Source organism: Lentzea sokolovensis (genome assembly GCF_033949975.1).
Classification (GTDB): Bacteria; Actinomycetota; Actinomycetes; order Mycobacteriales; family Pseudonocardiaceae; genus Lentzea; species Lentzea sokolovensis.
On record NZ_JAXAVU010000009.1, the window covers coordinates 1 to 56,491 of the forward strand.

Here is a 56,491-nt window from a genome sequence, read left to right on the forward strand (position 1 = left end):
GGACCGCACGGTAAGGACGGCTCGCCTCCGGCATCGCTGCGGGCGTGGGCTTGCCGTGGCTTCGCGGGTGGTGGCTAGGCCTTCTTCAGCGGGCGGGCGCCCAGTTCGTCGGCCAGGAGTTGGAGCAGTACCGACTCCGGGTCCTTGGCCTGGACCTCGTTCACCGTGCCTGGATCTACCGGGCGGGCGGCCTCGGCCAGCATTGCTTCTTCGTCGTCCGGTTCCGGCGGGAGCGGGTCGTCGGGCTCCGGGGGCTCCGGCGGAGGTGGGACGTCGTCCACCGGCGGGCGGGGGGCCTGGCTTTGTTGTGGTTCCGGCTGGGGGCGGGACTGTTGGTTCTGCGCCTGGCTCGGGCGGGTGGGGGCCGGGCGGGCCGCCTTGGCCGGGGTTGATTGTTGTGCGGCTGCGCCCGGGGTGCCGTGGGTGCAGCGGACCTGCCAGGTGCCGCCGAGCACTGAGGAGAGGGCCGTGGCGATGGCCTCGGTGTTGCGGGACTCGGCCAGGCGGCGGGCCAGGGGGGCCGATGTGTGGGTGATCGTGACGACGTTGCCGTCCACCTCGCTGACCATGGCGTTGGTCAGCATCGCCTCGGTGCTTCGGCTGGTCGCGCGGACCGCGGCGAGCAGTTCTGACCAGATTCGGCGGACCGCCGTCGCGTCCATGGTGCCGCCGCCGGCCGTTGAGGCTGCGGGCTGTGGCGGTGCGACGGGTGCCGTGACTGCGGCTGCGGGCGCGGGCTGTGCCACAGCGGGAACCGGTGACGGAGTGGGCGCGGCTACCGCGGCCGGTGCCGGAGTGGGGGCGACGGCGGCTGCGGGCTGAGCCTGAACCGGGGCCGCTCGGGGCGGTTCCTGTTGCCTTGGCTGTTCGGGCTCCGCGGGTTCTGCCGGTTGCTGGGACCTGCGGGTGAAGACCGGGGCGCCTGCTTGAGGCGGGGCTTCGCCCGAGGCCGCTGCGATCGCTGCCGGGGGGCGGCGTTCCAGCTGTTCCAGGCGTTGGAGGAGAGCGGCTTCCGACTGGCTCACCGACGGCAGGAGCATGCGGGAGACGAGCAGCTCCAGCAGGAGGCGGGGGGCGGTGGCGCCGCGCATGTCGACGAGGCCGGCGTGGACGATCTCGGCGTAGCGGGTCAGGGCCGCCGGGCCGATTCGTTCTGCCTGGGCCGCCATGATGGCCACTTCGTCGTCCGGGGCGCTCACCAGGTTGCGTTCGGCCGCGTCCGGGACGGCGCAGAGCAGGACCAGGTCGCGGAGGCGGTCGAGCAGGTCCGAGGCGAAGCGGCGGGGGTCGTGGCCTGCGTCCACGAGGCGGTCGATGGTGCCGTAGACGGCGGCGCCGTCGCCTGCGGAGAGGCCGTCCACCACGTCGTTGATCAGGGCCGAGTCGGTGACGCCCAGGAGTGAGATGGCCCGCTCGTACTTGACGCCGTCCGAGCCCGCGCCGGAGAGCAGCTGGTCCATGACGGACTGGGTGTCTCGGGCCGAGCCGCCGCCCGCGCGGATCACCAGCGGGAAGACGGAGGGTTCTACGGCCACGCCTTCCGCGGCGCAGTTGCGTTCCAGCAGCGAGCGCATGACGCCGGGCGGGATCAGGCGGAACGGGTAGTGGTGCGTGCGCGAGCGGATGGTCGGGAGGACCTTGTCCGGCTCGGTCGTCGCGAAGATGAAGATCAGGTGCTCTGGAGGCTCTTCCACGATCTTCAGCAGGGCGTTGAAGCCCTGCGTGGTGACCATGTGCGCCTCGTCGATGATGAAGACGCGGTACTTGGACTCCGCCGGGGCGTAGAAGGCCTTGTCGCGGAGATCACGGGCGTCTTCCACACCGCCGTGCGAGGCCGCGTCCAGTTCCACGACGTCGACGCTGCCGGTGCCGTTCGGCGCGAGGCCGATGCAGCTGTTGCACTCGCCGCACGGGTCGGGCGTCGGGCCCTTCACGCAGTTCAGCGAGCGGGCGAGGATGCGGGCCGACGACGTCTTGCCGCAGCCGCGGGGGCCACTGAACAGGTACGCGTGGTTCACCCGGCCTGCCGACAGAGCGACGCGCAGCGGATCGGTCACGTGCTCCTGGCCAACGACCTCGGAGAACGTGGCCGGACGGTACTTGCGATACAGAGCGAGCGCCACGCCCGGAACAGTACCGGTGGCCACCGACACAAAAAGGGGACCCCGTGCACCCACCAGAGCCCGCTTATCCTTGCTGCCTTCCGGCCCTGGGGAGGTTCGCGAGATGTGTGCCGCACGAGGTCCGACGCAAGTGTAGCGAAGGGTCCTGATCGAACAAACGTTCGAGTTGCCCACAGTGTTGTCCCCAGCTGTGGACAACTGGGCACACACTTACCCGACCTCCCTCCTGCACACTGATCGGCATGCGCAGAACGGGCCTCGTGGTGGCCGTGATCGTGGTGGCCGCGACCGTCGTCGCCGGAGTTCTGGTCTACCGCACCAAGGGTGACGACGCGGTTCCGAACCGTGCGACCGACGTGATGGTGTGGCCGACGCCGCACACGCTCGAACGTGTGACGGAGGACGTGCCGATCCCCGCCTCGGTGACCATCGAGGGCGATGTCGAGGCGAGCACGAGGCAGGTCGTCGAGAAGGCGCTCGCGGGTGGTACCGGCAGCGCCGCGCTGAAGATCCGGTTCAGCACCGACAAGGGACTCTCGGCGGAGGCCTACCGGATCACGGTCGGGTCCACCGAGGTGAGCGTGGCGAGCGCGGACCCCGCGGGTGCGTTCTACGCCGCGCAGACCCTCCGCCAGCTGGTGCGGCAGGGCAAGCTCGCGGGCGTCAAGATCGACGACCGGCCGTCGCTGCCGCAGCGCGGGATCGTCGAGGGCTTCTACGGACGGCAGTGGACCTACGCCGAGCAGCAGGCCCAGCTCGACTTCGCCGCCACGGTCAAGTTCAACTCCTACGTCTACGCGCCGAAGGACGACCCGTTCCACCGCGAACGCTGGCGCGACCCCTACCCTGAGGATCGCCTCGCCCAGATCGCTGAGCTGGCGAAACGCGCCGCCGCCGGGCACGTGAAGTTCACCTACTCGCTCGCTCCGGGCCTGTCGATGTGCTATTCGAAGGACGCCGACCGCGACGCCGTCCAGGCCAAGCTGACCCAGCTGCACAGCGCGGGCATCAGATCGTTCGCGCTGCTGCTGGACGACATCGACTACGGCAAGTGGAACTGCCAGGAGGACCGCGACGCGTACGGCCCGCCCAACCAGGAGAACGCGGCACGCGCGCAGAACGACCTGCTCAACGACACCGCGCTGACCGTGCGGAACCAGCTGCCGGACTCCGGGCCGCTGATCACCGTCCTCACCGAGTACGGCGACATCAACCAGACCCCCTACAAGAGCGTCTTCCGCGACAACCTCGACAAGTCCGTCGTGGTCATGTGGACCGGCACGGCGGTCGTACCCACGACGATCACCAAGGCCCACTCCACGCGCGCCGAGCAGCTGTGGGGCCGCAAGACCCTGATCTGGGACAACTACCCCGTCGCCGACTTCCCGGACGCGAAGGGACGGCTGCTGCTCGGCTCGTACTCCGGCCGCGAACCGGGGCTCAGCGTCGTCGGCCTGCTCTCCAACCCGATGAGCCAGGCCTACGCGAGCCGCGTCGCGATGTTCGAGATGGCCGACTACGCCTGGAACGTCGGCATGTACGACGAGGACGCGGCGGAGCTCGGCTACGCGAACCTCCTCGCCGGCGGTGACGAGCAGGTGCGGACGGCTCTGCTCGCGTTCTTCGACATGAGCTCGTGGACGGCGCCACGCCTCGCCGCCGAGCTCAGGGAGTTCCAGGACAGGTGGAAGGCCGGGGACAAGAAGGCCGCCGTCGCCGACCTGCGCGCCTACGCCGACGTGCTCGCCGGGGCACCGAAGACGATCAGGGAGCGCGTGGACAAGGGCTTCGCCACCGACTCCGAGCCCTGGCTCGCCCAGACCGAGCTGTACGGCAGGGCGTTGCAGGCCACGGCGGACGGACTGGGCGGCAGGCGCGATGGCTTCACCGAGTCGTCCGAGCTCGTGAAGAAGCTGAGCAAGGACCTGAAACTGGGCGACGGAACGCTCGACAAGTTCCTCACCCAGGCCCCCAGGCTCTAGATCGAACGTGTGTTCGAGTTGTCCACCGGCTTGTCCCCAGCTGTGGACAACTTGCGTCCCGTGGCGAGCATCAGCAGGTCAGGGGCGGGCAGGTCCGGAATCCCGGACTCGCGGAAACGCTTGCGCGCGCCCCAGAACGGACTCTTCAGCACGTGCTCCAACGCGGCCTGGGCCGGTTCGAGCGGCATCTCCCGGACGCGTCCCAACGGCCGCGCGATGTCCTGACCGTGCACGAGGAAGTCGACCAACGGATCGATCGGCGCGGCCATGGGCGCACGCTTCGGTGAGCCGGCCGTCTCGCGGATCTGCGCGATCAACTCCGATCGAGTGAACTTCGCCGCGATCGTGCGGGCCTTGTCGTCCTCCATGCGCTCCCAGTCGAACCGCGCCTTCACCACGCCGGTGAGCACGTCCCGCCAGCCGGTGCGCGTCGACGTGGTCAGGTGCGCGGCCATCTCCTGCATGGTCCAGCCGGTGCAGAGGGTCTCGCGCCGCCACTCGTCGTCGGTCAGGTCCTCCAGGAGATCGGCGACGCTCAGCCGTTCCGCCTCCAGCCACTTCATGATCATGATTGCCCCTCGATGACGGCCAGCCTGCGGCGCAGGAAGTCCTGTTCGGATTCGGTGCCCGCGAGCGCGATGGCCTCGCGGTAGGCCTGGACGGCCTCGTCGTCACGGCCCAGGCGGTGCAGCAGATCCGCGCGAGCCGCCCGGTACGGGTGGTAGTCGCGCAGCTTGGGCACGCCGGCGAGTTCGTCGAGCAACGCGAGCCCGGCCGCCGCCCCGTCGCGCATGGCGATCGCGGCGGCCCTGTTCAGCGAGACCACCGGGGACGGGCTGAGCTTCCCGAGCACGTCGTAGAGCGCGACGATCTGCGGCCAGTCGGTGCTCGCGAAGTCCGGCGCCTCGTCGTGCAGCGCGTTGATCGCCGCCTGGACCCCGTACGGGCCGTGTCCGCCGGTCAGCGCCCGTTCCGCGAGCGCGCTGCCCTCGTCGATCAGGTCGCGGTCCCAGAGCGCGCGGTCCTGGTCCTCCAGCAGTTCGGCGCGGGCGTCGCGGCGGGCGTGGATCAGCAGCATCAACGCGAGCAGCCCCGTGACCTCGCGTTCGGGCAGCAACCGGTGCAGGATCCTGGCGAGCCTGATCGCTTCCTCCGCGAGATCGGCGCGCTGGGCCGCGTACCCCTCGGTGAAGATCGAGTAGACGGCCTGCAGCACGCCCGGCAGGCGTTCCGGCAGTTCGTGCGGATCCGGCACGCGGAACGGGATGCGCGCCTCCTTGATCTTCTTCTTGGCGCGCACGATCCGTTGCTGCATGGTCGGGACCGGCACCAGGTAGGCCCGCGCGACCTCCGGTGTCGTGAAACCGGCCAGGCAGCGCAACGTCAGCGCTCCCCTGTCCTCCTCGGGCAACGCGGGGTGCGCGCACGTGAAGAACAGCTCCAGCCGCTCGTCCGGCATCGGATCGGTCGCGGGCGGATCGGCCCGGTCGACCTCCACCTGCAGCAACGCCAGCCGCGCCGCGTGGACCTGGTCGCGGCGCAGGCGGTCGACGGCCTTGCGGCGCGCGGTCGTGAGCAACCACGCGCCGGGCCGGTCCGGCACCCCGTCCACCGGCCAGTGCTTCAGCGCCGCCTCGATCGCGTCGGAGGTGACCTCCTCCGCCAGGTCGAGGTCACCGAACCGCTTGACCAGGGTGGCGAGCAGCCTGCCGCGCTCCTCCCGGAACACCTGCTCGACGTTCATCGGATCAGAAGTCGAACTCGGCGATCGGCCGGACGACGACGGCACCGCCGTCGCGCGAGCCGGGACACTTCGCGGCCCACTCCAGCGCGGCGTCGAGGTCCGGCACGTCGATGATGTCGTAGCCGCCCAGCACCTCACGGGTCTCGGCGAACGGCCCGTCGGTGACGGTGCGCTTCCCGTCCTGTCCCACCTGGACGGTGGTCGCCGTGACCAGGTCGGCCAGCGAGTGGCCGGAGACGAGGACGCCCGCGTCCTTCATCTCCTTCTCGTAGGCGATCCAGTCCTGGACGGTGCAGCTCGCCTGCTGGTCAGAGGCCGCGTAGATCAACAGCATGTACTTCACGAATGCCCTCCTCGGTCCGGTCTTACGGGATCACGACGAGCGGGCAGGCGCCAGATCGACACAGGCCCCGGACTTTTTTCGGCGACCCCCGTTTTGGGCCCCGGAACACCCGTCCGGTAAGGTTCTCGACGGAGGATTCGCATAGCGGCCTAGTGCGCACGACTGGAAATCGTGTTGGGTTCACCCCCTCACGGGTTCAAATCCCGTATCCTCCGCTCTCGCCACGAAGGGCGCCGAACTTCAACGTTCGGCGCCCTTCGCGCGTTAACGTTGCATGATGCTGCCCGAAGACCTGATGCTGCTGTTCCTCGACGAGGAAGACGGCCGCGTGCTCGTGGACTCGACGGCGATCCACAACGCTCTCGCCGGCGCCGTCCTGCTGGAGCTGGTCAAGTCCGGGCGGGTCGCGTTCGAGCCGGACGGCAGGAAGCTCGCCGTGGTCGACCCGGCGCCGTTGACCAACGCATTCCTGCAGGAGTCGTTGACGCGCCTCAACAAGCCCATGAAACCGCAGCGGGCGGTGGAGCGGTTGCGGACGCACGTGCGGGACAACGTGATGGCCCAGCTCGAAGCCCAGGGCGTGCTGACGGTCGAGAAGACCAAGGTGCTCGGGATCTTCCCCACCAAGAGCTACGTGATCCAGGACCACCAGGCGGTCAGCGAGATTCGCGATCTCGTGGGCAACGTGGCGCTGGGGCATGCGGCGCCGGACGAGCGCACGGGCGCGCTGATCTCCTTGCTGTACGCGGTGAAGGGACTGCACAAGGTCTTCAACGGCGACAAGCGCGAGATGAACGCACGTGCCAAGGAGATCTCCGCGGGGAACTGGGCCGGTGTCGCCGTGAAGAAGGCGATGGAGGCGGTTCAGGCCGCGGTCATGGCGACGATGGTGGCCTCGACGGTGGCGGCCACGTCGGTCGGAGGAGGTTCCAGCTGATGCTGCACGAAGACCTGATGCTGCTGTTCATCAACGAGCAGAACGGAAAACTGCGCGCCGACTCGTCCTCGGTGGAGAACGCGCTCGCCGGTGCCGTGCTCATCGAGCTGGCGAACTCGGGCCGCGTCGCGTTCGATCCCAACGGCAAGAAGCTCCAGATCGTCGATCCGACACCGCTGAAGGACCCGGTGCTGCAGGAGTCGGTGACGCGGATCGACAAGCCGATGAAGCCGCAGCGCGCGGTCGAGCGCATCCGGAAGCAGTTGCGGGACAACGTGGGCGCGCAGCTGGAGAGCCGTGGCGTCGTGCGGGTGGAGCCGCGGAAGGTGATGGGGATCTTCCCGGCGAAGAGCTACGTGATCACCAAAGAGGCCGCGCAGAACGACGTGCGCAAGGCGGTCGCCGAGGTCGCGCACGGCTACCGGGGCGCGGATGCGCGCACCGGGTCGTTGATCACGCTGCTGTACGCGGTGAATTCCGTGCACAAGGTCGTCGAGGGCGACAAGCGCGACATGAACAAGCGCGCCAAGGACATCGCCGCCGGCAACTGGGCGGGCGACGCCGTGCGCAGGGCGATCGAGGCGATCCAGGCCGGCGTGGGTGCCGCAACGGCAGCTGCCGCCGCCGCGTCGGGTGGATGACGCGGCGACGGCAGCAGTAGCGGCGGTTACTTCTTCAGGCAGTCGAGAACGTCTTCCAGCGCGAACACGATCCTGTCGACGTTCGCGTCACCCGTGGACGGGCGGGCGCGGACGATCTGCGGGTCGTGGTCGCTCGCCTGGTCGGCGAACTCGGCGTTGATGTGGACCACGTCGTAGCTGAAGCGCGTGATGTTCTTGCTCATCACGAGGTGGTCGAGCGTCTGCGAGTTGCCCTCGAAGACGTAGCTGTACCGCTCGTTCGCGGGCAGCGTGTCGATCAGCGCCTTGAGGTTGCCGTCGCCGGTGAGGGCCTTGACGGCGGGCGAGAACTGGTAGTCGTTCAGGTCGCCCGCGAGCACCACGTTGGCGCCCTTGTCGATCGCGCGGATCTGCTCCGTGAACGTCTTCAGCGCGGCGGCCTGCTTGCCGCGCTGCACCTCGGACGTGCGGTTCGGCGGCTGGTTGCGGCCGTGGATGGCCTCGTCGCCGCCCTTGGAGTTGAAGTGGTTCGCGACGACGAAGACCGTGCGGCCGCGGAACTTGAACTCACCGGCGAGCGGCTTGCGGCTGCTGGCCCACGCGTCGTTGAGCGGGTCGATCCGGCCCGGTGACACGGAAAGCGCCGCGCGGCCGTTCTTCTTCACGACCTGGACGGGCGTCTTGAAGTCGCCGCCGGGACGGTCCACGAAGGACACTCGCTGCGGGTTGAAGAAGAAGCCGACGCGGATGTTGCCGCCGGGCTCGCCGCCGTCCTTGAGGTTCTCCGGGTCGATCTGCCGCCACTGGTAGCGCGGGCCGCCCTTGGCGACGATCGTGTCGGAGAACTTCTGCAGCGTCTGGTCCGCCGCGACGACGCCGTCGTTGGTCGCGCCGTTGTTGTCCTGGATCTCTTCCAGCACAACGACGTCCGGGCTGCGCAGGTTCGTCGTGACGCCCTCGGCGAGCCGGTCGAACTTCTCCTGCGGGTCGGACGGGTCGAGGTTCTCGACGTTGTAGGTCGCGACCGAGAGCTCGGACTCCTTCTGCTGCGCGGTGATCTCGCGCTGCAGGTTGGACGACGCGTGGGCGCCGAGGTTCAGCGCCGCCAGCGTGTAGCCGCCGAAGTTCGTGTACTCGATGGCGCCGACGGTCGCGCCGGCGAACACGTCACCGACGTTCGAGGCGGGCAGCGTCCCCGCGGTCTTGATCTTCAGTCGGCCGCTGTTGGCCTGGTCGTAGCTCGTGTAGGTGGTGCCGCCGCGCAGGTTCTTGTTCTGGTCGGGGTTGACCGTCACCCAGACCTCGCCGAACGTGTTGCTCGGGCCCACGACGCGGGCGTCGTCGACCTGGACGAGCGTGCCCTCGAGCGACTCGAAGTAGTCGAGGCCGTACTTCGCGGGCTCCAGCGGGAGCTGCTCGATGCTGCCGCCCGGAGCGGGCAGGTAGCCGGTCGGGATGTTCTTCACGACGACCGGCGCCGGGACGGGGTTGCCCTTGGAGACCGTGATCGTGGTGGGCGCGGTGATCTCGGTGAGGGTCTGGTTGGAACCCGTCTCACCGCCCGGCCGGTACTCCGCGATCGTGCCGCTGACCACCACGCTGTCGCCGACGGCCACGGTCGGCGCGCTGCCTGCCGTGTAGACGAAGACGCCCTCGCTGGTGCGCGGGTCGTTGTCCGGGGCCGTGTCCTGGATCCAGAAGCCGCGGTCACCCGAGGCGCGCGTGCCGGTGACGACACCGGGGACGTTGGTGACCTTCTGGCCGACCAGCGGCGAGATGCGCGTGACGCCCTGGATGTCGTGGACGCGCTTGTCGCCGGGGGTGGGGTCCTCCGGGTCGGGATCCGGGTCGCCGCCGCCCGGGGTCTCGCCCTTGGAGTTGGTCGGGGTGGGGTCGCCGACGGTGAAGTCCGCGGAGTTGTCGTCCGTGTCGGGGAGACCCGTCTTGCGCGACGCCGAGGTGGTGTTGCTCAGCGCGTTCGTCGCGGTGGCCTCGCGCACCACGGCCGTGCCGAAGCCGACGAGGTCCTTGATCCGCGTGTCGGCCGCGCAGTCGGCGACCGTCTTGCACGTCAGCGCCGCGGTGCCGTTGACCAGCGCGATGGTGCCGCCGGTGGCGCTCATGGCGATCGTGCCGGTGGCGTCCGGGGCCGGCAGGTCGACGGTGCCGCCGGTGCCCTTGGCCTGCGCGACGAGGAACGTCTTGCCGGGCGCGATCGAACCGGTCAGCGGGGTGACGCCCCACTGCGTGCTCGCGCCGGGGGTCGCCGAGATGTACTGGACGCTGAAGCCGTCGAGCGCGATCGGGGTGGTGCCCTTGTTCGCGAGCTCGACGAAGTCCTGCTTGAGGGTGGCGCCGGAGTTGCCGCCGCCTCCGTAGACCTCGGAGATCAACGCGTCTGTGCTGGGTGCGGCGACGGCGGGGACGGCGGCGAGCACGAGTGCCGCCACCGCTGTCCCGACGACGGGCAGGGTGGGTCTCAAAACTTCCTCCAGGGGATGCGGCGGACCGACGCATCTTTCCCCGATCGGGTGAGCTTTGGTAGCCGTTGTTACTAACGGTTAACCGGTTGGCCCATCAATGATCACTCGAACAAGTGTTCGATCATGGTGTATGCTCCATTTCGGAACGCCGGCCCGTGGGCCCCTCCCAGGCACCGGCCGGCGTCCCTACATTTGGTACGTGGGGATTCCGAGCTACGAGCGCCGCTGCGCCGAGATCATCAACCAGACCGAACTGCTGGTCGCCTCCCTGGACGACGCTGACCTGGGCATTCAGGTCCCGTCGGCTCCAGACTGGACCCTCAACCAACTGCTCCGCCACGTAGGCCACGCCCACCGTTGGGCAGACTCGATGCTCCGCGACAGGCTGCCGGAGATCGACTTCTCCCGCAACGGCGCGCAGCTCCTGGACTCGTATGTGGGTGAGTCGCCGTCCGTGCTGATCCCGTGGCTGCGGGAGGGCGCCGCGTCTTTGTCCGAGGTGCTCAGGGAGGTCGACCCGGACGAGATGATCGCGCCGCTGGGCGGCTTCCCCGGCCCGCGCGTGTGGTCGCGCCGGATGACGCACGAGACCGTGATCCACAGGTGGGACGTGGCCAACGCCCTGGGTCTGCCGTACGCGCTGGACCCGGAGCTCGCTCAGGACACGCTGCGCGAGTGGACCGGTCTCGCACTTCCGTACGCGTTCCAGCGGTGGCCTGAGGAGACCGCTCCTCTTGCCGGTTCCGGAACCGTGCACCTGCACGCCACGGACGTCGAGGCGGAGTTCGTGATCGATCTCACCGGTCCCGCGCCGGTGGTCGAGGAGGGACACGCGAAGGCCGACGTGGCGTTGCGCGGACCCGTCGTCGATCTGGTGCTGGCTGTTTATCGGCGTCGGTCGGTCGAGGGGCTGGAGGTGTTCGGGAACGCGGACCTGCTCTCGCTGGTCCTGGAGCGCGTACGTTTTTGACCATGGGGTCGCTGAGCTACGAGGAACGCCTGGCCATCATCGTCTCCGAGACGTCGCTGCTGGTCACGGGGATCGAGGGCGCCGATCTCTCGATCCCGGTGCCGGCCACTCCGAACTGGACGCTCAACCAGTTGCTGCGCCATCTCGGCCACGCGCACCGGTGGATCGCGCAGATGGTCGGGGAACGGTTCCCGGAGGTCGACAGGTCACTCAGCAAGGCGCACTCGGTCTCCGAGTACACCGGCGAGACCGCCGCGGAGCTGGGCCCGTGGCTGATCGAGGGCGCGTCGCTGATCTCGGACACGATGCTGCCCGTCGACCGGCGGGCGATGATCGCGGTGCTGCGGCCCGGCGAGCCGGGGCCGGACTTCTGGTCGAGGCGGATGGCGCACGAGACGGTCATGCACCGCTGGGACGCCTTCGACGCGCTCGGCCTGCCGTTCGAAGTCGACGAACGCGTGGCCTACGACACCTTGTACGAGTGGATCACCGCGATCTCGCAGATCATCTTCGACCTTCGGCCGGCCGTATCCGAGCTGCTCGGCTCCGGCGCCCTGCACTTCGAGACGACGGACACCGCGCAGATGTGGACGGTCGACTTCAGCGGAACCGAGCCGAGGCTGACGGAGGACGAGGAGAATTGGTCGGTCGCGGTGCGCGGACCGGTCATGGACATCCTGCTGGCGCTGTACCGGCGGCGCGGGGCGGAAGGTCTCGAGGTGACCGGAGACGCCGGGCTGCTGGCCAAGTTCCTGGACGCGATGAGGTTCTGAAGACGCAAGAAGGGCCCCGGATCGCTCCGGGGCCCTTCAACAGCGGTGGCGGTGGGATTTGAACCCACGGAGGCTTTCACCTCACACGCTTTCGAGGCGTGCTCCTTCGGCCGCTCGGACACGCCACCGATAAGAACAATACACAGCCCGCGCGACTGGCTTAACGCTGGGTCCGGAAGAAGCGTTCGAGCAGGTCAGCGCACTCCTGTTCCAGCACGCCGCCCTGCACCTCCGGCCGGTGGTTGAGCCGGCGGTCGCGCACGACGTCCCACAACGACGCCACGGCCCCGGTTTTGGGCTCCCAGGCGCCGAAGACGAGACGGGAAACACGGGCGAGCACCAGGGCGCCCGCGCACATCGTGCAGGGTTCCAGCGTCACCGCGAGCGTGCAGCCGTCGAGCCGCCAGCCGTCGCCGTACTTCGCGGCGGCGGCACGCAACGCCAGGATCTCGGCGTGCGCGGTCGGGTCGCCGAGCGCTTCGCGTGCGTTGCAGGCCTCGGACAGCACGGAACCGTCCGGCGCGAAGACGACGGCGCCGATCGGGACGTCCGCGCCTGCGTGCGAGGCCGCTTTCAGGGCGGCCCGGACCATCTCTTCGGAAGTGATCACGCTTGGATCGTGTCGAGCAGTTTCGTGAGCTCGTCGATGAAGCCGATGCGCTGGGCGATCATCTGGAGCTGCTCGTCCGGGTAGAGGTCGACCTCGTCGACGATGATCTGGAGTTCGTGCGAGGGCATGCCCAGGTCGGTCAGGACGCCCAGGTCGCCTTCCGGCCAGAGTTCGTTGTCCTCTTCGTCCGGTGGGTCGACACGGAGGAGATCGAGAACGTCGGCCGCGATGTCGTAGTCGAGCGCGGCGGCCGCGTCGGACAGCAGCAGCGCTACGCCACCCGGCACAGGACGCAGGATGATGAAGAACTCGTCGTCGACGGCGAGGAGACCGAACACAGCTCCTGTCGACCTCAGTTGGCGCAGCTCCGTGATCGCCGCGTCCAGCTCCGACAGCGCGGAGCTGTCCATCCTGCTGCACCGCCAGCGGCCGTCCTCTCGGACGACCGCGACCGCGAAGCCGTTGACCGGCTCCTGCTGTGTCATGTGCACACCGTAGGGCCCAGACGACCTTCCCGGTAGCCGAGGTGGTGGCACCATCGGTAGATGAGCACAACTACGCCGGACCCCCGTCTCGCCGGATTGCTCGAAGGGGCTCGTTCGCTCCAGCCCCGCACGGTGGCGCTGCGCCGTCAGATCCACCGGCACCCTGAACAGGGACTTCACCTCCCCAAGACGCAGGCCGCCGTCCTGCACGCGCTGGAGGGGTTGCCTGTCAAGGTCACGAAGGGCGAGTCGTCGACCTCGGTCGTGGCGGTGCTCGAGGGCGAGCGGCCGGGGCCGACGGTGCTGTTGCGCGGCGACATGGACGGCCTGCCGCTCCAGGAGGCGACGGGTCTGCCGTTCGCGTCCGAAGTGGACGGCAACATGCACGCCTGCGGCCACGACACGCACGTGGCGATGCTGGCCGCCTCCGCGCGGCTGCTGGCGGACCGGCGTGACGCTTTGAAAGGCCGCGTCCTGTTCATGTTCCAGCCGGGCGAGGAAGGCCATCACGGCGCCCGGCACATGATCGAGGAGGGCCTGCTCGACGACGGCGTGGAGAAGGCGTTCGCGCTGCACATCACGTCCACGATGAAGTCGGGCGTGGTGACGTGCCGGCCGGGGCCGATGATGGCGTCCGCGGACTCGTTCCACGTGCACGTGAAGGGTCGCGGCGGTCACGGTGCGATGCCGCACAACGCGCTGGACCCGGTGCCCGCCGCGGCCGCGATGGTCGGGGCGATCCAGACGATGCTCGGGCGGCGGGTGAGCGTTCACCAGCCCGCCGTGGTGACCGTGGCGCAGATCCACGCCGGCACGACGACGAACATCATCCCCGAGGTCGCGACCCTCGACGGGACGATCAGGACGTTGTCGGAGGAGACGCGCACGCTCGTGCACAAGGAGCTCAAGCAGGCCATCAAGCACACGGCCGCCGCCTACGGGTGCCATGCCGAGGTCAGCATCGTGCCGGGCTACCCGGTGACGGTGAACGACGACGTCGTCGGGCAGCACGTGGTGGATCTGGCGGCCGCGGCGATGGGTGCCTCCTGGAGCGAGCCGATGCAGGATCCGCTGATGGGAGCGGAGGACTTCTCCTACGTGCTGCAGCGGGTTCCAGGGGCGTTGGCGTTCCTCGGGGCCTGCCCGCGGGGCGTCGACCTGGAGGATGCCGCACCGAACCACTCGAACCGGGTGCTGTTCGACGAGGCCGCCATGGAGCACGGGGTGGCGATGTACGCGGCGTTCGCGCTGGACGCCCTCCGCTAGATCGCAGCGAGTGCGAACGGTTGTCCACCGCGACGACGGGCGCGGGGCAACCGTTCGCACTCCCGCCATTTCACGCAAATTTGCAAGCTCGCGCAAATTTGCACCAGCTCGCGCAAATTTGCACACCCTACTGATTCATTAACCACAGTTCGACCAAACGCCCCAACGGATCCCTACCTGCGGATACAGACACATCAAAGCCTTCTTCTTGCCCTTCTTCGGCCGCCGTGCAAGTATCTGCGCACCCAATTTCGCAACCCCAAATGGAGTTGTGCAGTGACGCAACCAATCACTCCTGCTCACGCTTTGATCGTCGCGGCGACCTTCGGCTTCATGGGCTGGTTGATCACGCGGGGTCAGGATCCTTGGTCCGCGCTGCTGATCACCCTCGCCGCTCTGGCAGGCACCGTGGTCGTGACCAGGGCCAGCTGGCAGGGCGCTCTGGCCGTGCTGCGCCGCCTCGCCGGCAGCGCCTGACCAGGCGTGCTTAGTCCGCGTACGCGTCGCACGGAATGATGGGCGCCGTGCGAGACGTGTGCGTGATCGGACTGGGACTGATCGGCGGCTCCGTGCTGCGGGCCGCCAAGGCTGCCGGGCGCACGGTGTGGGGTGCGACGGCGAGCAAAGAGGACGCGGACAACGCGCGCGCCGAGGGCTTCGACATCGTGAGCGTGGACGAGGCCCTCAGCCGGAACGCCGAGGCGCTCGTGGTCCTCGCCGTGCCGATGCCCGCGCTGCCGGACCTGCTCCGCAAGATCCCCGCCGGCACTCGGCTCACGGACGTGACCAGCGTCAAGGGGCCCGTGCACGACGCCGTGCACCGGTACGCGAAGGGCGTCCGCTTCGTCGGCGGGCACCCGATGGCCGGCACCAGCAAGAGCGGGTGGAGTGCCGGCGGCAAGACCCTCTTCCAGGGTGCCGCGTGGGTCGTCACGCCTGAGGAGGCCGACGACCACCTCAACGACGTCATTCAGCTCGCGCTCGACCTCGGCGCGCACGTGGTGCCGACGACGCCGGAGGAGCACGACGAGGCGGTGGCGCGGATCAGCCACCTGCCGCACATCATGGCGGCGATCCTGGCCGCGGTCGGGGCGGACGGCGGGCCGCTCGCCATGGCGCTCGCGGCGGGCAGTTTCGGGGACGGCACGCGGGTCGCGGGCAGCAGGCCGGAACTCGTCAGGGCCATGTGCGAGGGGAACCGGGACGCGCTGCTGATGGCCGTGGACGACGCACTGGGACGGCTCGGCGCGGCGAGGGGTTCGCTGGCGTCCACCGGTGGTCTGGCGAAGACCATCGAGGCCGGGCACGACGGCCGGAACGTGCTGGTCAACCAGCCGCAGCGCACCAAGATCACGATCGATCTGACCAAGCCGGGAGCACTCGCGGCGCTGCGGAATCTTGGGTCTCGCGGCGGACGTGTGGTTGGGCTGAACGGCAGCACCGCGCAAGCGGAAACGTCGTAGGGTCGCCGAGTGGATCGACGGACGCTCGCCGGCGGACTCGGTGGACTCGCGCTCGTCGTGGCCGCCGTCGTGGTGCTCCGGGCCGGTGACGCGCCGGACACCCTCAAGAAGGAAACGGCGGACGGCGTCGAGGTCGTCGCGCTCCAGGAACCGATGAAACCCTCCAACGCCAGGGCTCAGGCGCTGGACGTGGACGCGCTGCAGATCGCGTGGAACGGCTCGGCGTCGGCCTACGAGGTGCGCTGGAACGGCAACGAGCAGCTCGTGCCCGGTCCCGAGGTCGAGCTGCCGAACCTGAGCCCCGACACCCAGACCGAGGTCGAGATCCGGGCGGTCAGCGCGACCGGCAGGCGCAGTGAGCCGCTCAGGATCGCCGCGACGCCCAAGGACGTCTACAACGGCAAGTGGGAGGACCAGCTCGTCGGCCAGGCGGACAGGTTCGACGGCCCGGAGGCGCTCGATCCGCGGAAGTGGCGGGTCGAGGCGGAACCGGAGTGCCTGGGGCTCAGGCAGTTCGGGCAGAGCAAGCGCATCGACGTCGACTGCCCGATGGCCGCTTTCCAGAGCAACACTCCGATCAGGTTCGGAGTGCCTGCGAGCGACGGCGCGACCGGCCGGGCGATCATCAGCGTCGCGGGCGCGGTCGAGTCGAGTCACGTGCGGCTGACGTTGCTGCCCGATCCGTGGCAGTACCTCAAGGAGACCGACGCGCAGCCGAAGGGCGCGGTCAGCCTCGACATCACGACGCAGGGCACGCGGATCGTCGCCGACCCCGATCTTCCCCGCACCGGCAAGCAGATCGACCTGGGCGACGCGCCGATGACCGGGCTCGTCGCGGGCGTGCGGCACCGCTGGGAGATGCGGGTGCTGCCCGAGGCCGTGGTCGCGTTGCGGGACGGCGTCGTGGTCGCCTACGAGCCCGTCGCGATCAGGGAACGGCTGGTGCACCCCCGGATCCGCATCGACGGCGGCGGTTTCCTGGACGCGTTCGGCGTCGGAGGCGTGCCGGAACGCGTCGTGCCCACCGAGGTCATCACGCTGGACCGCGACGTCGACCTACCGCAGGACGTCGTGGCCGCGAAGCTCGTCAAACCGGACGCGGGCCAGGTCACGGTCACCGAACTGCCGCTCAGCGCAGGCAAAGTCGCTGCCCAGGAAGCCCAGCTCGTCGTCATCCGCAAACCCGAGAGCCGCCCCGGCACGCTCCCCCGGCTCGCGGACCGGCCCGGCGGCATCAAGACCGGCGCGCCGCGGCTGCACGTCATGCACGAGGACGGCACCAAGCCCCCGCAACCGTTGCCCGGCAAGGGACGCGTCCTGATCACGGCCGAGGTCAACGCCATCGGGCACCGCGGCATCGAGCTCGAACTCGACGGCAGGCGGATCGTCTCGCTGCCCACCAACGAGCAGGGCCCCGGCGTTCCCGGCAGGCACGAGTTCTGGCTCGACACCACGAAGCTGACCCCTTCGGCACACGCTCGGCTCAAGCTCAGCGTCCTTCCGGCGGACGGTGGCGAACCCGTTATCGCGGAAACCGTGTTCGAGCTGGGGTGAACGCCTTAGCGTGACCGCTATGAAGCGGGTCGCCTTCGTCGTCGTGGGCCTCGCGCTGGTGGCGGGCGTGATCGTCCTGCGCGACACCGGCGGGAGCGACTCGGGCCTGCCGGTCGCGCCCCCGGCGCCGACGAAGCTCAAGCCGTACGTGGCGGAGCAGGTGCTGGTGCCGGGCCCCCAGGGTCGTCCGGCCACACCGGCAGGCGTCGTCGCACGCGCGGGCCACCACAAGATCCAGCTCAGCTGGACCGGCGACGCGCCCGCGTACGAGGTGCGGTGGGGCGACAAGGTCAAGCTCGTCACGCGCCCCGGCACGCAGCTCAACGGCCTGGAGAACGAACGCGAGCAGCAGATCGACATCCGCGCCGTCGACTCGTTCGGTCAGCGTTCGCAGCCCGCCCACGCCAAGGCGACCCCGCGCGCCGACAACGCCCCGTACACGTTCGTCGACCGCTTCGACTCTTCCGACGAGCCCGACCTCCAACTTTGGAGGCTCTCCAAGCGCACCGACTGCGCCCGCGCCACCAGCGGCGACGAGAACGACCACGACCGGCTCGTGATCAGCAGCAGCTGCGGCACCCGCGCGGTGACGCTGAGGTCGCGCACGCCGTTCGTCCGCGGCGACGACGAGAGCCGGCTCGTGATCGAGACCGACGCCCCCGGCACCGGCGGCAAGCTGCTGCTCGACCTCGTGCCGGGCCCGGTCAGCGTGCAGGGCGAACCGGTGCCACCGAACACCGTCCGCGCCACGGTCTCCACCGACAACTCCGGCAACTCGATCGTCGAACTCGTCCCGAACGGCACCGCGGTCAAGCCCGTCCCCGCCGCACTGCCCGGCGTGACCGTGCGCTGGGAACTCGTGCTGACCCCGGCCGGCGTCCAGGTCGTGCGCGACGGAGACGTCGTCGCCACCTCGCCGTTCGTGCCGCAGTGGCGCGAGGCCACCGCGCTGGTCGGCGTGGCGGCACTGGCGGGCGACCGGATCCGCGCCGGCGTCGACCTGATCGGCTACCGCACCGCCAAGGCCGACGCGCCGCTCGCGGGCCCGACGCCTCAGGTCCGCGTGGACGGTCCGGCGAGCACGAGCGCCAACCCCATCGCGGACGTCACCTCGGGTCAGCTGCGCATCGCTCTCATTCCGTCGCGCGAGAGCGAGCCGGTCACCGCCGTCAAGGTCAACGGCGTCCAGGTACCGCTCCGGCCGGCGATCGAGGGCACGCCGTGGAAGCCCGGCGCGGAGTACCCGGCCGTCGCCGACCTGCCCAAAGAGGCCTTCACCGACAACCTGAACGTGCAGCTCGTCACCCAGGAGCGCATCCAGGTCACCCACACCGACGTCGAACTGACCGGCCCGAAGAAGGAACCGCGCCGCCAGCCCGGCACTCCCCTGGTGGAGGCCAGGCCGACGCTCGCCGACCCGATCCCCGAGGTCCTGGACGCGAGCGGCCAGCCCATCGAGAACGGCGCCGCCTTCAACCGCGGCCGGGTCGTTCTGGAGGTCCGGGTCAACGCCCTCGACGCGGCCGTGGCGGGCCTCGCCGGGTTCGAGATCAGGCTCGACGGCAACCACGTCGCCACCGTGCCGACTACGGCCGACGGACCCGCCGCCGCGGGCCGGTGGCGGATTTCACTCAAGACGGGGGCGATGACCGCCGGGGCGCACGCCATCGAGGTGAAGGCGTTCAGCACTGATTCAGAGGTGCACCCGGAGACGGGTTACGTTCCTTTTTTGCTCAAGCCGTGAATGCCGCAAGATGGACGTATGGCACGCGCACTGATCATCGACGCCGCCCGCACGCCGTTCGGGAAGTACCGGGGAGGTCTGTCCGGCATCCGGGTGGACGACCTCGCGGCGCTGCCCATCGTCGACCTGCTGCGCCGCTACCCGTCGCTCGACCTGGCGCGCATCGACGACGTGCTGCTGGGTGACGCGAACGGCGCCGGCGAGGACAACCGCAACGTCGCCCGCATGGCCTCGTTGCTGGCGGGCCTGCCGGTCTCCGTGCCGGGCGTGACGCTGAACCGGCTGTGCGCCTCGGGTGGCGAGTCGATCATCCAGGGCGCGCGGGCGTTGATCACCGGCGACGCTGATCTGATCGTCGCCGGCGGTGTCGAGGGGATGTCGCGGGCGCCGTTCGTGACGGCCCGCCCGGACAAGGCCTTCCCGGATCGGCTGGAGACCGTGTCGACGGCGCTGGGCTGGCGGCTGGTGAACCCGCGGATGCCCAAGCACTACACCGTGCCGCTGGGCCTGGCCGCCGAGAACGTGGCCCACGAACTCGGGATCACCCGCGACCAGATGGACAACTTCGCCCTCCGCTCACACCGTCGCGCCGCCGCGGCGTGGGATGCCGGTGTGCACGAGGGTTTCGCGTTCCCCGTCCAGTTGCCGGACGGGACGGCGATCCGGCGCGACGAGAACGTCCGCGCCGACACCAGCATCGAGAAGCTCGCGAAGCTCAAGCCCGCGTTCTCCGAGCAGGGTTCGGTGACGGCGGGCAACGCGTCGCCTCTGAACGACGGCGCGCTGGCTGCTTTGCTCGGCACCGAAGCGATCGCGTCCGAGTTGGGCGTCGAGCCGCTCGGCGAGGTGCTCGGGTCGGCGACCACCGGTGAGGAGCCGCACCGGTTCACCGTCGCGCCCGTGTCAGCGATCCGGAAACTGTTGAAGCGCCTGCACATCGAGGCCGAACAGGTCGACCTGTGGGAGATCAACGAGGCCTTCGCCGCGATGGCTCTCTCGGTGGTGCACCACCTTCCCGAGATCGACAAGGAGAAGGTCAACGTCCACGGCGGCGCGATCGCCTACGGCCACCCACTCGGCGCCTCGATGCCGCGCGTGATCGTCGACGTGTGCCGCCACCTGCGGCAGCGTGGCGGCGGCATCGGCATCGCGGCGGCCTGCGTCGGCGTGGGTCAGGGCGTGGCCGTGGCGGTGCGCGTCTAGTCCTTGGGGTGCAGGATGTCGCGCGCCTGCTCGGCCGCGCGGACGATGCTCTCGCTGACGAAGTCCAGGAACCGCGCGATGTTCTCCAGCCGCGTGGAGGCCGGGGTGCCGGCGCCGAGGACGCCGGAACCCTGCCGCGCGGCCTCGGCGAGCTTCGTCGTGCCGGCGGCACTCGCGATCATCGACTGGTACCAGATGTCGCCTTCGTCGACGACGTACCGCTCGCGACGGCGCTCGTCGCGCTCGCGCGCGATCAGGCCCTGACTTTCCAGGAAGGACATGGCCTTCGAGACCGACGCCGGACTGACCTGCAGGTGTCCCACCAGTTCTGACGCGGTCAGGCTGCCGGAGTCGGTCGTGTACAGGCTCGCGAGCGCCCTCGCCGGCATCTTCGACAGCCCTTGGCCCATGAAGATGCCCGAGAACAACTCCTCGAACTCCCGCACCGCCTCCAAGTCGCGTCCGTCCGCGCGCTCGGCCGCTGGTCGGCGAGGTGCAGCCTGCTTGCGCCGTTGCGCACGGCGTTCCGTTGCGAGGTGGGCGATGTCGGCCTTGTACCCGGCCGGTCCTCCGTTGCGCATCACCTCGCGCGTGATCGTCGAGGTGGGCCGGTCGAGGTTCCTCGCTATCTCCGCGTACGCGAGGCCGTCGGACAGGCCGATGGCGATCTGACGGCGTTCCTGCTGGGTGAGTCGACCTCCTGGCATGCCCAGACCATAGCTTTCACCTTCATCTCATTGCAACAGTCGTTGCATTAGATCTACATCCCGTTGCAACGATCCTGTGGCTTTGAGCTGCTGTGATGCATTTCCATCGCAACGAACTTGTTGCCGCAATCTGGAAACGCAACGTAGCTTTTCGCTCATCAGAAACAACGAGCCGCAGGAGCCAGAGATGCAGACCTTCACCACCCCCGCCCCCATCGCCGCCATCCTCGACATCCCCGCCGGGCGCGTTCAGTTCATCGCCGCCGACCGCGCCGACACCGCCGTCGAGGTCCTGCCGGCCAACGCCGGACAGAGCCGCGACGTGAAGGCCGCCGAGAAGATCAAGGTCGACTTCGCCGACGGCGTTCTGCGCATCACGGCCGAGACGGGCAACAAGATCCTCGGCTCGTCCGGGGCCGTCGAGGTCACCGTCCAGCTGCCCGCCGGTTCGCGGGTCGAGGCCAAGGCGGCCAGCGCCGAGTTCCGCGGCGTCGGCCGGCTCGGCGACATCGCCTTCGAGGCGGCGCAGAGCGACATCAAGATCGACGAGGCCGCGCACGTCCGCCTCGTGACGCAGGCCGGTGACGTCACGGTCGGCCGTCTCAACGGTTCCGCCGAGATCACCACCCAGAAGGGCGACATCAACGTCAGCGTCGCCGCCGGACTCTCGGCCGCACTGGACGCCGGCACCTCGTACGGCCGCGTCACCAACGCGCTGCGCAACGCCGACGCGCCGGACCTCACCATCCGCGCCACCACGTCGTACGGCGACATCACCGCCCGCAGCCTCTGAACCACTAGCGCACTGGGGAGAAAGACCATGAGCACCACCGCCAACTACCAAGCCGCAGAACAACTCCTCCGCCGCCCCGCCGCCCCCGGCGAACTGGTCGTCGGCGACAAGGTCCGTCCACAGTGGATCGAAGACGGCCACCGCTTCTGGTACCAGCTCCGCGACGGCGCCGACCGCCAGTTCGTCGTGGTCGACCCGGCGGCGGGCACCCGCACCCCCGGCTTCGACCCGATGCCGTTCGTCGCGGTGCGGGGCAACCCGCTGGAGGTCTCCTCCCCCGACGGCAAGGTCGCGGTCTCGCGGCGCGGCCACGACCTGTGGGCGCGCTCGGGTGAGCGCGAGTGGGCGCTGACTTCGGACGGCGTTCCGGGCCAGGGCTACGGCTACGGCCCGGACGCCATGAGCTACGGCACGCTGATGCGCAAGTTCGGCCTGCCGCACATGCCACCGGCCCTGGCCTGGTCACCCGACTCGTCCAAGGTGCTCGCCCACCGCACCGACCAGCGTCTGGTTCGGAAGACCCACCTCATCGAATCGCGCCCGGCCGACGGCGGCGCCCCCGTCACCCACACCCAGCACTACGCCTACCCCGGCGACGCGGACATGCCGCTGGCCGAGTTGGTCGTGTTCGACGTGGAATCGGGAACGACGGTCTTCGCCCAGTGCGCACCGCTGCTCATGCCGGAGTTCTCCCCGATCATGGCCGGCTGGGCGTGGTGGTCCGAGGACAGCACGGCGGTCTACTTCCTCTCCCGTACCCGCGACCAGCACACCCTGACCCTGAACCGGATGGACGCCTCGTCGGGCGAGGTCACCGTCGTGGTCAGCGAGACGGGCTCCAACCGCGTCGGCCCCAACCAGCTGATCTACGGCGCGCCCATCGTCCGCGTGCTGGCCGACGAGGTGCTGTGGTTCTCGCAGCGCGACGGCTGGGGCCACCTCTACCGCTACGACCTGCACACCGGCGAGCTGCTGAACCAGGTCACCACCGGCCAGTGGCTGGTCCGCGAGATCCTGCACGTTGACGAGACGAGACGTCTCGTCTCGTTCACGGCCTCCGGGCTGGTCACCGAAGACCCGTATCGGCGCACGGTGTGCCGGGTCGGGTTGGACGGCACCGAGTTCACGGTCGTCACGGACGACTCGCTGGACCACGTCGTCACGGTGTCGCCGAACGGAAACTACTTCGTCGACTCGGCGTCCACTGTGGACACGCCGCCGGTGACGACCGTGCGTTCCTGGACCGGTGAGGTGCTGGTCTCGTTGGAGCAGGCCGACATCAGCCGGTTGCAAGCCACGGGCTGGACGGCCCCGGAACGCTTCCGCGTCAAGGCAGCCGACGGCACCACCGACATCTACGGCGTGCTCTACAAGCCGCGCGACTTCGACCCGACCGCCAGCTACGCGGTGGTGGACAACGTCTACCCAGGCCCGCAGGTCACCCGCGTCGAACCGTGTTTCGACCCCGGCGGCATGGGCCTGGACGCGGAACCGTTGGCAGCACTCGGTTTCGTGGTGATCGCCCTGGACGGGCGCGGCACGCCGGGCCGTTCGAAGGCCTTCCACGACGTCTCGTACGGCAACCTGGCCGCCGCGGGCAGCCTGGAGGACCACGTGGCGGCACTGCACCAGCTGGCCGAGTCGCGGCCGTGGATGGATCTGGGGCGAGTCGGCGTGATGGGCCACTCCGGCGGCGGATTCGCTGCGGGACGGGCGATGCTCGCCTACCCGGAGACCTACCGCGCCGGCGTCGCGCTGTCGGGTTCGCACGACGCCCGGTACATCGGACTGGGCTGGACCGAGACCGTCGACGGCCCGGACAACCCCGAGGCTTGGCTCCGCGCCTCGAACGTCGAGATCGCGGACCAGCTCGAAGGCAAGCTGCTGCTGATCCACGGCGAGCTCGACGACACCGTCCACCCGGACCACTCGCTCCGGATGGCGGACGCGCTCATCGCCGCGGGCAAGGAGTTCGAGCTGGTGATCGTGCCCGGGGCCGAGCACCTGTTCATCGACCGGATGGCTTACGTGCGCACGAAGTCCTGGGACTTCCTGGTGCGTTCGCTGATGGGGGTCGAGCCGCCGGCCTACCGTCCGGCGCCGATCGTCATCGACCCGGAGGTGCTGGGCGAGATGGTCTAGCGACCGGTCTTGACCTCGGTGAGGAACGCCGACCACGCCTTGTCCGACACGGGCAGGTGAGTGGTCGGCGCCTTGCTGTCCCGGATACCGACACCACGTCCGACCTCGACACAGTCATTCACAGGGCTGTAGCTGCTCTTGCGCCACGTCGACATGCCGAGGACCTCCTCAAGCCAGAATGCTGGTGATCAGCCCCTTCGATTCTTCCGCATCCAACGCCTGGTGGTCGAGCAGCTTGATCACCTCGGTGTACGTGGTGAGGGATGCCTTGTCCTCGACGAAAAGACTGGTGTTCTCGGTTTCGGTGAAGACGACTGGCTCGTACTTCTCGTAGCTCAGGTGGTAGAAGGAGCCCGACAGACCTGCGTGCGCTCCGAACTCGACCGGCACGACCCGGACGGTGATGTAGTTCCTGTTGTTCATCGCCAGAACGTGAAGCAGCTGGTCTTGCATCAGCCCGGGACTTCCCACCGGCAGTCGCAGTGCCTGTTCGTGGATGTAGAAGACGAACTGCCTGCTGTGGTGGAAGATCGCTTGCCGCGCTGTCTTCGCGGCAAGGACCTCGGGGATGTTGATGGTCTTCGCACGGGCGGAGCGCTCGATGAGAGCGGTGACGTACCCCGGAACCTGAAGGGGGCCGGGAATCAGGTTCATCGACCACATGGTGATCTTGTTGGCGAGGCGCTCCTGGTCGATCAGGGAGCGCACCTGGTCCGGGATCCCGTCCTCGGGGAAGACGAGGAAGCCCTTCTCCCGCGACTCCCTGAACAGCGCGAGCAGGTAGCGAGCGTCCTCCGCGGGAACCCGGCAGAGGCCGAGGAGCATCGCGAGCTCGACCTCTGTGACCCCGCCCTTGCCCCTGACCAGGTCGGAGACCTTGGCCTCTTCCCAGTCGAGCAGCTCGGCGATCTGCCGCTGCGTCATCCCGGTGGACTGGATGGCGTCACGGACGCCATCACCGAACGAGCGACCGACCACGCTCGAAAATCGTTTCGGCATGGTCGGAAGCTAGAACCCCAGAACCCCGCTCCTCCATCGTTCGGATGCGACTCGCCACGAAGGAAGTACTTCTTGGAGCGGTTCTAAATCCGCTTCGAGATCAGCGGGTACTCGACCACCAGGCCGTTGGGGTCGACCTTGATGTTCTGCTCGAACCCGCCGCTCTTGAACCGCACCACCGAGACGTCGTCCGCGACGGACACCGTCTTGTAGGTCTGGGTCACGACCTTCACAGTCAGATCAGGCAGCGACACCCGCACGACGGGCAGCGCGTGCTCGCCCGGCTCGCGGTGCAGACCGAGGCGCCGGATCGGGATGGCGTTGAACAGCACGGCGAACTGGACGTCGACGTCCAGCGCGTCGTTGAACGTCTCGCGCTTGCTGCCCTGGCCGTGGTCGACCAGCCAGGCGCCGTCCTCGGTGCGCGAAAGGGAGCACTGGCGCTCCTCTAGGACCGTGGCGGTGCGCAGCAGCAGGCGGTTCACCTGGCCGCTCTCGCCCACGGACACCTCGAAGGAGGCGTTGAACTGCTCGTCGGGGCCTGCGGCGACCAGACGACCCGACGCGCGCAGGCGCTGGTCGCTCGAGAGGAGCAGGCGTACCTGCTCCAGCCGCGGCTCGTGGATGCCCTGCCAGGTGATCATCTCGGGCCTGCGGGCAGAAGGAGAGCGGGTCTCTCCGGTAGAGGTGACCCGCCCCGCGTCAGTGGCGTTGAAGGAGTTCACTCATCCACCTGGAAGGATGTCCTTGATCTTCTCGGCTACCGAGTCGACCTGCTCTTCGTGACCGAACTTGCCTGCGACGAAGCCTGCCGCGGCATCGATGCCCTGGTCGACCTTCTCGTGGTTCTGCTCGGCCAGGTCCAGGGCCTTGTTCTTGATCTCGTCGAAGTTCATGTGATGCTCCTTCGTCCCTGACGCAGGGTACCCGAGTAGGGCCCGCGTGTTGATAGTCGGCGATCACGCTAACTCCGCCTGGACAAGTCGGCTGGGTGACAACGAAGATGTCGCTACCGCCGCCTGGTCGGCCGCCGTCGCGGTCAGAACCAGGAGGAAGTTGCATGACACGGCTCCTGCGTGGAGTTATGTCCGCAGTACTGCTGTTGCCGCTCGTCGCGGTCCCCTCGGCCAACGCCACGGCCGACGTTCAGGGGAAAGCGAAGTTCACGGTGACGACCACGGCCACGAACGTCGCGGCCCGCAGTGACCGGCGTCCGGTCGCCGGTGGGGTCTACGACAAGAAGGCCGGCAAGACGTTCATCTCGTGGGCGGGCCAGTACGAGGACAGCTACGTTCAGGCGTACGACCACCGCAAGTCCACGTGGTCCACGCCCAACCGGGTCGCGGACGGCGACTCGGACGCGCACAACTACCCGACCATGGTTCAGGCCAGGGACGGGCACCTGCTCATCTTCCGCGGCATGCACAACATCGAGTTGCGCATGTCCCGTTCGCCCCAGCCCAACTCGGTCGACGGTGTCTGGGAAGAGACGCTGATCTCGAAGAACGCGGCCACGTACCCGATGCCGTTCGTCACGCGCGACGGCACGATCTACGTCTTCTACCGCGAGACGACCCGCGATCTCGACGGCACGACGCCCACGGACACACGGCCGATGCTCTACGTGGTGTCCAAGGACAACGGCAAGACGTGGAAGACCTCCACGGAACTGACCGGGGACCGGTTCGCGATCGGCTCGACCGCCCGCGCGGACAACATGAACGAGATCTACATCGGTCAGCTCCGCCAGGAGGACAACGGCCGCGTGCGGATCGTCTACACGCTCGCGGGCGGTGGCCCCGAGGGCAACAAGCACGACCGCTACCACCGCAACATCTACTACACGTGGTTCGACCCGCAGAACCGGCACTTCTACTCGGCGTCCGGCAAGGACCTGGGCACCCAGATCGACGACGCCGACCAGGAGAAGCACCTGAAGGTCGCGGAGACCCCGCTGACCCTGCCGAACAACGTGAAGTCGCCCGACTACATCCAGCAGGTGGGCACGACCCTGGGGCAGCCGTTCCTGTTGTGGTTCATGGGCGACGAGGCCGGCGGCCCGCTGCGCAACTACCTGTCCACCTGGAACGGTCGCAGCTGGGAGACGAAGGAAGTGGCTCGGGGACTGCGCACCCGTGAGGTCGAGAAGGTCGACCTGTTCACGTGGCGCGTGTACGCGACCGAGGACGGCAAGCCGAACGTGAACACCTACCTGGTGCGGCTCGGTCGTTTCTGGTCACCGGAGATCGTCATCCCGACGGCCAAGCCGGTGCAGCGCGTCGAGATCGTGGAGAACTTCCGCGATCCCGCCCGCGCGATCTTCTCGGGGGCGTCGTCCAACCGGGACGTCGCGATCGCCGACGGCGACATCTACGTGGCTGGCATCAGCCGCCGGTAATCCCTTGGGAAATGGCAAACGCCCCCTGCTCCGGCGCGGAACCAGGGGGCGTTCGTCTAGGGGGCTGGCTGCCTCAGATCAGGCGCCGGCCTTCTTGCGACGGACCACGAACAGCGCACCGACACCGGCGCCGACGAGGACCAGACCGCCGAGCAGCGGCCACAGGATCGACGCACCGGTCGACGCGAGGTCGTCCTCGCCGCCACCCGGAGCCGGGTTGGCCGGGGTGGTGGAGGTGGCCGGAGTCGTGGTCTCGGGCGACGTGGTGGTCGTCGTGGTGGCAGGCGTCGTGGTCGTGGTGGTCGGCACAACGCCGGCCTTCCAGTCGGCCTTGGCCTCCTTCTCGACCTTGACCTGCTGCGGCTGCGCGACGACGAGCGACTGGGCGACACCGTCCTTGCCGGCCGAAGCCTTGTCCTTCGCGACGAACAGGCGACCCTCGGACAGCGTGGCCTCGGCGGAGAGCTTGAACGTCGCGTTGCCGTCCTTCGTGCCTTCCGGGACGTTCACGAAGAACTCGGAGACCTTGTCGCCCGTGCCCTGGACGGCGAGCTTGTCGTCCTTCTTCTGCACGGCGAGCGGCTTGCCGTCGGCGTCGACGATGGTGACGCCCTCGGGCAGGTTCGCGGTCAGCTTGACCTCGGAGGCCGTGGTCGTGACCTTGAACGGGCCGATCTTCTGGCCGGGCTTGCCGGACTGGGACTCGGGCTCGATCACCAGGGTCGGCTTCGGCTCGGCCTCCGGCGTGGCCTCAGCGACGAAGCGCTTGTAGAGCTCGACCATCTCGCCGTCGTTCTGCTTGGTGTCGGCGAGCTCGGCACCGTCGGAGAAGTGCCAGATCGCGGCCTGCGTGGCGGCGATGATGTCCTTCTTGTCCAAGTTCTTGATCTTGAACGCGTCCTTGACCTTCTCCACCGACTGGCTCGGGTAGGAGCGCTTCAGGATCCAGAGAACCTTGCCGGAGTTCTCCTTGAACTTGGTGTTCGGGTTCGGGTGCTTGTCCCACGGCACCTCCTTGAGGACGTCGCCGTCCACGAGGGGGGTCGGCAGCTCGACGCAGTACGCGAAGACGTTGGTGCGGTCCTTCTCGTCATCGATGCGGAGCTTGATGATCGAGGTGTCCTGCTTCTGCGGTTCCTCGCCCGCCTTACCGGGCTTGAGGAACACGTTGTGGCCCTGCTCCGAACCACCGCGGTCCGGCGTGATCTTCACCTCGGCGTGAGCGGGAAGGGCCGAGAACGCGAGGGCGGCCGTCGCGCCGAGCAGCGCCGTGCCGATCCTGAACCGGGAAGCCATGGGTCTCCTTGCTCGCTGAAATTAACCCGAACGCGGCGGGAAGTCAGTCATCCGTCGGGACGGTCGGCACGTCGTCATCGACACTGAACCGACAGGAAGCGAGCGGGACGTTAGCCGATGGGGTGACACACGTATGAGTGAGGTAAGGCGACCAGGACATACAGCCAGTGAGCAGCGGAAACACACTCACGGTGTCCACAGTGGATAGGCCTGCGATGCATTCATTCCGTCAGGTGACGTTAAATTCGTTGCCGAACAGTTATCAATAGCGGCGTCCCGCTACGGATGATCACCCAGGTCGGTTCAGAGACCTAGGCCACCATTTCGGTAACTTCTGCCGGACGAATGTCGCCGGGACGCAGCGAAGTGCCGCGCAGGCACATCTCCTTGGGCTCCGGGCGGCGGCCGGTGAGAATCCAGCGGGTCAACCCGGCCAACTGGTAGGCGATCAGCGGCGGAACAGCGTCTCCCACGTGCCGGTACGCGTTCCCGAGAATCGAGACGTCGAAGCGGAACTGGCGCGGAAACCCTTGCAGGAGCGCCATCTCGCGGACCGTGCAGAGGCGGTGCTGGACAGGGTGGGCATAACGCCCGTTGCCGACGTGGCCGCATTCCCGCTTGATGGTGCGGGCAGGTTCGTCCCACCACAACCGGCCGTAGACATCGGGGTGCGAACCCCAGTTCTGCTGTTCGACGATCTTGCGTTGTGCAGGATTCAACAACTCCGCGGTCTCCGGCGAACGGAGCAGATCGGCCCACGATCCGCCGTTCGCGGGAATTGCACGCATTCTTTCGAGACTGCGGTCCTGGGAAAAGGTCGGCGAGACGTGAATGGGGTCTTCCAGGTCGGCCACGCCCGCCGCGACGACGGGCAGCTTGCTGATCGCGCGCCGGACCGTGATGGCGGAGGGGCGGATGATCCGGCCGGCCCACAGGTCGTCCAGCGTGAGCAACGGCAGGCCGGCGTCCACGGCGACCATCAGCGTCCGCTCGCGCAGCTGCGGCAGGCCGAACTTCGACAGCATGTGCGTGCCGCCCCAGACCGAGTACCCGAGCCGGGTGAGCTCCTCGGCGAGGCTGTCGAAGTGGTGGCGCTGCTTGCCCTTGACGAGCTCGCGGGCGTTCTCCATCAGCACGACCTTCGGGCGCAGCTCCTCCGCGTACACCGCGATGCGGCCGACCAGGGAGTTGCGCGGGTCGTCGCGCAGGTGGTTCTGCGAGGTGATGCGGCTGAATCCCGAACACGGCGGGCACGCGAGCAGCACGTCCAGTTCGCCGCGCTTGAGGCCCCAGACCTCGCGCAACGCCGCCGGCGAGACCTTCGCGAGGTCGACCTCCAGCGGGTCGACGCCGATGTTCGCGCGGTAGGTGTCGTTGCAGCGCAACGAGCCCAACTTCGAACTCGGCTTGCCGATCTGCGCGTCGGCGGCGCCCACGACCCGGAAGTCGCGGTGGGCGTGGAAGCCGAAGCTCATGCCGCCCGCACCCGAGAAGATGTCGGCCACCGAGAAGGACACGGCGAGATCGTACGGGCGAGGCGCCGAGGACCTTTCCGTGACATCCCGTACCTTTCCCGCCTATGGAGCTGCCGCGCGCCTGGCAACGGCCTGACCCGTTGCGCGGACTCGACAGGATTTCCTGGACCGAGGTCTACGACGGCCGGGGTGGCGCCGGTCGCGTGCCCCGTCTGCTGCGCTCCCTGATGGACCCCAGCGAGGACGTTCGGCAGAACGCGCTCTCCTCGCTCGCTGACCGGCTGCTGACCGGCGACACGGTGTCCGAGGCCTCGTTCTGCGCCGTGCCGTTCCTGGTGGAGCTGGGGGCGTCCTACAAGGTCGCCGGTGACGTGCGGGACCGGGTGATCTTCCTGCTGGCCGCCATGGCGTTGGCGGGCAAGGGGTTCACCGAGGACGGACGCCGCACGCACCGCAGGTGGAACGCTCTCGGCCGCGAACTGCCCCGCACGGCCCCGGACTGGCTGACGCAGACCCGGCACGCCGTCGCCCAGGGCGCGCCGAAGATCTTCGAGGCGCTCGCGTCCGAACGGGTCGCGTGCCTGGTCGCGCTGGCCTGCGCGGTGCCGGAGAAGCTGCCCGCGTTCGTGCACGGGCTGATCACGGACATGATCGACCTGCCGGGCGAGGAGATGCTCGCGGACGCCGCCGAGATCGGTGTGGCGCTGCTGAAGGACTCGCCCGAGTTACTGGGCGTGGACCAGCCGAAGGTGCTGGGCGAGGGGCTCGTGCGTCCGGTGCACCAGCCGCCCGAGGTCGCCGCCGCCCTGATGGGCTACCAGTTCGCCCTCGTCTCCGCGTACGGGGACGAGGGCGCCTGGTGAACGTTCCTACGCGGTGACGGCCTCTTCGATGGCCTGCTCGACCTGAGCCTCGTCCTCGACCGCGACGGCGGGTTCCAGGGCACCGAGGCCCGTCCCCCACTCCTGGTCCGCCAGCGCGAACGCCGCGACCGTCAGCGCCGCCACGGGCGCGCCCACGGGCATGTTCTCGCGGTGCAGATCAAGATCGAGGCGGCCGCCGATCGGTGACGGGCTCAGCCGCAGCGTCGCGTGCGCGGCCTCCTCGGGGTGCGCGAGCCGGCACGCCCAGCCGGTGAAGATCACTCGGCGTTCGTCGACCTCGGTCGGCTGCACGGCCCGCACGTTGGCGCCCACGGCACCGGCGCGGTGGTTGTCCGCGGCCTGCAGCACGAGCTCCTCGAACTCCATCGAGGAGATGCCCAGGTTCCAGCCGGCGACCAGGGCGACCTGCACCAGCGCGAGCGGCAACGTCGGGACGGCGTCCTCGAAGCACACCATCGCGCCACCGTAGCGGGTGTTGATCTCGGTCGGCAGGAAGCCGTCCTCGGTCGCGATGCCGTCCAGCGTGAACGTGCCGCGGTAGCCGACGGTCTCGCGCAGGTGCTCGCCGACGCGGCGGGCCAGGTTGCGCATCTCGTCGCGGATCCACACAGGCGGGTCGTAGTACGACGCGCAGCCCGCGTAGAGGAACTTGGCCTGGCCCTGGCGGCGCGGCACGACCATCTCGATCGGACGCAGCACCGCGGTGCCGTCCGGGAAGACGATGCCGTGCACGCTGACCGGAATGCCTTCCAGGAACGGCATCACACGGACCTGGTCGCACTTGGGCGCGAGCACGTCGAAGGCTTCCTTGGCCTCCTCGTACGACCGCACGCGGCGCACGAAGTTGGCGCCGCCGTTGATCGCGGGGCCGTCACCGGACCAGACGACGCCGGCGCCGCGGTCCAGGATCTCCGAGGCACCCCAGAGACGTTCGAAGTCGAGGTCGAACACCATCGCGGGCGCGCGGCGGGCGGACAGCTCGTCCCACAGCGCGTCGATGGTGGTCTTGTTCTCCAGCGCGACCCACTCGGGCTCCCGCGCGTTGAGCACGGGACGACCCTGGAACGAGCTGATCTCGTTGTAGGGCGTGCTGATCACGACCGCTTCGCTGCCGGGGTCGAAGTCGCGCAGGATCGCCTTGACCTCGTTGCCCGGCTTCGTGAGCAGCTTGCCGAGACGGCGCTGCTCGACGGCGACCAGGCTGCCCTTGATGCCCAGGGACACCCAGCGGGCGATCACGGAATCATGAAGCGGGGCATGATCGTCGGTATCGAGCACGAGCGTATGGCGAGCGCCGAGCGTATGCAGCTCATGCGCGCGCTTTGCCAGACGCGTGCCGCCGGCCAGAACTACCAGCCGGTCACCGAACAACCTGCCGAGGCGCTCGTTGAGCGCTGAGAGGACATGATTCATCGCCGAAAACTCGCTTAAGAGAAGCGGAGGACGTGACCGGCGATCGCCGGGTGACGCGTAGCGTAGAGCCACCCGGTATGTGTGTCGAAGCACGGTCCGGCAACGGCCGGATGAATCTTGCGACGGGCCCGTCGGCGCGGGCCCGGCAAGGTGTGGATCAGCTGATGATCTCGCTGCTCAGAGCGAACGTGCCGCGTCCCGAAGGACCTGGTCAACGCGGGCGAGGAAGCTGCGCTTGGGGTTGATCGACGGCAACGGCGCCGTGAGCTCTGCGGGACCGGGCGCGGGTGCGGCTCCCACGATCTCGGCCACGTTGCGCAGGAACTCCTGCCGCTTGAACTCGTGCACGGCGTGATCGTGCAGAAGTCCGGCGATGCTCGTGTGCACAGCGCGATGGGGGTAACTCACTCGTGTGTTATCGGCGCAGTCTCCGTCGACCTTTAGGGTCAACTCGTGCGAGTTCTAGTGACCGGTGCCACTGGGTACGTCGGCAGGGCCGTGGTGCGTGAGCTGCGAGTTCATGGTCATGAACCGGTTTCGTCCCGCCAGCGCCTGTCAGAGCCGTTCGAGTTGGCCGACGTGGACGCCGTCATCCACCTGGCCGCGATCGCTCGCGTCCGGGAGTCGTTTCTTGATCCACTCCCGTACTACGAGACGAACGTGGGCGGGACGCTGAATCTGCTCAAAGCCCTGAAGGGCCAACGATTCCTGCTCGCTTCGACTGGCACGGTGTACCGGCCTTCGGACGCCGTCCTGACCGAGGAATCGGTCCGGGAACCCTCCTCTCCGTACGCCGCCTCCAAGGCCGCCGCGGAGGACCTCGTGGCGTGGGCCGCGCAGTCCGGACAGATCGGGGCGACCACTCTCCGTTTGTTCAACGTCGCTGGAGGTGGTGACACGGACACCAGTCGGGTGATCACCCGGGCTGTCGCGTGCGCCGCCGGAACCGTGCCTGGAATGGACGTCTACGGCGACGGTGGGGCCGTGCGCGACTTCGTGCACGTACGCGACGTTGCCGCTGCCTTCGTCGTGGCGTTGGAGGCTTGTTCCGTGGGCACGTCGGCGGTCTACAACGTCGGGGCGACCGCCGCTTCGGTGCGCGACGTGCTGGACGCCGTCTTGGAGGTCACTGGACGGGCCGTGGACGTGACCTGGAAGCCCGCGAACGCCGGTGAGATTCGATCACTGCGGGCCGACTCGTCGCGGCTGCGTGCGCTGGGCTGGGAGCCGCGTTCGTCGGCGTTGGCGGAGATCGTCAGGGACCAGTGGCTCGCTTCGGCACCGGCACCCGGTCCAGGTCCTTCGCGATGACGATCTCGCCGTCGAACTCCGCGGCCGCCTCGGCGTGGAACTCGGCGGGATCCTCGTAGCGCTGGGAGAAGTGCGTGAGGACGAGCTTGCGGACGCGGCAGTCCTGCGCGACGCGGGCGGCCTGCTGGGCGGTGAGGTGGCCGTGGTCGCCGGCGAGCTTGGTGTCGCGGGCGAGGTAGGTCGACTCGATCACGAGCATGTCGGCGTTGTCGGCGAGTTCGAAGACGTTGTCGCAGAGCCTGGTGTCCATGACGAACGCGAACCGCTGGCCTTTGCGGGGTTCGCTGACGTCTTCGAGCCGGATGCCGTCGAGCTCGCCCTGGACTTGGAGGGTGCGCACCCGCGGGCCCTGGATGCCGTGCTCCTTGAGCTTCTCGGGGAGCATCCGGTGGCCGTCCGGTTCGATCAGGCGGTAGCCGACGCTGTCGATGCCGTGGTCGAGGCGGTAGGCCTCCAGCGTGCCGAACTTCCCGTTGGCGATCTCGCCGTCGTCGACCACCGGGACCTCCTTGATGTCCGCGGCGTCGTAGAACGCGCTGGCGTAGCGGAGGCGTTCGAAGAAGTGGGCGCCCGACTGCGGGTAGTGCGCGTGGACGGTGTGCGGGACGCGGTCCAGGGACAGCCTCTGGACGATGCCGGGAACGCCCAGGCAGTGGTCGCCGTGGAAGTGCGTGATGCAGATCCGGGTGATGTCGCTCGCAGCGGCGCCTGAGCGCAGGAGTTGCCTCTGGCTGCCGTCGCCCGGGTCGAAGAGGAAGCCCTCGCCGTCCCACCTGAGCAGATAGCCGTTGTGGTTGCGCTGGCGCGTGGGAACCTGGCTGGCCGTTCCCAGGACGATCAGTTCCCGGACTGTCACACCCTGACGTTAACGTCTGTCCCATGCGGAGCGTGGAAGTGGCGGCGTCGTGGCCTGTCGAGAACGTGGCGGTGGCCGTGGTGGCCCCTGAAGGCGTGATCGGCTCGCTGGGAGATCAACAGCGCGTGTTCCCGCTCGCGTCGGTGACGAAGCTGCTGACCTCGTACGCCGTGCTGGTGGCCGTCGAGGAGGGCGCGGTCGAGTGGGACCAGCCGGCGGGTCCTGAGGGCTCGACCGTGCGGCATCTGATCTCGCACACCGCGGGATATGCGTTCGACAAGGCCGAGGTGCAGGCCGCTCCCGGCACCCGCCGGATCTACTCGAACGCCGGGTTCGACGTGCTGGCTTCTTTTGTGGGTTCGGCGTGCGAGATGCCGTTCGCGACCTATTTGCACGAGGCTGTTTTCGCGCCGTTGGGGATGAATTCCTCGGCTTTGACCGGCTCTGCCGGTGCCGGAGCGGAGTCCTGTGCCGCTGACCTGGCGTTGTTCGCTTCGGAACTGCTGTCGCCGCGGTTGGTGTCCGCCGATCTGGTGCGGGAGGCGACTTCGGTCGTGTTCCCCGGCCTGAACGGTGTGCTGCCCGGTTATGGCATGCAGAAGCCGAACGACTGGGGCCTCGGCTTCGAAATCCGCGATTCGAAGTCGCCGCACTGGACCGGGACTTCTTTTTCCGCGCGGACTTTCGGCCACTTCGGGCAGTCCGGCACGTTCCTGTGGGTCGACCCGGAGATCTCCGCGGCCTGCGTCGCGTTGACGGACCTGCGTTTCGGGCCGTGGGCGGTCGAGGCGTGGACGCCGTTCTCCGACGGCGTCCGCGCGGAACTGGTCAGTCGGCGAGCCTGATCGCGAGCTGACGCAGGATCTCCTGCACGTCGGCTTCCTCGTAGTCGTTCTCGTAGGCCTGCGCGACACCGTGGAAGGCGTAGAGCAGTCCGGCGGTGAACCAGCCGAACTGCGACAGCACCTGGTCCATGGCCTGCTTGAGTGCCTGCTGGCCGGCCTCGTTCAGCTCGCCGTCGACCTTGACCTCGTAGCTGAACACGCCTTCCTGCAACGACTTGAGCGCCATGCGCAGGTAGTCGTTGGATCCGGCGCCGTCGTAGGTGAGCGTCAGGACGCCGAGCGCCCGCTGCATGATCTCCCGCTGCTCCACGCCGCCACTCTGCCTGGTGATCAGGCGTGCGTCACCTTCCGACACCCCAACGGACCCAGGCGGGGTCCTCGGGTTCGAGCCGCTGCTCGAAGGCCTCGGCGATCGCGTCGACGTCCCACGCGGCGTTTTCGAGGACGGGTTCCTTCGGCGACGTCTGCACCATGACGTGCAACTGCCCGTTGGCGAACCGGATGAGCTGCCCGGTGACCTTCGCGGCGCGGTCGCTCAGCAGGTACGTGACCAGCGGCGCGATCGTCTCCGGCGGCCCGCTGGGCTTCGCCCTGGTGTCGGCGGCGGCCATGCGCGTCCAGGCGACCGGGCACACGGCGTTGACTCTGATGCCGCGCTCGTGGAGTTCCGCCGCCGCCCCGGCCGTGATGCTCGCCACCGCCCCTTTGGAGGCGCTGTAGGTGAGGGCCGTCGGCTGCCCGGCCATCGCGACCGAGCCGAGGTTGACGATCGACCCTCCGCGCATGCTCCTGACCGCGGCGTTGGTGCAGTAGAGGGTGCCGAGCACGTTGATCTCGATGAGCTCGCGCATGCTCGCGGGATCGTCCTGGCCGATCTCGGCCTGGTAGCGGATGCCGGCGTTGTTGACGAGCCCGTCGATCCTGCCGAACGCCGCCGTGCAGGTGTCGACCACGGCCTCGGCCTGATCGGGGTCCGAGACGCTGCCGGCGCTGACGACGGCCTTGCCGCCCTGGAGCGTGATGAGGTCGGCGACCTGTTTGGCGAGCGGCTCGTTCACGTCGTTGATCACCACCGCGGCTCCCTCAGCCGCCGCATGAGTGGCGAACGCCCGCCCCAAGCCCTGTCCGGCGCCGGTGATGACCACGGCCTTGCCCGCCAGAATCGCCATGCTTCGAGTGTGGCCATGCGAGGCACCGCGCGCCCGTCACAGCCGCTGCCCGCGCCGAACGGCATGCGTGGAGCGGCGACCGGTCGCAGTTCGTTCAGGCCCGGCATGCCTGCGCGTGCCGGGCCTGTCAGTCGTCAGCCAGGTTTGCGCGCGACCCACCGCGCGACCGAGAAGACCCCGGCGGCACGAGCGGCGTCGAGCACGCGCTTCCCGTCGTGGATCACGGAGTCGTTCTCGCCGGCCGTGTACTCGCCCCAGCCCTGCCCGTCGTCCGGCGGCGTGCTGCCCCAGCACTCGACGTCCGGGTAGAGATCCTCGGCGGCCTCGATGACGAACCCGGAGGCCGACATCATCTCGCGGTACTCGTCCAGCGTGCCGAGCTCCGGAATGGAGATGACCTCCTGCACCGGCCCGATGAACGGCGCGATCTGCTCCTCGGACTGGTACTCACCGAACGGCCGCCGAATCCAGTCGACCCCGACCAGGCAGGCACCAGGCTTGAGGGTGCGGAACGCCGCGGCGAAGAAGGCGGCCTTGTCCGGCAGGTGACACACAGACTCGTAGAAGCTGACCATGTCCAGCGACCCGTCCGGCCACGCGATCAGCGACTTGTAGTCCTCATCGCCCACGGTCAGGAACGCGGCCCGCTCACTCATCCCCTGCTCGGCCGCGTACTCACGAGCCCGCGCGGAGAGCCACTCGTTGTTGGAGATGCCGACGACGTTCGCCCCGGAGATCTCCGCCATGTAGACCGTCGTCCCCCCGACACCGCTGCCGAAGTCCAGCCCGGTCCCGCCAGGACGCAGCCCCGCGGCGTCGATCTGCTTGCGCGCCAACGCCTTCGCCGCGTCCTCTGGCGACAGGCCGGCCCGTTCGGCCTCCAGGTCCCCGTGGTGCCAGAACTGCCCCATGAGCGCGTGGTAGGCGGGTCCAGCGTGGTCGTAGTACTCGCGGACCTGTTGCTCGACAGTGGTGTTCACCAAACCCGGCCTTTCGTGATCAGCCTGTCCGGACATGGATTCGCCGGTGCGAGAAGCCCCGCACCGGCGAATCCCAACGTAGTGTCCGCTCGTCGGCGTTGTCCACGATCACGGTCGGCACCCGGAACGAGCCAGATCGCCGCACCACAGCCAGAAATGCGTCAGGGCCCTGTGGAAAACTTCTCCACAGGGCCCTGAGTCAGTGCGCTCGGCAGGATTCGAACCTGCAACCTTCTGATCCGTAGTCAGATGCTCTATCCGTTGAGCTACGAGCGCGTGTATTCAATTATAACCGATCCCCTAGAGGCTCGGCCTTGCGGAGGCTCCGGGATTTGAACCCGGGATGGGGGGTTACCCCAAACCGCATTAGCAGTGCGGCGCCATAGACCAGACTAGGCGAAGCCTCCCGGGACCATCCTCGGCCACGGGACATAGGTTACACAGGTCGTCATCCGAGTTGCAAAACGCCCCCCTCCTAACCCTGAACCTGCTGGTCAGAGCACGTTCAGAGGGTCGAAGAGGGGCGTTAAACGCCTGGTCACCGCGGACGAAGTGACCTAGATCATTCCGCGGCCAGTTCCAGGAACGGTTGGAGGGACTCGGGATTGCGGAGTGCGCCTCGGCTGACGGCTCGGTCCGGGTCCATGCCGGCGAGGATCTTCTTGACCGGGACCTCGCACTTCTTGCCGTTCAGGGTCCTCGGGATCTCGGCCACCGCGACGAAACGGTTCGGGACGTGGCGGGGTGAGAGGGATGCTCGCAATTCGCGGCGCAGCAACGGTTCCACGTCGGCCAGCGTGACGCCGTCCAGGACGACGAAGCAGAGGAGTTCGCCTTCCGTGACGCCCGAGGTGTCGATGACCAGGGAGTCGACGATGCCGTCGATGGACTCCACGACGCGGTAGAACTCCGAGGTGCCCATGCGGACGCCGCCTCGGTTCAGGGTCGAGTCGGAGCGGCCGTAGATCACCGCCGAGCCTCGTGGGGTGATGCGGATCCAGTCGCCGTGGCGCCAGATTCCCGGATAAGTGTCGAAGTACGCGTCGCGCAGCTTCGAGCCGTCTTCGTCGCCCCAGAAGAAGACCGGCATGGACGGCATCGGCTTGGTGATCACCAGCTCGCCGACCTCGTTTTCCAGGGCGTTGCCGGCCTCGTCGTAGGCGTGGACCGCGGCGCCCAGGGAGCGGCAGGAGAGTTCGCCGAGCCAGACCGGGCGGTCCGGGGAGGCTGCCACGAACGCGGTGCAGACGTCGGTGCCGCCCGAGACCGAGGCGATCTGGACGTCCTTGCCCACGGCGGAAGCGATCCAGCGGAAGCCTTCCGGGGTGAGCGGTGCGCCGGTCGAGCCGACTACGCGCAGGCCCGTCAGGTCGTAGCGGGACGACGGGTCGAGGCCTTCCTTCAGGCACGACTGGACGTACGGGGCCGAGGTGCCGAAGTAGGTGACGCGGTGTTGTTCGGCCAAGTGCCACAACGTGTTCAGCGACGGGAACGCCGGGCTGCCGTCGTACAGGACGATGGTGGTGCCGACCATGAGGGCGCCCACCAGGTAGTTCCACATCATCCAGCCCGTGGTGGTGAACCAGAAGAAGCGGTCGCCGGGGCCGAGGTCGCTGTGCAGGCCGAGCATCTTGAGGTGTTCCAGGACGATGCCGCCGTGGCCCTGGACGATGCCCTTGGGCAGGCCCGTGGTGCCGGACGAGTAGAGCACCCAGAGCGGGTGGTCGAACGGCACCGGCGTGAACTCCAGCGCGGCACCCTCATGCGCAGACACCAGCTCGGAGAACGACAGCGTGTCCGGCAGAGAGGCGCCGTTGTCCAGGTAGTCGATCAGGACCGTGGCGCGCAGGCCGGGCAGTTGCGCGCGGATCTCCTCGACCACCGGGCGGCAGTCGAAGGACCGTCCGTTGTAGACGTAGCCGGAGACCGCGACGAACACCGCGGGCTCGATCTGGGTGAAGCGGTCGGCGACGGCACGGGCGCCGAAGTCCGGGGAGCAGGACGACCACGTGGCGCCGAGCGAGGCGGCCGCCAGGAAGGCGATGAGGGCTTCGGGGGCGTTCGGGACGAGCGCGACCACCCGGTCGCCCGCGGAGACGCCCAGAGAGGCCAATGCGGCCCGGAAAGCGGCCACGCGGGAACGAAGCACCCGGAACGTCAAAGAAGAAGCGACGCCGTCTTCGCGATGGAAGATCACGGCCAGGTCGTCGTCGGCACCGCGGCGCAGCGCGTGCTCGGCGTAGTTCAGCGTCGCGCCGGGGAACCACTCGGCGCCGGGCATCTCCGTGGACCCCAGGACGCGTTCGGGCGCCGTGTGGAACTGGACGTCGAAGTACGAAGCTATGGCGCCCCAGAACCCTTCGAGGTCTGAGACTGACCACTCCCACAGCGACTCGTAGTCGGGGAAGTCGTGTCCGTGGCCGGAGAGCCACGTCCGGAAAGCGGACATCCCGTTGTCCCTCGTGGGGTCCGGGCGCCACAGCAGTTCGACGTCGGTGTCGGTCATGCCCCATGTCTAACTGAGGCACAACCGAACGTCCATGTGTGATTGGCGGACTTGCGGTAGCCCACCGGTGTGGAACTATCCCGCCGCGATCAGTTCGTCGACGGCGCTGGTCAGGCGGGAGGCGTCGGCGGGAGCCAGCACCAGCCAGCCGTCCTGCTTGCGCAGGAGGTAGCGGCCCTCGCGCGTGTCGAGCCACGAGACCGAACGGCCGGTAGGGCGGGGCACGCCGTCGCGGTTGCGGGCGGTCAGGCCCAGTTCGCCGCCCCCGATGCGGGACGTGACGATGCGCATCAGGTTGTGCGCCTCGGGCTCGCGGACGCCGACGCCCCGCAGGACGTCCAGGAACGCTTCCTTGCCCTCCTGCTCACCCGCCTGACCTGCACGGACGTAGTCGTCCCAGCGCACGTTCACGGAACGCCCCACGCCCGGCGCGAGGCCTGGCAACGATGACACCGTGGCCGAGGCCAGCGACGTCGGGTGGAACGGGTACAGGTGCACCTCGCCGTTCACGCGGGCGGCGAAGGAGCCTCCCCAGCCCGCGCAGGCGATGCCGCGAGCCAGTTCGGTGCCCTTGAAGTACGCGATCTCCAGCGCTCGGTCGAACTCGCCGAGGCCGCTGACCAACGCGCGGAGGTCGGGATCCGGACGTTGCACAGTGCCCAACCGACGAGCCAGCAACGTCTGCGAGCTTTCTTCGACGAGACGCTGCCGCGCCGCTCGGGTGGCCCCGAAGTGGGGCGTTCCGAGCGGCACGACGCGGTCCTCGCCGTGCACGGCTTGCCACAGCAGGAAGAACTCCTGCGAGCTCACCGTGAACTGGCGTTCTCTCACTGACCGATCACCGGCGGGGCCGCCTTGCGGTCCAGGCCGAAGACGTTGTCGTCCTCTTCCAGGTAGCTCGCCGTCTTGTGTTCCTTCGAGTCGTTCTGGCCGCCGCCCGCCACGGGGGCACCGGCCATCGGCGCACCGCCCATCGCAAGCGGGTTCTGGAACGCCTTGGTCGTGTTGCCGGGCGTCGCAGAGGCAGCCGCCGCACCACCGACGCCACCACCGCGCGAGCCCTCGCTCACGCCGGCCGAACCACCCGCGGACGCGGCGGCGCCACCAGCGCCACCGCCGCCGGAGCCCTGGTTGCCGGAGTTGGAGCCGAACGGACGGGCCATGCCGCCGCCGAAGCCACCGAACCCACCGGCGCCACCACGACCGCCCGCACCGCCACCGCCGCTTCCGCCGCGCGACGCGTTCGTGGTGCCGCGGCTCTGGTTCTGCGTGCCGGTCGCGACGGGACCACCGGCGCCACCCGCGGTGGTGCCCTCCGCCCCCGTGTGCGAGCGGTTGGTGAGATCCGGGCCGGTCGGCGTCGGGTTGATCGGGTTCACCGGAGGCGTGAACTGCGATGGCACGGTCTGGTCGACCGCGGCCGAGTTGCGCTGGAACGCCGCCATCACGTCCGCCGCGAGGCGGTGCTGGGCGTCGTTGGCCGCGAGGGTCTCGACGGGGCTGGCGCCGACGGTCTCGAAGCCCGCGAACGCACTCGGGTTCTTGGCGATCAGGGCCGAGTTCTGCAGGCTCGTCGCGCTGAAGCCGTCGACCTGGTCGGCCATCACGAACCGGTCCTGCTGGTTCAGGATCGGCGTGGGCAGCTTCGTGTCCGCGGGCACCGGTGCCGCGGGCGCCTGGGGAGGCGGCGGCATCGCGGCACGCGCGGCCTCGACGTTGCTGGTCTCGGTCGTGATCGCGACCGACACCTTCGTCGCGTAGTTCGCGGTGTCGTCGACCCAGTTGGTGACCTCGGTCAGGCCGTCGCGTGCGAGCCGCGCGGACTCGCTGTCCCAGCCGACGGACGAGTCCTCGACGGCCTTGAGCAGGCTCGTCCGGACACCGGCGATGTCCTCGCCGATCTTCTGCCAGTTGGTGGCGGCGGCCTGCGCACCGGCGAGGTTCACGCCCGTGTGCACCATGTTGTAGAGCTGCTCGTGCGTGTACGTCATCCAGTCGACCGGCTCGTGCAGGTCGCTGCGGTCGTACTTGTCATCGTCATCGTGGTGGTTCGACGACTTGTTGTCCTTGTCGCCGTTGCCCTTGTTGTCGTGCGATCCGTGACTCACCAGGACCCCCCGGCGTTCTTCATCGACTTCTCGGCTTCTTCGTCGGCATCGCGGATGGTGTCGCGGTTGCGGCTCAGGGCGTTGCTGATGTCGTCGAGGACCTTGAAGAGGTCCAGCAACGCCTTCGCGGCACCCGAGTCCTCACCGACCGCCAGGTCGGAGAACCGCGCGCTGATCGCCTTCGCGACCGGGTTCTCCCCCAGCTGCAACGGTGTGGCGAGTTGATCGGTCGCGCGCTTCCACAGGTCCATCACCTGGTCCCGGGCCGCATCGACGGCCTTGATCAACGCGTCCGCGGCGTCGACGTCGAGCGTCAGCTTGCCGCTGTCCGCCGCCGCGTCGAGCTTGGCCGCGGCGTTGCTCGCCTCCGCCTTGTCCACCAGCAGACCCTGCTGGAGAACAGGTTTCGCCGCCGCCAGCTGTTCAGCCGTGATCGGCGCGGTGACCGACGTCGTGACGTCGGGTGTCACCGGCGGGGTGTCCGCGCCAGTCGTTCCGGTGGTCCCTGTCCCAGTGCCTTCAGCCATCCGTCATAACCCCCTGCACTGCATATAACTCGTCACCGCAGCACTGGGCGTTACTCACTGCTACACCCAGTCAGCCGTCCGAAGCACTCCTTAGATGTACCCGGACGACGGTTCGGTTCCAATCCGCCGTAAAGACCCTTACCTCATGTGTGCGTCGAACCAGTTCAACGCACGAACCCACGCTTCGTCACTGGAAACGTTGAAACGGACCAGATCGGACGCGGTTTCGGAGCTGATCACAGCATCGCGAAGCTTGCTCACTTCTTCCGAGTCCTCGTCGCTGAAGATTCCAAGCCACGGGCACGTGAGGTCGCCGGCCACGTCCACCAGCGCGGGAAGGCCGTCGGAGAGCGGTTCGAGGATGCCGGGCGCCTGCACCGTGACCGCGGCGCCGATCGTGCGACTGGCGGCGACCACCATGGCGACGGTGCCACCGATGTCGAACCCGACCACACCCATCTGGTCGGCGCTGACGCCCTGCTGGCCCAGCCAGACGAACGCGACGTCGGTGTCCGCGAGCAGCCGGTCACCGGAGAGCTTGCTGACCTGGTCCTTGATGTCGTCGCCGTGCACGCGGTCCTCGTTGTAGAGGTGCGGCGCGATCGCGAGCCAGCCCTCGTCGGCGAGGCTGCTGACGAGCGTGCGCACGCCCGCGGTGATGCCACGCGCCTCGTGCAGCACCACGAGGCCGCCCCGCACGGCGGAGTCGGGTTCGGCGATCGTCACCCGCAGCTCACGGCCGTCGGTGAGGGAAAGCGTCTCGATGCGGGTACTCGTCATCGTCCTACCCTTCCACGACGGGGTGAACTCCAGTCAACGTGACCAATCGGACGGAGCAATGCGAGGATCGGGGACATGACCGTGCGAACCCGCGCTGACCTGGCGTCCCTGCCGTCCTACGTGCCCGGCAAGAGCATCCCCGGCGCCATCAAGCTCGCGAGCAACGAGGTGTCCGCCGGCCCGCTGCCGAGCGTCGTCAAAGCGATCTCCGAGGCGGCCGCCAGCATCAACAGGTACCCCGACTCGGGCGCCGTCGAACTCACGGGGCGGCTGGCCGACAAACTCGGCGTGCCGGCCGACCACCTGGCGATCGGCTGCGGCTCGGTGACCCTGTGCCAGCAGCTCGTCCAGGCCACCTGCGCCGACGGCGAGGAGGTGCTGTTCGCGTGGAGGTCGTTCGAGGCCTACCCGATCGTCACGCACGTGGCGGGCGCACGGCAGATCCGCGTGCCGTTGAACTCGGAGCACACGCACGACCTGGACGCGATGCTCGCGGCGATCACGCCGAACACGCGGATGGTCTTCGTCTGCAACCCGAACAACCCGACGGGCACCGCGCTGCGCACCGAGGAGATCGAGGCGTTCATCGCGAAGGTGCCGCGCGATGTGCTCGTGGTGCTCGACGAGGCCTACAAGGAGTTCGTCGACGACGCGCACGTCCCGGACGGCGTCGAGCTCGCGAAGCAGCAGTGGGCCGCGGGCCACAACAACGTCGCGGTGCTGCGGACGTTCTCCAAGGCGTACGGCCTCGCGGGGCTGCGGATCGGCTACGCGGTCGCGCCGCCGGTCGTCGCCGACGTGCTGCGCAAGGTCTACGTGCCGTTCTCCGTGAACGCGTTGGCACAGGTGGCCGCGATGGCCTCGCTGGACGCCGAGGACGAGCTGATGGTCCGCTGCCGCGCGATCGTGGCCGAACGGGGTCGCGTGCGCGGCGAACTGCTCGCGATGGGCTTCGAGGTGCCGGAGACTCAGGCGAACTTCGTGTGGCTGCCGCTGGGCGAGCGCACGGCCGCGTTCAACGAGCACTGCCTGGCGCACAAGATCGTCGTGCGCGCCTTCGTCGGCGAGGGTGCCCGCGTGACGATCGGCGAGCCGGACGAGAACGACGCCTTCCTGGCCGCCGCCCGCGCGTTCACTTCATGAGCAGCTGAACGATCGCCGCGACTCCCACCACCACGATGACGCCGCGCAACACGGCGGGTGGGAGTTTGCGGCCGATCTTGGCGCCGATCTGGCCGCCGACCACGGACCCGACGGCGAGCAGCAGCACTGCCAGCCACGCCACGTCGGCGATGAAGATGAACATGACGCCCGCGACGAGGTTCACGAACGCGGTCAGCACGTTCTTCAGCGCGTTCATCCGCTGCAGGTGCTCGCTGACGAGCACGCCCATGATCCCCATGACCAGCACGCCCTGCGCGGCACCGAAGTAGCCGCCGTAGATGCCCGCGGCGAAGACGCCGAACCACAGCAACACGCCACCGTCGTTCTCGCTGCGGCGGTGCGAGAGCTTGCGGTTGAGCCAAGGCTGGATGACCACGAGCACCAGCGCGATCACGATCAGCACCGGCACGATCGCGGTGAACGCCTTGGCGGGCAACGTGACCAGCAGAATCGCGCCGATGATGCCACCGAGGATCGACGCGGGCAGCAACCGCTTGACGCGGTCCGCCTGCCCCTTGAGCTCCTCGCGGTAGCCCCACGCGCCGGACAGCGAGCCGGGCACGAGGCCGAGGCTGTTGGACACGTTCGCGACCACAGGCGGATAACCGACGGCGAGCAACACGGGGAACGTCACGAGCGTGCCGCTGCCGACGACGGTGTTGATGCCGCCTGCGAACACACCCGCGATCACCACCGCGACTGCTTCCCAGACCGTCATGTCCACCCCCGTACCCACTGGTTAGCGACGCTAACACTCCACTCGGGACGACAGAGTGTGGCGCTTATGACAACAGGCCCGGCACTCAGCGTGAGCACCGGGCCTGTCGGGGGATCGTCGGCTAGGCGATCTTGCGCCTCATCGCCACGCCCGTCATCACGAGCAACGCGCCGAAGAGCACGAGTCCGAGCACGCCCACGCCGGTGTTCGCCAGCGCGTCCGTGTTCCTGGTCGCCGGCGCCAGGATCGCGCCACCGTTCCCGCCCGCGCCGCCGGGAGTGGCGACGGTCGGATCGGCGACCTCGGGGCCGCGCTCGACCCAGACGTACGACGGCCACTCGCGACCCCGGACGTTGCCGAAGGGCTCACCCTCACCGAGGTCGACGACCTTCCACGGGCCCACCACCAGCGGGACGTACTCGCCGACCGGCAGGTCCGGGAACGTCCAGGCGCCCTGGGCGTCCGTGGTCGTGCTCGCGACCGGCTTGCGGGTGTGCGGGTCGAGCAGCACGAGCTTGACGTTCGGCACCCTCTCCGGCGCCATCCAGTCGCCGGTGACCACGAAGCCGGTGAACGTCTCCGTCGCACCGGGCACCTTGCTCGTGGCGGAGGCGTGCGGGTTGCCGCTGCCGTTCTCCGGCCCGAACGAGCAGCCGACCGTGACGTAGCCCCAGTCGGGCGACGACGCGGGCAGCGCGGTGCTGAAGCGGACCTCGAACGTCTGGCCCGCCGCGATCTGCACACCGGCGGCGGCCCTGCCCAGCTGACCCCATTCCGGGAGGTCGTTGCCGAGGTAGGGGCCGTAGCTGCCGCCACCGCACTCCGCCTTGACCTGCAACGACTTCGTGGTGCCGTTGGTGATCGACACGGTGACGCCGACGGCGTCACCGGCCTGGTACTCCGGCTTGTCGAACTTGATCGACGCCTTCAGTTCGTCCGACAGCGGCCGGACCAGCCGCACCCGTGCGGTGCCGACGTCGCCGGGGTTCACCACGGCGACGCGATCGGCTTCGGGGGTGTCCTGGAGCCAGCCGGACTCCCGGTCGTACTCGTCCGAGGCGGAGTACGTGCCCGCGGGCAGGTCGGTGAGGTGGACCCGGCCGGAAGCGTCGGTCGTCGCCTCCCTGTTCACGTGGGGCTTGCCGCCGCCAACCCGAACTTTGCGGTTCGCGAGTTCTTCGCCCGCGTCCGGCTGCCCGTTCAGGTTGCGGTCGCCGTACACGACGACCAGGACGGAACCGGTGCCCCAGTTGACGTCCGCCCGTGCCTCGGCCTTGTTGTTGTCGCGGTTCGGGTCGTCGGACTGGGTGCCGGCCTCGGCCACGTAGCTCACCTTGCGGAGCTTTTCGGGGTCGATGCCCCCGTCCCTGATCCGGCCGGTGAACGTGGCCTGCTTGCTCTCACCGGGGTAGAGCACGATCTGGGGATCCAGGAACCTGCGGAGCTCCGCGTAGTCGAAGTAGGGCTCCTGCTCGTTGTACGGGGTCCCGTGCCAGCTGCCCCGTCCCGGGTCGACGCCGGTGCCGATGTTCTCGACCTTGATCGTCATGCGCACCAGGTCGGAGATGTCGTAGCTCTGCTTGTCGAACGAGACGGAGACCTTCAGGTCCGGCGCGAAGACGGTCGGGTCCTTCACGAAGGGACCGTTCACCACGTCGAGATCGGCGACGACCTCCTGCTCGGCGATGACGTCGACGAGCCGGTGCGCGCTGCCGTCCTCGAGCTTCCAGCCGCCGACGACCTGGAGGGCGACCTTGCCGCGCGGCAGCTTCTGGATCCGCCACGCGCCGTTCCAGTCGGTCGACGCCTGCCCGATGATGCGGTTGTTCGCGGGGTTGATCGCGACGATCTTGGTCGAGGTGATGGGGATGCCGCTGCCGGCGGCGAGGAGGCGGCCGGACACGGTGCCGTGGATGCCGGCGATGTCCGCGCCGACGGTGAGTCCGGGGTTCGCGGAGCCGTAACCGGCGCCGGGACCATCGGCGTTGCGGCCGTCGACGCTGAAGGTGCAGGCGAAGTAGACCTTGCCGGTCGGGAAGTCGACGTCGGGCACGGTGTCGGTGACCGTGAACGTCTTCGTCTCGCCCACGCCGATCGTGACGCCTCCGCGGTCCGGTCGCAGGTCGCCCCAGCCGTCGGCGGTGCCGTCGAGCGTCGCCGGGTCGTTCTCCGGGTCGCAGACGGTGACGAGGTTGGTGATCGGCTCCTTGCCGTTGTTGCGCAGGATGACGCTCACCGAGATCGGGTCGCCCTTGGCGTAGCTCGGCTTGTCGAACGAGTGGCCGGCGATCCACAGCGAACGCGAGAGCGTCGGGACGGCCTGCAGCGAGACCTGGGTGGTCTCGCCCTGCTTCACGGTGATGAACTGCCCGGCCTTGACCGTCAGGGAGTCGCCGCCGGCGCCGCTGCTGCCGGTCCACCGCACCTGATAGGTGCCAGGCGGAACGTCACGCATCGTGAACTGGCCGCCGTTGTAGGTCTGGGTGGAGTTCGGGAACGCCGGACCACCGCTCAGCCTCAACGTCTGCCAGTCGATGCCTTCACCGGGGCTCGCGACACCGTTGCCGTCGCGGTCCTCGAACAGCACACCGCTCACTTGGCCGCCGTTGTTGACGATCTTCGTCTCGGCTCGCGACAGGTTGTCGTTCGGCGTCTTGTCGGTCACGCCCTCGGCCCAGGTGCGAACCGTGAGCGCCACGCTCGGAACGCCCCACTGGGCCGTGGCACCGAGCTTGATCACCTTCACCTCGCCGGGAGCCAGGCTCGGGCGGGAGACCAGGTCGTCGACGCCCGTGGTCAGGTTCAGCGACAGGACCTCGCTGGCGAACCGGACCTGGTTCGCGGCCACGTCACCCTCGTTGCGAACGGTCAGCGTGACGCCCAGCGGCTCGCCCATGGAGTACTCGGCGCGGTCGAACTTCACGGAGATCTTGAGGTCCGGTGCGGCCTGCTGCTGCGTCGCCTGCTTGGGCTCTTCCGCCTTCGCGGGCTCGCTGGTCGGCGTGACCGGCGTGCTCGGGACGGGCGTGTCGCCGGGCGGGTTCTCCTGCGGAGGCGTCGAGGTCGACGGCGGAGCGGGGTCACCGGACGGCGGCGGGACCGAGGGGTCGCTCGACGCGGGCGGCGGAGTGGACGGCGGAGTGCTCGGTTCGGTCGTCTGCGTCGGTTCGACGGCCGACGTCGGTGCTTCCGGCTCCTGCGCCTGCGCACCGCTGGTGGCGGTGCCGAACGCGAGGAGGACAGCGGTGGTCAAGGCCCCGAATCTGAGCAGGGCACGGCTGACCGATCTCTCGGACACTAGGAATCCCCCAAAGACCCCGTAGGAATGGTCCGCCTGAGCATCAAGCCCCCGCACGTGCCCGACAGACTCGGGCAAAGTACCGGATCAAGGGCATTTCCGGAAATGATTCATGTCTCAGGACGTCCTGCGGCGACCGGCGACACGAATCCCGAAGCCGAACGCCACGAGAAGCGCGGCCAGCAGGCCCAGTCCGAGCACGCTGGCGCCGGTCTTGGCGAGCGCGCCACGGGTGCCACCGGTGGAATGCTGCTGGGCGGGCGGTGGTGCGGCTTGCGGCACGGGCACCACGAAGAGGTCTCGTTCGGTCACGGCGTCGGCCCTGATGTCGACCTTGCCGTTGTCGCCCTCGAACTGCCACGGTCCGTCGACCCACGCCCAGAACTCACCTGGTGGCGCCTGGTCGAAGCGGGTGTTGCCCTCGGCGTCCGAAGTGGAGTCCGCGAGCTGGTACCCGTTCTCCTTGTCGGTCATCAACAGGACGCGGGCGCCGGGGACCGCCTCGCCGGGGTCGACGACGTGGTTGTTGTTGCGGTCGTGCGCGAGCCTGCCCTTCACCGAGCCGACTCCGCCGGGAACGCTCGCCCAGTCGAACGAGAACGGGCCGTCGGTGTTGAATCCGGGCTCGGGTGCGAAGTCGCACGCCACCAGGGCGATCCGCTTGAGACGGGCACCGTGCGGGACCTTCTCCGTGACGACGATCTTCTTCGTCTCGTGGGCGGCGAGCGTCACTCCCGGCTCGTAGTAGTTCAGATCGCCCCACCCCGCGGGAAAGGGATCCTTGCTGGTGCCGCCGAAGTGGTTCGAGTCGCCGACGCGGTTGCATCCGTGCTTGATGCCGCGGATCTCGCGATCGGCGTTGTTGGTGAGCGTGACGGTGATCCTGGCGTCCTCGCCGAGCACGTAGCCCTGCTTGTCGAGCTCCACCGTCGCCTTGAGCAGCTCGGAGTACGGGCGGTCGGCGCGGGTGGTCAGATCGAGCGGTGTCCCCGGCTGCACCCAGATCTGCGGAGTTCCCGTCTCGATGTGCACGATCCAGCCGCCCGCGAGCGTGTAGCTGATCCAGTACTCGCCGGACGGGACGTCCGTGAGCGAGAACCTGCCCTCGGCGTCCGACGTGGTCTTGCGGTACGTGAGCGGAGCGCCTCCGCTGATCTCCACCACGGCGTCCGGCGCGGCCTCGCCCGCGTCCGGCCGGCCGTTGCGGTTCGCGTCCTCGTAGACGAGCCCGGTGACGGAACCGCTGGTCGGGATGATGTCGGCCGTGCCGTCGAAGTCGTGGAAGTAGCGGTCGGGCCTGCCGACGAACTTGATGAACCCGTTGAGCGTGAGCTTGCCCCCGGAGAATTGGCGGATCTTGCCCGAGTAGCTGAACGTGCGTGACTCCCCGGCGGGAATCCGCACGCCGCGGCCGTTCCAGCCGAAGTCTCCCCACTGCTCGTTGGGGATCAACAGCGAATACAACGAGTTGTCGAGTTTCACGCCCTCGGCGGTCTGGCCGCCGTTGTTCTTGACGGTGAACTCCACGGTCACGGTCTCGTGCGACTCGTAGCGCGGCTTGTCGAACTTCATCGTGGTGCGCACGTCCGCCGGCGTCGCGAACTTCAGGAAGCGGTGGTCGGCGCCGCCCTTCCCGGTGATGGTCAGCAGTTCCTGGGCGGGGTCGGTGAAAGCCCACCACCCGACGAGCACGACCCGGTACTCGCCGACCGGCAGCCCGGAGAACTCGACCTTGCCGTCCGCCGCGGTGGTCCGCTCCACGACCTGCTCGCCGGTCCGCGGGTCGATCAGGACGACCTTGAGACCCCGGGCGGCTTCCTGCTCGTCGATGCGGGAGTCAGCGTTCCTGTCCTCGCCTAGCACCAACGTGTAGGTGCCGGCGCCGCCACTCGCCTTGGCCTCGGCGTGCACGGACGGGCCGTCTCCGTTCCAGCCGGGGTTCGGCGCGAAGCTGCAGTCGAGCGTGACCACCCCGCCCAGGCTCGCCTCCTCCGGGATCTCCTCGACGATCGACATCTCGCGCTTGGCGCCCGCTTCGAGCGAGAGGCCGTTCGCCACGAGCGCGTCCCAGTTCTTGCCGCTGCCAAGGCCGTTCGGCCTGCTGTCGCACCGCGGTTTGATGCCGTTGATCTTGCGGTTGGTGGTGTTGGTGATCGTCAGCTTGATCGTCGCGGACGCCGGGAGGCGATAGCTCTCGCGGTCGAACGTCGCGGTGGCGGTGAGCTGTTCCCGGAACGGGCGCTCGGCGCGCACCGAGATCTCGGTCGTCTCGTTCGCCTTCACCGTGAACAGGTCGCCGCCGGCGTTGGCGTGGTGCACGGTCCAGCCGTCTTCGAGCTGGTAAGTCGGGTGGTACGTGCCGGGCGCGAGGCCGCTAAAGGCGAACCTCCCGTCGTCACCGCTGATCGTCGAGTGATAGGCGCTTTCGTCGGCACCGCCGAGGATGTCGATCTTGCCGCCGGAGATCTCCTCGCCGGGATCCCGCTGGCCGTTGGTGTTCTTGTCGGCGTACAGGACGCCGGAAATGCTTTCCGGCTGCTCTGCCTGGGCCGGCGGCGGTGCGACCGGAGCGGACGACGGTGGTGCTGACGTCTCGACGGGCGCCGGCGGTGTGCTCGCCGGGTCGTCCTGCGCGAACGCGGCAGTGCTGAACGTCAGCACCGCGACGGTGGTCAGAGCTCCGAACCTGAGCACGGCACGGCTGATCGATCTACCGGACAACGGAATCCCCCCGAGTCCCCAGTGAAAGGCGCCCGGAAAGTACCGCAGGCTCGTGACCTCGCGAAAGAGGCAATGGGATGGCGAAAAGACGCGCAAGATTCTTTTCGAACGAGGGCAACCGGCGGCATTGGGAAAGCGTGAGCATCGCGGGGACTCGTCTGCGCTCACGCCGGTGGCATGCTGTCGTGCGTGACGCCGGAAGACTTCGCACACCTGCGCCGGGCGCGTGACCTGATGGACCGCGAGTACGCGCGGCCGTTGGACGTGCCCGCGATGGCCCGTGCCGCGCTGATGTCACCGTCGCACTTCGCCCGCCAGTTCCGCGCGGCCTACGGCGAGACGCCGTACGGGTATCTGATGACGCGGCGGATCGAGCGGGCCAAGGCGTTGCTGCGGCTCGGAACGCTGTCGGTGACCGAGGTCTGCGTCGAGGTCGGGTGCACCTCGCTCGGCTCGTTCTCCGCGCGGTTCACCGAACTGGTCGGGGAAACGCCGTCTGCCTACCGGGCGCGTGCCCATGATTCGCTGGCCGCGGTGCCCGGATGTCATTTGATGGGGTTGACGAGACCGAGCAGATTTCGAGAAGCGACGCGTTCGCGGCGTGCCTAGGGTTTCGCCCATGAAGCTCTCGCACACGTTCCTCTTCGTCCACGACCAGGACGCCGCGCTGAAGTTCTACCGCGACGTCGTCGGGCTCGAGGTGCGCACCGACGAGTCCGTCGAGGACTACCGCTGGCTCACCGTCGGGCCCGCAGGCCAGCCCGACGTCGAGATCGGCCTGTCGCGCATCGGGCCGCCCGTCCCGCCGACCGACCACGAGGCGCTGCACGCGTTGCTGGCCAAGGGGTCGCTGCACGGCGTCATCTTCGAGCTCGACGACGTGGACGCGAAGTTCGAGCAGGTCCGCGCGGCCGGCGCCGAGGTGCTGCAGGAGCCGGTCGACCAGTTCTACGGCGTGCGCGACTGCGCGTTCCGCGACCCGTCCGGCAACATGATCCGCTTCTCGACGCCGCGGTCCGTCCAGTCGTAAAAGCACTTCCGGTTCTCACGCTGGGCGTGCTTCAGTAGTGCCTTCAGGTGTTCTCAGAGACAAGGTCGATGCCATGGGCAGCCCCGGACACACCGGGTGCCTTCGCAGTACCCGGTGACTCTCGCGTTCTGTTTCTCGCGATCACCAGGAGCACCACCTTGACTTGGTACACCTCGTTCTTCACCGATCTCGCCAACACCTTCTGGCGTGGCGCGGTGCCACCTTCCGTCACCTCCGCCGAGATCGACTTCATCACCGGTTTCAGCGCGGGTCCGCGGGTGCTGGACGCACCGTGCGGCAGCGGCAGGCACAGCATCGAACTGGCCCGCCGCGGCTACACGATCACCGGCATCGACATCTCCGCCGAGGCCATCTCGCACGCCCGTGCGCTGGCTCCCGAGCTCGACTGGCGGCAGGGCGACCTGGCGGCGCTGGGCTCGTTCGGCGTGACCGCCGATCTGGCTCTGTGCCTGGGCAACAGCTTCGGCTATCTGTCACACGCCGGTTCGCAGCGGTTCCTGGCCGACCTGGCCGCCGCCGCACCGGTTCTCGTCATCGACTACGGCTGCACGGCCGAGTCGTTGCTGCCTTCGCTGCCGGGCGAGCTGCGCATGTCGTTCGGGGGCGTGGACTGCGTCGCCGTGAACGACTACGACGTCGCCTCGGGGCGGCTGCTGATCGACTTCACGTTCACGGACGGGGAGCGGACGCAGCGGTCGACCTGCGAGCAGCACGTCTACACGGCCGCTGAGCTGACCCGGATGCTGAACGCCGCCGGGTTCTCGTCGGTCGAACTGTTCGGCGACGTCGACGGAAGCGCTTTCCGCGTGGGCGACCACCGGTTGCTGGCCGTGGCACGCCGCTGACGACAGGTGGCGCACCGATCCGGTGCGCCACCTGTGTCATCTAGCCGAGGTTGTTCGTGTCGAACGTGTTGCAGCGGGCGGGGTCGCCCGTCTCCAACCCGGTCGTGAACCACTTCTGCCGCTGCGCCGAGCTGCCGTGGCTGAACTGGGTCGTGTCGACCCGGCCGCCGCCGAGCTCGCTCTGGATGAAGTCGTCACCGATGCGCGCCGCCGCGTCGAGAGCGGCGTTCACGTCCTCCTGGGTGATGTTCGAGATGAGGGGCTGACCGTTGGCGCTCGGCACCGTCGTCGCGGCCTTGCCCCAGGCGCCCGCGTAGCAGTCGGCCTGCAGTTCGAGGCGCACCGAGCCCGAGGTGGGTCCGGTCTCCCTGCCGACCCGGTCCGAGGTGCCGAGCAGGTTCTGCACGTGGTGGCCGTACTCGTGGGCGAGCACGTAGGCCTCGACGAACGGGCCGCCGGTCGCGCCGAACTTGGTCCGCAGCTCGTTGAAGAAGTCCAGGTCGATGTACACCTGGGAGTCCGCGGGGCAGTAGAACGGGCCGACCGCGGAGGTGGCGTTGCCGCAGCGGGTGTTCACGCTGTTGCGGAAGAAGTTGGTCTTGGTGACCTGGTAGGTGTTGCCCGAGCGGGCGAACTGGTCGGTCCAGAAGCCCTGGATCGAGTTGATCGTCGCCACGACCCGGCAGTCGCTGTCGCGGTTCGCGTCAGCGCCGGTCTTGCACTTCTCGAGCAGCTGACCGGACTCGACCTGGGTGTTGTTGCCCATGCCCTCGAGCCCGCCTGCCGGCAGCTGGATGCCGGTGAACTGCTGGATCAGGAAGTAGATGATGAGGCCGACCACGCCGAGGCCACCGCCGACGCCGGCCACGCGGCCGCCCACGCCTCGTTGGTCCGACACCTGCGAGAGGTCGAGTTCCGCGCCTTCGTTGAACTGCACCGCATCCTCCTGCCAAGGACCCCATGGGTGCCGCAAACGATAAAGCACGAAACATGCCTTGGTGCGGAGCCCGACGTCGGGGCACCGCACCAAGGCTTTCCCATTTGGAAGTGACGACTACGGCCCACGAAGGTTGGCGTGGCGCTCAGCCGGTGACGCCATGAGACGACACCGAAGCCGAGCTCAACAGCGTCGAAGTGCGCCGAGCGACGCCTGATGGCGCCTGGGCACCCGAAACCTCGTGTCCGTCGCTACGCAGTCGCGACCGGACCGGTCACGTCCAGTCCACTCGCGGGGATGCGACAGACCGCGTTTCGCCACAGCGAGGAGATACCTGCACAGCACCACCTACCCCTTCTGGGCGTGGCCTCCGGGTGGTCTTGTTCATTCACCTGCCGGTTGCCAGCTCGTTATCGACTATGCGCTTGATCGCCGCATTTCTCAACACCTCACGCGAAACCTGAATTGGTGAAGTCGGACGGGTGACCTGCGGAGATCGACACTGCAGACAGCAATCGCCCGGCGAGAGAATCTCTCGCCGGGCGATTGGGGAAAACGATCAGATATTGATCAGGATCAGGCCTGGGTGATTCGGCGCGCACCGCGGCGGGCCATCACGCCCGCGGTCATCAGGCCGAGACCCACCAGCAGGAACTCGAGCGGGTCGGCGCCCGTCTTCGACAGGTTCGGGATGAGCGCCGAGGCGCGCTGCGAGGCCTTGTCGCCGCTCTGCGGGGTGCCGGCGCCGGAGTCGTCGCCCGTGTTGCCGCTGCCGTTGTTGTCGCCGTTGTTGCCGCCGTTGTCGTTGCCGCCACCGGGGTTGCCGTTGCCGGGGTTCTCGTTGCCCGGGTTCTCGGGGTTCTCGCCCGGCTGCTCGGGCTGCTCCGGCTGTTCGGGCTGCTCCGGCTGCTCCGGCTGCTCGGGGGTCTCGGTCTTGCCGCAGTCGCCGCTCGCGGTGCCGAGCACCGCCGCGCTGGTGCCGCAGACCGTCACGGGAGCCTCGACGGTGCCGTTGGGCTCCTGCGGCTTGGTCTCGCCGCAGCTGCCGGTGCCGCCGCCGGCGACGCCGACCGAGTTGCCGCACACCGTGACGGGCGCGGAGACCAGGGCCTTGTCGGCCTGGGTGCGCGCGGCGGGCTTCTCCTCGCAGGTGGCGTCGCTGTCGCCCAGGACGTTGATCGCGTTGCCGCAGACCTTGACCGGGACGCTCACGAGGTTGCCGACGCGGACCTCGTCGTCGATGTTGAGCGGCACGGGGATGGCCTGGGCCCATCCGGCGGACGCGACCATCAGGCCACCGGTCAGCAGAGCCGCGGACATGGTGCGGTTGAGGTTCTTGCGCATGACTGTTCTCCCTGGAATGTGGTGACGGATCCCTGTGCTGGTGCGGCACGTGGGATCAGTCGGGAGAGAACGTCGGTTCCTCCGCGCGCACGGTGCGCGGCACGTCCTGCTGCTCGGTGCTGACGAGAGACGCCGTGGTGGCGGGCGGCCGCATCGCGTGCGGCAGCGTGCCCGCCGGGATCTGGGTGCTCGTGGCCGAACCCGCGCCGCTCTGCGGGAGCGTGCCGGGCATCGGCTGCTCGGCCTGCGGTTGCGGCTGCTGCGGGACGGGCACGGGGTTCGTGGGGCGCGTCGTCAGCGTCGTGGGCGGCGGCTGCGGTGTTGTCTGCTGCTGGAGCACTTCGGCCTGAACGGGCGCTTCGACTGGACGCGCCGAGGTCGGCGGTGCCGCAGGTGGTTCCGGTGCCTCGACGCGCGGGTCCGGCTTCGGCGGTGCGGGCTCGTCCGGTTGCCGCTGGGTCTCGATCTTGAGGCCGATGTCTGCGACGGGGAGCTTCACCTCGACCTTGAGCTGGTCGATCTCGACCCGGACGTCGGCGTTCGCCTCACCGGCGGCGCCCAGCAGCCAGGCGCCGGTCACCAGACCGGCGAGCAGCAGGAGCCGACGCAACCACGACATCGGCCCTCACCCTAGATCAAATGGAGCAATCAGGCACACGAAAAGGCCATCCCGGCGACTTCCGTCGCCGGGATGGCCTTCAGCTGCGTTCTGCGGTTACGGCAGCTGCGTGATCCGGCCGGTAGCCGGGGGCAGCTGGCCGGGGTGCGTCGCGAGGTACGCGGCGAACCCGTCGAGGTCGATGCCACCACCGGTGATCTCGGTGCCCTTGGTGAACTCGGCGAAACCGTCACCGCCGCCCTGCAGGAAGCTGTTGATCGTCACCCGGTAGTTCGCGTTCGGATCGACAGGGGTTCCGTTGAGCG

54 protein-coding genes, 4 tRNA genes and 1 other RNA gene (1 of these 59 cut by a window edge) are annotated in these 56,491 nt (G+C 68.6%); 23 read left to right on the plus strand and 36 right to left on the minus strand.

The window, feature by feature from the left end; all coding sequences use genetic code 11:
- Nucleotides 1-74 precede the first annotated feature (74 nt).
- Together SK854_RS17275 and ffs are read right to left on the minus strand one after the other, a co-directional pair.
- A complete protein-coding gene (locus tag SK854_RS17275) occupies nt 75-2,123 on the minus strand; it encodes a DNA polymerase III subunit gamma and tau (protein ID WP_319976128.1) in 2,049 nt (682 codons plus the stop codon).
- Between the two features lie 30 nt (nt 2,124-2,153).
- An RNA gene (ffs, locus tag SK854_RS17280) (signal recognition particle sRNA small type) lies at nt 2,154-2,250 on the minus strand.
- Between the two features lie 115 nt (nt 2,251-2,365).
- Here ffs and SK854_RS17285 point away from each other — a divergent pair.
- Entirely contained in the window at nt 2,366-4,105 is a 1,740-nt protein-coding gene (locus SK854_RS17285) for a beta-N-acetylhexosaminidase family protein (protein WP_319976129.1), read from the plus strand.
- On the opposite strand, the gene SK854_RS17290 is transcribed toward SK854_RS17285, so the two are convergent.
- The 3 genes from SK854_RS17290 to SK854_RS17300 are packed head-to-tail and all read right to left on the minus strand — an operon-like array spanning nt 4,102 to nt 6,192.
- On the minus strand, nt 4,102-4,674 hold the full coding sequence (locus SK854_RS17290) for a maleylpyruvate isomerase family mycothiol-dependent enzyme (protein WP_319976130.1): 573 nt from the start codon (nt 4,672-4,674) through the stop codon (nt 4,102-4,104). The two genes, SK854_RS17285 and SK854_RS17290, sit on opposite strands and share 4 nt — an antisense overlap.
- The gene (locus SK854_RS17295; RefSeq protein ID WP_319976131.1) at nt 4,671-5,849 is read right to left on the minus strand and encodes an RNA polymerase sigma factor; all 1,179 of its coding nucleotides are present in this window, start codon (nt 5,847-5,849) and stop codon (nt 4,671-4,673) included. Before SK854_RS17295 ends, SK854_RS17290 begins: the two co-directional genes overlap by 4 nt.
- A gap of 4 nt (nt 5,850-5,853) precedes the next feature.
- On the minus strand, nt 5,854-6,192 hold the full coding sequence (locus tag SK854_RS17300) for a YciI family protein (protein ID WP_319976132.1): 339 nt from the start codon (nt 6,190-6,192) through the stop codon (nt 5,854-5,856).
- 130 nt (nt 6,193-6,322) lie between these two features.
- On the opposite strand from SK854_RS17300, the gene SK854_RS17305 reads away from it, so the two are divergent.
- The 3 genes from SK854_RS17305 to SK854_RS17315 all read left to right on the plus strand — a co-directional run bounded on the left by SK854_RS17305 (nt 6,323) and on the right by SK854_RS17315 (nt 7,770).
- Nucleotides 6,323-6,407 (plus strand) — tRNA-Ser (locus SK854_RS17305).
- Between the two features lie 62 nt (nt 6,408-6,469).
- Nucleotides 6,470-7,129, plus strand: a complete 660-nt coding sequence (locus SK854_RS17310; protein ID WP_319976133.1) for a GOLPH3/VPS74 family protein — start codon at nt 6,470-6,472, stop codon at nt 7,127-7,129.
- Complete coding sequence (locus SK854_RS17315; protein WP_319976134.1) at nt 7,129-7,770, plus strand: GOLPH3/VPS74 family protein; 642 nt, start codon at nt 7,129-7,131, stop codon at nt 7,768-7,770. Before SK854_RS17310 ends, SK854_RS17315 begins: the two co-directional genes overlap by 1 nt.
- A 26-nt stretch (nt 7,771-7,796) precedes the next feature.
- Here SK854_RS17315 and SK854_RS17320 read toward each other — a convergent pair whose 3' ends face one another.
- Nucleotides 7,797-10,232 (minus strand): endonuclease/exonuclease/phosphatase family protein, encoded by a 2,436-nt coding sequence (locus tag SK854_RS17320; protein WP_319976135.1) that lies wholly within the window; start codon nt 10,230-10,232, stop codon nt 7,797-7,799.
- A 199-nt stretch (nt 10,233-10,431) separates the two neighbouring features.
- Between SK854_RS17320 and SK854_RS17325 the strand changes: the two genes are divergently transcribed.
- Together SK854_RS17325 and SK854_RS17330 are read left to right on the plus strand one after the other, a co-directional pair.
- Nucleotides 10,432-11,202, plus strand: a complete 771-nt coding sequence (locus SK854_RS17325; protein WP_319976136.1) for a maleylpyruvate isomerase family mycothiol-dependent enzyme — start codon at nt 10,432-10,434, stop codon at nt 11,200-11,202.
- 2 nt (nt 11,203-11,204) lie between these two features.
- A complete protein-coding gene (locus tag SK854_RS17330) occupies nt 11,205-11,975 on the plus strand; it encodes a maleylpyruvate isomerase family mycothiol-dependent enzyme (protein WP_319976137.1) in 771 nt (256 codons plus the stop codon).
- Between the two features lie 43 nt (nt 11,976-12,018).
- Here the strand turns inward: SK854_RS17330 and SK854_RS17335 are convergent.
- The 3 genes from SK854_RS17335 to SK854_RS17345 all read right to left on the minus strand — a co-directional run bounded on the left by SK854_RS17335 (nt 12,019) and on the right by SK854_RS17345 (nt 13,070).
- Nucleotides 12,019-12,103 (minus strand) — tRNA-Ser (locus SK854_RS17335).
- 32 nt (nt 12,104-12,135) lie between these two features.
- Nucleotides 12,136-12,567, minus strand: a complete 432-nt coding sequence (locus SK854_RS17340; protein ID WP_319976928.1) for a nucleoside deaminase — start codon at nt 12,565-12,567, stop codon at nt 12,136-12,138.
- Nucleotides 12,568-12,581: 14 nt separating this feature from the next.
- On the minus strand, nt 12,582-13,070 hold the full coding sequence (locus SK854_RS17345; RefSeq protein WP_319976138.1) for a tRNA adenosine deaminase-associated protein: 489 nt from the start codon (nt 13,068-13,070) through the stop codon (nt 12,582-12,584).
- 60 nt (nt 13,071-13,130) lie between these two features.
- On the opposite strand from SK854_RS17345, the gene SK854_RS17350 reads away from it, so the two are divergent.
- From SK854_RS17350 to SK854_RS17375, 6 genes are all read left to right on the plus strand, one after another.
- Nucleotides 13,131-14,336: a M20 metallopeptidase family protein gene (locus tag SK854_RS17350; protein WP_319976139.1), complete on the plus strand. Its 1,206-nt coding sequence runs from the start codon at nt 13,131-13,133 to the stop codon at nt 14,334-14,336.
- Between the two features lie 276 nt (nt 14,337-14,612).
- Nucleotides 14,613-14,813, plus strand: coding sequence for a hypothetical protein (locus tag SK854_RS17355; RefSeq protein ID WP_319976140.1), 201 nt, complete (start codon nt 14,613-14,615; stop codon nt 14,811-14,813).
- Nucleotides 14,814-14,851: 38 nt separating this feature from the next.
- On the plus strand, nt 14,852-15,799 hold the full coding sequence (locus SK854_RS17360) for a prephenate dehydrogenase (RefSeq protein ID WP_319976141.1): 948 nt from the start codon (nt 14,852-14,854) through the stop codon (nt 15,797-15,799).
- Nucleotides 15,800-15,808: 9 nt separating this feature from the next.
- Complete coding sequence (locus SK854_RS17365) at nt 15,809-17,353, plus strand: fibronectin type III domain-containing protein (RefSeq protein ID WP_319976142.1); 1,545 nt, start codon at nt 15,809-15,811, stop codon at nt 17,351-17,353.
- A gap of 19 nt (nt 17,354-17,372) precedes the next feature.
- Entirely contained in the window at nt 17,373-19,097 is a 1,725-nt protein-coding gene (locus tag SK854_RS17370) for a hypothetical protein (RefSeq protein ID WP_319976143.1), read from the plus strand.
- An 18-nt stretch (nt 19,098-19,115) separates the two neighbouring features.
- Complete coding sequence (locus SK854_RS17375; protein ID WP_319976144.1) at nt 19,116-20,300, plus strand: thiolase family protein; 1,185 nt, start codon at nt 19,116-19,118, stop codon at nt 20,298-20,300.
- Here SK854_RS17375 and SK854_RS17380 read toward each other — a convergent pair.
- A complete protein-coding gene (locus tag SK854_RS17380; protein ID WP_319976145.1) occupies nt 20,297-21,007 on the minus strand; it encodes a helix-turn-helix domain-containing protein in 711 nt (236 codons plus the stop codon). The genes SK854_RS17375 and SK854_RS17380 overlap by 4 nt on opposite strands.
- Nucleotides 21,008-21,194: 187 nt before the next feature.
- On the opposite strand from SK854_RS17380, the gene SK854_RS17385 reads away from it, so the two are divergent.
- Entirely contained in the window at nt 21,195-21,800 is a 606-nt protein-coding gene (locus SK854_RS17385; RefSeq protein ID WP_319976146.1) for a DUF4097 family beta strand repeat-containing protein, read from the plus strand.
- Between the two features lie 27 nt (nt 21,801-21,827).
- A complete protein-coding gene (locus SK854_RS17390) occupies nt 21,828-23,942 on the plus strand; it encodes a S9 family peptidase (RefSeq protein ID WP_319976147.1) in 2,115 nt (704 codons plus the stop codon).
- Here the strand turns inward: SK854_RS17390 and SK854_RS17395 are convergent.
- From SK854_RS17395 to SK854_RS17410, 4 genes are all read right to left on the minus strand, one after another.
- Entirely contained in the window at nt 23,939-24,097 is a 159-nt protein-coding gene (locus SK854_RS17395) for a DUF397 domain-containing protein (RefSeq protein ID WP_319976148.1), read from the minus strand. The genes SK854_RS17390 and SK854_RS17395 overlap by 4 nt on opposite strands.
- Before the next feature lie 13 nt (nt 24,098-24,110).
- Nucleotides 24,111-24,941, minus strand: a complete 831-nt coding sequence (locus tag SK854_RS17400) for a helix-turn-helix transcriptional regulator (protein WP_319976149.1) — start codon at nt 24,939-24,941, stop codon at nt 24,111-24,113.
- An 83-nt stretch (nt 24,942-25,024) separates the two neighbouring features.
- Nucleotides 25,025-25,666 (minus strand): putative glycolipid-binding domain-containing protein, encoded by a 642-nt coding sequence (locus SK854_RS17405; protein WP_319976150.1) that lies wholly within the window; start codon nt 25,664-25,666, stop codon nt 25,025-25,027.
- Nucleotides 25,667-25,837 (minus strand): antitoxin, encoded by a 171-nt coding sequence (locus SK854_RS17410; protein WP_319976151.1) that lies wholly within the window; start codon nt 25,835-25,837, stop codon nt 25,667-25,669.
- A 188-nt stretch (nt 25,838-26,025) separates the two neighbouring features.
- Between SK854_RS17410 and SK854_RS17415 the strand changes: the two genes are divergently transcribed.
- Nucleotides 26,026-27,339, plus strand: a complete 1,314-nt coding sequence (locus tag SK854_RS17415; protein WP_319976152.1) for a BNR-4 repeat-containing protein — start codon at nt 26,026-26,028, stop codon at nt 27,337-27,339.
- 78 nt (nt 27,340-27,417) lie between these two features.
- On the opposite strand, the gene SK854_RS17420 is transcribed toward SK854_RS17415, so the two are convergent.
- Nucleotides 27,418-28,635: a thioester domain-containing protein gene (locus tag SK854_RS17420; RefSeq protein WP_319976153.1), complete on the minus strand. Its 1,218-nt coding sequence runs from the start codon at nt 28,633-28,635 to the stop codon at nt 27,418-27,420.
- Nucleotides 28,636-28,946: 311 nt separating this feature from the next.
- The gene (locus SK854_RS17425) at nt 28,947-30,152 is read right to left on the minus strand and encodes a DNA cytosine methyltransferase (protein ID WP_319976154.1); all 1,206 of its coding nucleotides are present in this window, start codon (nt 30,150-30,152) and stop codon (nt 28,947-28,949) included.
- A 62-nt stretch (nt 30,153-30,214) separates the two neighbouring features.
- Between SK854_RS17425 and SK854_RS17430 the strand changes: the two genes are divergently transcribed.
- On the plus strand, nt 30,215-30,973 hold the full coding sequence (locus SK854_RS17430) for a hypothetical protein (protein ID WP_319976155.1): 759 nt from the start codon (nt 30,215-30,217) through the stop codon (nt 30,971-30,973).
- Nucleotides 30,974-30,979: 6 nt separating this feature from the next.
- Here SK854_RS17430 and SK854_RS17435 read toward each other — a convergent pair whose 3' ends face one another.
- Nucleotides 30,980-32,233: a hypothetical protein gene (locus SK854_RS17435; protein WP_319976156.1), complete on the minus strand. Its 1,254-nt coding sequence runs from the start codon at nt 32,231-32,233 to the stop codon at nt 30,980-30,982.
- A gap of 18 nt (nt 32,234-32,251) precedes the next feature.
- Here SK854_RS17435 and SK854_RS17440 point away from each other — a divergent pair, with 18 nt between their 5' ends.
- A complete protein-coding gene (locus tag SK854_RS17440) occupies nt 32,252-32,392 on the plus strand; it encodes a hypothetical protein (RefSeq protein ID WP_319976157.1) in 141 nt (46 codons plus the stop codon).
- Nucleotides 32,393-32,584: 192 nt separating this feature from the next.
- Here the strand turns inward: SK854_RS17440 and SK854_RS17445 are convergent, their stop codons facing one another.
- Nucleotides 32,585-32,794 carry a hypothetical protein gene (locus SK854_RS17445; protein ID WP_319976158.1) on the minus strand — a complete coding sequence of 70 codons (210 nt, stop codon included), beginning with the start codon at nt 32,792-32,794 and terminating at the stop codon, nt 32,585-32,587.
- Nucleotides 32,795-32,860: 66 nt separating this feature from the next.
- On the opposite strand from SK854_RS17445, the gene SK854_RS17450 reads away from it, so the two are divergent.
- The gene (locus SK854_RS17450) at nt 32,861-33,718 is read left to right on the plus strand and encodes an NAD-dependent epimerase/dehydratase family protein (protein WP_319976159.1); all 858 of its coding nucleotides are present in this window, start codon (nt 32,861-32,863) and stop codon (nt 33,716-33,718) included.
- Here SK854_RS17450 and SK854_RS17455 read toward each other — a convergent pair.
- The gene (locus SK854_RS17455) at nt 33,663-34,574 is read right to left on the minus strand and encodes a ribonuclease Z (RefSeq protein ID WP_319976160.1); all 912 of its coding nucleotides are present in this window, start codon (nt 34,572-34,574) and stop codon (nt 33,663-33,665) included. The two genes, SK854_RS17450 and SK854_RS17455, sit on opposite strands and share 56 nt — an antisense overlap.
- 23 nt (nt 34,575-34,597) lie before the next feature.
- Between SK854_RS17455 and SK854_RS17460 the strand changes: the two genes are divergently transcribed.
- The gene (locus SK854_RS17460; RefSeq protein WP_319976161.1) at nt 34,598-35,419 is read left to right on the plus strand and encodes a serine hydrolase domain-containing protein; all 822 of its coding nucleotides are present in this window, start codon (nt 34,598-34,600) and stop codon (nt 35,417-35,419) included.
- On the opposite strand, the gene SK854_RS17465 is transcribed toward SK854_RS17460, so the two are convergent.
- The 10 genes from SK854_RS17465 to SK854_RS17510 form a co-directional block, all read right to left on the minus strand.
- Nucleotides 35,403-35,729 carry a hypothetical protein gene (locus tag SK854_RS17465; protein WP_319976162.1) on the minus strand — a complete coding sequence of 109 codons (327 nt, stop codon included), beginning with the start codon at nt 35,727-35,729 and terminating at the stop codon, nt 35,403-35,405. The genes SK854_RS17460 and SK854_RS17465 overlap by 17 nt on opposite strands.
- A 31-nt stretch (nt 35,730-35,760) precedes the next feature.
- A complete protein-coding gene (locus SK854_RS17470; RefSeq protein WP_319976163.1) occupies nt 35,761-36,588 on the minus strand; it encodes an SDR family NAD(P)-dependent oxidoreductase in 828 nt (275 codons plus the stop codon).
- Between the two features lie 134 nt (nt 36,589-36,722).
- Nucleotides 36,723-37,568 (minus strand): SAM-dependent methyltransferase, encoded by an 846-nt coding sequence (locus tag SK854_RS17475; RefSeq protein WP_319976164.1) that lies wholly within the window; start codon nt 37,566-37,568, stop codon nt 36,723-36,725.
- Nucleotides 37,569-37,771: 203 nt separating this feature from the next.
- Nucleotides 37,772-37,844, minus strand: a tRNA-Arg gene (locus SK854_RS17480).
- A gap of 41 nt (nt 37,845-37,885) precedes the next feature.
- A tRNA-Ser gene (locus SK854_RS17485) sits at nt 37,886-37,975 on the minus strand.
- A 155-nt stretch (nt 37,976-38,130) separates the two neighbouring features.
- Entirely contained in the window at nt 38,131-40,074 is a 1,944-nt protein-coding gene (locus tag SK854_RS17490) for an acetoacetate--CoA ligase (RefSeq protein WP_319976165.1), read from the minus strand.
- Between the two features lie 75 nt (nt 40,075-40,149).
- Nucleotides 40,150-40,905 carry an ESX secretion-associated protein EspG gene (locus SK854_RS17495; protein WP_319976166.1) on the minus strand — a complete coding sequence of 252 codons (756 nt, stop codon included), beginning with the start codon at nt 40,903-40,905 and terminating at the stop codon, nt 40,150-40,152.
- Nucleotides 40,902-42,182, minus strand: coding sequence for a PPE domain-containing protein (locus tag SK854_RS17500; RefSeq protein WP_319976167.1), 1,281 nt, complete (start codon nt 42,180-42,182; stop codon nt 40,902-40,904). The genes SK854_RS17495 and SK854_RS17500 overlap by 4 nt, the downstream gene beginning before the upstream one ends.
- A complete protein-coding gene (locus tag SK854_RS17505) occupies nt 42,179-42,709 on the minus strand; it encodes a hypothetical protein (protein WP_319976168.1) in 531 nt (176 codons plus the stop codon). Before SK854_RS17505 ends, SK854_RS17500 begins: the two co-directional genes overlap by 4 nt.
- A gap of 138 nt (nt 42,710-42,847) precedes the next feature.
- Nucleotides 42,848-43,489, minus strand: coding sequence for a dienelactone hydrolase family protein (locus tag SK854_RS17510; RefSeq protein ID WP_319976169.1), 642 nt, complete (start codon nt 43,487-43,489; stop codon nt 42,848-42,850).
- A gap of 75 nt (nt 43,490-43,564) precedes the next feature.
- On the opposite strand from SK854_RS17510, the gene hisC reads away from it, so the two are divergent.
- Nucleotides 43,565-44,632 carry a histidinol-phosphate transaminase gene (hisC, locus tag SK854_RS17515; protein ID WP_319976170.1) on the plus strand — a complete coding sequence of 356 codons (1,068 nt, stop codon included), beginning with the start codon at nt 43,565-43,567 and terminating at the stop codon, nt 44,630-44,632.
- Here the strand turns inward: hisC and SK854_RS17520 are convergent.
- The 3 genes from SK854_RS17520 to SK854_RS17530 form a co-directional block, all read right to left on the minus strand.
- Nucleotides 44,622-45,371 carry a sulfite exporter TauE/SafE family protein gene (locus tag SK854_RS17520; RefSeq protein ID WP_319976171.1) on the minus strand — a complete coding sequence of 250 codons (750 nt, stop codon included), beginning with the start codon at nt 45,369-45,371 and terminating at the stop codon, nt 44,622-44,624. The two genes, hisC and SK854_RS17520, sit on opposite strands and share 11 nt — an antisense overlap.
- A gap of 121 nt (nt 45,372-45,492) precedes the next feature.
- Entirely contained in the window at nt 45,493-48,624 is a 3,132-nt protein-coding gene (locus tag SK854_RS17525; protein WP_319976172.1) for a carboxypeptidase-like regulatory domain-containing protein, read from the minus strand.
- A gap of 162 nt (nt 48,625-48,786) precedes the next feature.
- On the minus strand, nt 48,787-51,390 hold the full coding sequence (locus SK854_RS17530; RefSeq protein WP_319976173.1) for an SdrD B-like domain-containing protein: 2,604 nt from the start codon (nt 51,388-51,390) through the stop codon (nt 48,787-48,789).
- Nucleotides 51,391-51,567: 177 nt separating this feature from the next.
- Between SK854_RS17530 and SK854_RS17535 the strand changes: the two genes are divergently transcribed.
- From SK854_RS17535 to SK854_RS17545, 3 genes are all read left to right on the plus strand, one after another.
- Nucleotides 51,568-51,999, plus strand: a complete 432-nt coding sequence (locus tag SK854_RS17535) for a helix-turn-helix transcriptional regulator (RefSeq protein ID WP_319976174.1) — start codon at nt 51,568-51,570, stop codon at nt 51,997-51,999.
- 10 nt (nt 52,000-52,009) lie between these two features.
- A complete protein-coding gene (locus tag SK854_RS17540; RefSeq protein WP_319976175.1) occupies nt 52,010-52,420 on the plus strand; it encodes a VOC family protein in 411 nt (136 codons plus the stop codon).
- A 158-nt stretch (nt 52,421-52,578) separates the two neighbouring features.
- On the plus strand, nt 52,579-53,286 hold the full coding sequence (locus SK854_RS17545) for a class I SAM-dependent methyltransferase (protein ID WP_319976176.1): 708 nt from the start codon (nt 52,579-52,581) through the stop codon (nt 53,284-53,286).
- 40 nt (nt 53,287-53,326) lie between these two features.
- On the opposite strand, the gene ypfJ is transcribed toward SK854_RS17545, so the two are convergent.
- The 4 genes from ypfJ to SK854_RS17565 all read right to left on the minus strand — a co-directional run.
- Complete coding sequence (gene ypfJ / locus SK854_RS17550) at nt 53,327-54,223, minus strand: KPN_02809 family neutral zinc metallopeptidase (protein WP_319976177.1); 897 nt, start codon at nt 54,221-54,223, stop codon at nt 53,327-53,329.
- A 576-nt stretch (nt 54,224-54,799) separates the two neighbouring features.
- Entirely contained in the window at nt 54,800-55,567 is a 768-nt protein-coding gene (locus SK854_RS17555; protein WP_319976178.1) for a hypothetical protein, read from the minus strand.
- Nucleotides 55,568-55,622: 55 nt separating this feature from the next.
- Entirely contained in the window at nt 55,623-56,186 is a 564-nt protein-coding gene (locus SK854_RS17560; RefSeq protein ID WP_319976179.1) for a hypothetical protein, read from the minus strand.
- A gap of 96 nt (nt 56,187-56,282) precedes the next feature.
- Nucleotides 56,283-56,491, minus strand: partial view of a bifunctional metallophosphatase/5'-nucleotidase gene (locus SK854_RS17565; protein WP_319976180.1) — the 3' end only. The gene runs 1,504 nt beyond the window's last position; only the last 209 of its 1,713 coding nucleotides appear in the window; its start codon lies beyond the right edge, outside the window — the gene reads right to left on this strand; it ends in the stop codon at nt 56,283-56,285.

Excerpts from the sequence above, each read along its gene's own strand:
- SK854_RS17285 (WP_319976129.1), top strand. The coding sequence starts at position 2,366 with ATGCGCAGAACGGGCCTCGTGGTGGCCGTGATCGTGGTGGCCGCGACC.
- SK854_RS17290 (WP_319976130.1), bottom strand. The coding sequence starts at position 4,674 with ATGATCATGAAGTGGCTGGAGGCGGAACGGCTGAGCGTCGCCGATCTC.
- SK854_RS17295 (WP_319976131.1), bottom strand. The coding sequence starts at position 5,849 with ATGAACGTCGAGCAGGTGTTCCGGGAGGAGCGCGGCAGGCTGCTCGCC.
- SK854_RS17310 (WP_319976133.1), top strand. The coding sequence starts at position 6,470 with ATGCTGCCCGAAGACCTGATGCTGCTGTTCCTCGACGAGGAAGACGGC.
- SK854_RS17315 (WP_319976134.1), top strand. The coding sequence starts at position 7,129 with ATGCTGCACGAAGACCTGATGCTGCTGTTCATCAACGAGCAGAACGGA.
- SK854_RS17330 (WP_319976137.1), top strand. The coding sequence starts at position 11,205 with ATGGGGTCGCTGAGCTACGAGGAACGCCTGGCCATCATCGTCTCCGAG.
- SK854_RS17340 (WP_319976928.1), bottom strand. The coding sequence starts at position 12,567 with ATGGTCCGGGCCGCCCTGAAAGCGGCCTCGCACGCAGGCGCGGACGTC.
- SK854_RS17345 (WP_319976138.1), bottom strand. The coding sequence starts at position 13,070 with ATGACACAGCAGGAGCCGGTCAACGGCTTCGCGGTCGCGGTCGTCCGA.
- SK854_RS17350 (WP_319976139.1), top strand. The coding sequence starts at position 13,131 with ATGAGCACAACTACGCCGGACCCCCGTCTCGCCGGATTGCTCGAAGGG.
- SK854_RS17360 (WP_319976141.1), top strand. The coding sequence starts at position 14,852 with ATGGGCGCCGTGCGAGACGTGTGCGTGATCGGACTGGGACTGATCGGC.
- SK854_RS17370 (WP_319976143.1), top strand. The coding sequence starts at position 17,373 with ATGAAGCGGGTCGCCTTCGTCGTCGTGGGCCTCGCGCTGGTGGCGGGC.
- SK854_RS17375 (WP_319976144.1), top strand. The coding sequence starts at position 19,116 with ATGGCACGCGCACTGATCATCGACGCCGCCCGCACGCCGTTCGGGAAG.
- SK854_RS17380 (WP_319976145.1), bottom strand. The coding sequence starts at position 21,007 with ATGCCAGGAGGTCGACTCACCCAGCAGGAACGCCGTCAGATCGCCATC.
- SK854_RS17385 (WP_319976146.1), top strand. The coding sequence starts at position 21,195 with ATGCAGACCTTCACCACCCCCGCCCCCATCGCCGCCATCCTCGACATC.
- SK854_RS17390 (WP_319976147.1), top strand. The coding sequence starts at position 21,828 with ATGAGCACCACCGCCAACTACCAAGCCGCAGAACAACTCCTCCGCCGC.
- SK854_RS17395 (WP_319976148.1), bottom strand. The coding sequence starts at position 24,097 with ATGTCGACGTGGCGCAAGAGCAGCTACAGCCCTGTGAATGACTGTGTC.
- SK854_RS17400 (WP_319976149.1), bottom strand. The coding sequence starts at position 24,941 with ATGCCGAAACGATTTTCGAGCGTGGTCGGTCGCTCGTTCGGTGATGGC.
- SK854_RS17410 (WP_319976151.1), bottom strand. The coding sequence starts at position 25,837 with ATGAACTTCGACGAGATCAAGAACAAGGCCCTGGACCTGGCCGAGCAG.
- SK854_RS17415 (WP_319976152.1), top strand. The coding sequence starts at position 26,026 with ATGTCCGCAGTACTGCTGTTGCCGCTCGTCGCGGTCCCCTCGGCCAAC.
- SK854_RS17420 (WP_319976153.1), bottom strand. The coding sequence starts at position 28,635 with ATGGCTTCCCGGTTCAGGATCGGCACGGCGCTGCTCGGCGCGACGGCC.
- SK854_RS17430 (WP_319976155.1), top strand. The coding sequence starts at position 30,215 with ATGGAGCTGCCGCGCGCCTGGCAACGGCCTGACCCGTTGCGCGGACTC.
- SK854_RS17440 (WP_319976157.1), top strand. The coding sequence starts at position 32,252 with ATGATCGTCGGTATCGAGCACGAGCGTATGGCGAGCGCCGAGCGTATG.
- SK854_RS17460 (WP_319976161.1), top strand. The coding sequence starts at position 34,598 with ATGCGGAGCGTGGAAGTGGCGGCGTCGTGGCCTGTCGAGAACGTGGCG.
- SK854_RS17470 (WP_319976163.1), bottom strand. The coding sequence starts at position 36,588 with ATGGCGATTCTGGCGGGCAAGGCCGTGGTCATCACCGGCGCCGGACAG.
- SK854_RS17490 (WP_319976165.1), bottom strand. The coding sequence starts at position 40,074 with ATGACCGACACCGACGTCGAACTGCTGTGGCGCCCGGACCCCACGAGG.
- SK854_RS17505 (WP_319976168.1), bottom strand. The coding sequence starts at position 42,709 with ATGGCTGAAGGCACTGGGACAGGGACCACCGGAACGACTGGCGCGGAC.
- SK854_RS17510 (WP_319976169.1), bottom strand. The coding sequence starts at position 43,489 with ATGACGAGTACCCGCATCGAGACGCTTTCCCTCACCGACGGCCGTGAG.
- hisC (WP_319976170.1), top strand. The coding sequence starts at position 43,565 with ATGACCGTGCGAACCCGCGCTGACCTGGCGTCCCTGCCGTCCTACGTG.
- SK854_RS17520 (WP_319976171.1), bottom strand. The coding sequence starts at position 45,371 with ATGACGGTCTGGGAAGCAGTCGCGGTGGTGATCGCGGGTGTGTTCGCA.
- SK854_RS17535 (WP_319976174.1), top strand. The coding sequence starts at position 51,568 with ATGCTGTCGTGCGTGACGCCGGAAGACTTCGCACACCTGCGCCGGGCG.
- SK854_RS17540 (WP_319976175.1), top strand. The coding sequence starts at position 52,010 with ATGAAGCTCTCGCACACGTTCCTCTTCGTCCACGACCAGGACGCCGCG.
- SK854_RS17555 (WP_319976178.1), bottom strand. The coding sequence starts at position 55,567 with ATGCGCAAGAACCTCAACCGCACCATGTCCGCGGCTCTGCTGACCGGT.
- SK854_RS17560 (WP_319976179.1), bottom strand. The coding sequence starts at position 56,186 with ATGTCGTGGTTGCGTCGGCTCCTGCTGCTCGCCGGTCTGGTGACCGGC.